This window comes from Rhodococcus sp. NPDC047139 (genome assembly GCF_040643435.1).
In the GTDB taxonomy this organism is placed as follows: domain Bacteria; phylum Actinomycetota; class Actinomycetes; order Mycobacteriales; family Mycobacteriaceae; genus Rhodococcus.
Genome location: NZ_JBEYUH010000002.1, coordinates 226,335 through 284,005, shown reverse-complemented (window position 1 = coordinate 284,005; position 57,671 = coordinate 226,335). Strand labels below are relative to the sequence as shown.

Below are 57,671 nucleotides of genomic sequence, written 5' to 3'. Positions count from 1 at the left end.
TGACCAGGCCCAGCGACTCGAGTCGTTTGAGCAGCGGCGAGAGGGTTGGGGAGTCGAGCTGGAGCAACTGCCCCACCTGCTTGCTCGTCAGTGGCGAGCTTTCCCACAGGGTGAGCATCACCAGATATTGCGGATGGGTCAGGCCCAGCTTGTCGAGGATGGGCCGATACACCGCGAGCACCGCGCGGTTCGCCACGGCGAGAGCGAAACAAACCTGCCGATCCAGTGCGAGAGGATCGTCGCCGGAAGTGGGGAGGTGCGTTCCCGGGGAGTCGACGCTCATGATCCGACGATACCCAACCGGGAGCAAGGGGCCTTCTCAGGAGAGTCCCGTGCTCCGCAGGGTGATGTTGAGACGGCCCTCCGCGAGCCCGCAGCGGGTACTCCCGGTGTCCGGATACACGACGGGCACCCCGTGATAGGCGAACCGCGACGGCCCGCCGAACACGAACAGATCGCCGGATTCGAGACGAACATCGGTGTACGGCCGGCCCCGTGACTCGGTGTTCCCGAACCGGAACAGGCACGCGTCTCCGAGACTGAGCGACACGATCGGCGCGCCGACCCGTTCGTCCTTGTCCTGATGCATGCCCATCCGCGCGTCGCGGTCGTAGAAATTGATCAGGGCGGTGTCGGGTTCGTACCCGTTCCCGGCCGCCGGATCGTCGTAGGCATCGGCGACGGCACGCCGCCCGAGTTCGACGAGCCGGTCGGGAAGCGGCGGTACGGGAGCATGGTCGACGTCGACCGCGGTGCGGGTGTAGCGGTACGGCGACCAATGCCATCCGAGGCACACGGTGCTCACCGACATCCGTCCGCCGCCCGGCAGCAGTGTGTGCCGCATCGGCGCCGGTGGCGCGGCCCACTCGCGGCACAGTTCCACGAGTTCGCGCTGCTCGTCCGGGCCGAGCCAGTCGGGCACGTGCACGGCACCCGGCGCGATCGTGCGCCGCGGCCGGGAGACGGAGAACAGCTCGTCCATCTCGGTGCTCGACCTCCGTACATGGCGGATGCGTGTAGACAGGGTGCGTACCAACTGTGCCGCAGGTTGCGGCAGTCCGGCCAGATGCGGAGGTGGCAGCGGTGAAGGTCGAAGGCAGAGTGGCCGTCGTGACCGGTGGGGGCGGCGGGATCGGCAGTGCCCTCGCTGCCGGACTCGTCGAGCGGGGTGCACGTGTGGTGGTCGCCGACCTCGACGAGCAGGCGGCGCAGGCGGTCGTTGCGACGATCACCGACCGGGCGCCGGGCAGCGCGGTGGCGGTGGCAGCCGATGTCTCCGACGACGAACACATCCGGGGGCTCGTCGAGCGAGCCGAGTCGGAGTTCGGTCCCGTGGATCTGTACTTCGCCAATGCCGGCGTCACCGGTGTGCCCGGCCTGGAGATCGAGGATCCGGTGTGGGAGCAGTCTCTCGACGTCAATCTCCGCGCGCACATCCGGGCGGCGCGGCTCCTGGTGCCCCGATGGGTCGAACGCGGTGAAGGCTATTTCGTCAGCACGGCGTCGGCAGCCGGCCTGCTCACGCAGATCGGTTCGGCCACCTACTCGGTCACCAAGCATGCGGCCGTCGGTTTCGCCGAATGGCTGTCGGTGAGCTACGGCGACAAAGGCGTACGGGTGAGCTGCGTGTGCCCGATGGGGGTGAACACGCCCCTGTTGTATTCGGGGGACGCATCCGGGCACGCACTCGGCGAACTCGCCACCCGGGCCGTCACGACGGCCGGTGCGGTTCTCGAACCCGCGGACGTCGCGGAGACGGTGTTCGCCGCGATGGAGGAGGAGCACTTCCTGATCCTCCCGCACCCGGAGGTCCTCGAGATGTACCGGAACAAGGGCGCCGACTACGACCGGTGGCTGCGCGGTATGCGCCGTTACCGGCAGGCTCTCGAAGAGTCGGCTCCCACCGAGTCGTGAAATCGGTGTTCTTGCCGCGGCGGGTGCTCTAACGTCACCCGTCATGACTTCCGTCGACACCGTTCGCGGCCCTCTCGACACGGACCGCCTGGGGAGAGTTCTCATGCACGAGCACGTCTTCGTGCTCGGCGAGGAGATTCGCAGCAACTTTCCCGACTATCCGAGTTCCTGGGACGAGGACGAACGTGTCGAGGATGCCGTCGCGAAACTGCAGGCGTTGTCGGATCGCGGCGTCGACACGATCGTCGATCCCACGGTGGTGGGCCTCGGCCGGTACATCCCGCGCATCCAGCGCGTCGCCGCACGGACCGACATCGCCATCGTGGTCGCGACCGGCCTGTACACCTACAACGACCTGCCGTTCCAGTTCCACAATGTGGGGCCCGGCCTGCTGCTCGACGGACCGGAGCCGCTCACCGAACTGTTTGTGAAGGATATCCGCGAGGGTATCGCCGGCACGGGCGTGCGTGCGGGAATGTTGAAGTGCGCCATCGAGAGTCCTGGACTCACGCCTGGAGTGGAGCGCGTGATGCGGGCGGTGGGGCAGGCGCACGTCGAGACCGGCGTGCCGATCACGGTGCACACCAACCCCCATACGGGGTCGGGGGAGGTGGCCCAGCGGGTGCTCGCGGAGGAAGGGGTGGACCTCACCAAGGTCGTGATCGGACACAGCGGGGACTCGACCGATCTGGACTATCTGCGCCGGATCGCCGACGCCGGCTCGATTCTGGGCATGGATCGCTTCGGTCTGGACCTGCTGTTGCCGTTCGAGCAGCGTGTCGACACCGTGGCCCAGCTTGCGGAGCACGGTTACACCGATCGCATGGTGCTCTCACACGACGCGGCGTGTTTCATCGATTGGTTCCCCCACGACGTCAAGCAGGCTGCCGTGCCCAATTGGAACTACAACCACATCAGCGACGACGTGTTGCCGGCCCTGCGCGAACGGGGGGTGACGGACGAGCAGATCACGACGATGCTCGTCGACAATCCGCGGCGGTTCTTCGAACGGTGATCGGGTCATGCGGCGTCGTGCAGCACCAGCCCGAGGGTCCGCCGCAGGCCGGAGCGAACCGTGTTGACACCGTGCCGGATCGGTGCCCGCGACCATCCGCGCGCCGATCGGACCGGTCGGTCGCGGGTGGTGAAGATCAACGCTCGGCCTCGCTCGAGCACGCTGACGGTGCCCCGCGATTGAGCGCGCGGGCGTTGTTCGACCAGGAGGAATTCGCCCCCGGTGTAGTCGGGGCCCGGCCGGTCGAGGCCGATCACGACCTGTAGGGGGAATACGAGGTCGCCGTACAGGTCGCGATGCAGGGCGTTCCAGTCCCCGGCCGTGTAACGCAGCATCAGCGGAGTGGGGTCTGTCTGGCCGGCCTCGTGGCAGATGCGGAGCCAGGTGCCGAAGTCCTCGGGCCAGGGAGCGGGGTCGCCGAGACGTTCGGCCCACGAGCGCGCGACACCGAGAAGGGGTTGATAGAACGCCGCGCGCAGGTGCGTGACGGCGTCGGGAACCGGCCGTCCGAAATACTTGTACGTTCCGTGCCCGTACCGGTACCGGCTCATGTCGACCGTCGTGCGGAAGTGGGCTTCGTCGTCCCACAGGGCAGTGAGCGCGGAGCATTCGTCGTCGCTCAGCAGCGGCCCGGTCTGCGCACAGCCGTTCTCGTCGAGTTCGCGAACCAGATCGGGCCAGAGGAGCGAGTCGATGCGCGACTGCAGGGATTCGCGTGACTTCAGGGGTTCGGTGGTCTCCACGGGGCCTCCTCGACTCGGCGCGGACACTCGTCATGAAGACGTCGTCGCCGTCGAGAATGTGAGTACCCGAGGCTCGCGGGAATCAGTGCGGCCGATCGTCGACGAGTTTGTGCAGCAGACCGGACAGCCGGGCGCGTTCGCCGGCGTCGAGGCGGTCGAACATCTCGACGGCGTCGGCATCGCGGGCGGAGGCGAGCTCGGCACGCACCTTGCGGCCCTCGTCGGTCAGCCGGACGCAGACAGCGCGGCGGTCGTCAGGATCGGGGAGGCGCTCGGTGAGACCCCGGGACTCGAGGCGGTCGACGACCTCGGTGGCCGAACGCGGGGCGATACGGAGTGCTTTGGCCACGACTCCGAGGCGGATCGGTTCGTCGGCGCGCCCGACGACATCGAGTGCGCGGTATTCGTGCGGTGACAATCCCCACGGCTGGAGGATGTCGTGCCAACGTCGGCGCAGCGTGCGCGTCGTGGTGATGAGCAGATCGCGCAGCGCAACCGGTGAATCCGACATGGGAACAGGCTACCTCACTTGACCGTTACCACTCAATGAGGCAACCTCAGCAATACGAGTCACCAACCACGAATCGAGGTGGCGCACATGATGCAGCCCCCACCCACTCCAGGCGGCAGACCGGGCCGCCGCGGCAGGATCGACAAGAAGGATCTCGAGCAGCTCCGCGAATCCCCGGTGAGTCTGCGCCGCATCGGCGCCCTGTTCGCGCCCTACCGCGCCCAGATCATCCTCGTCGTCGCCCTCATCATCGCCTCGTCGGTGATCTCCCTCGCGACCCCTTTCCTCGTGCGTGCCGTCATCGATGACGCCATCCCGCATCAGAATGTGAGCCTGCTCTTGTGGGCGGTCGGCGGCATGCTCGCTGTCGCCGTCGCGAGCTCGCTCCTCTCGGTGGTGCAGACCTGGATCTCCACCACCGTCGGGCAGCGGGTCATGCACGGTCTTCGCACCCGGGTCTTCGCTCATCTGCAGCGCCAGTCGCTGAACTTCTTCACTCGCACCCGCGGTGGCGAGATCCAGTCGCGACTGACCAACGACATCGGCGGCATGCAGTCCGTGGTCACCAACACCGCGACCTCCCTGGCCTCCAACATCACCACCGTCGTCGGCACCGCGGTCGCGATGGCGGTACTCAGCTGGCGGCTGGCTCTGCTCTCGCTGATCGTGCTCCCGCCGGCGATCTGGCTCACCCGGCGGGTCGCGCTCATGCGCCGGGCGGTGACCGCACGCCAGCAACGCCGCCTCGCCGACATGCAATCGCAGATCGACGAGGGACTCTCGGTCAGCGGTGTACTGCTCGTCAAGACGCTCGGTACCGGTCCGGCGCTGTCCGACAAGTTCGCACGAACCTCGGAGGACCTCGCGGATCTCGAGGTGCACGCGCAATTGTCCGGTCGCTGGCGCATGGCCACGATGAACATCGTCTTCGCGGCGATTCCCGCCGCTCTCTATCTCGTCGCCGGCCTGCCGGCCACCTCAGGTGGCATGACCATCGGCACCCTGGTGGCGTTCACCGGACTGCAGGGCGCCTTGTTCCGTCCGCTGATGAGTCTGCTCGACGTCGGCGTCTCCGTCACCAGTTCCCTGGCACTGTTCAGCCGCATCTTCGAATACCTCGACCTGCCCGTCGACATCGACGACCCGCGCGATCCCGTGCCCGTCGACCGGGCGAACGCCGAGGGCCGGGTGCGGTTCGAGAACGTGGGCTTCCGCTACCAGGGTGCGCACCGGAACGCGCTCGACGGGATCGACCTCGATGTTCCGGCGGGGGCGCAGATCGCGCTCGTCGGCGAGACGGGCTCGGGCAAGACCACTCTCGGATCGCTCGTCGCGCGACTGTACGACCCGACCGAAGGACGCGTGACCATCGACGGAGTCGACCTTCGTGAGATGCGGCTCGCCGACGTCGCCGAACTCGTCGGGGTGGTGTCGCAGGAGACCTACCTGCTCCACGCCACGGTCCGGGAGAACCTCCGCTACGCGAAGCCGGACGCGAGCGACGCCGAGATCGAAGCCGCAGCCCGCGCCGCCCACATCCACGACCTGATCGTCTCGCTGCCGGACGGATACGACACGGTCGTCGGTGCTCGCGGGCACCGATTCTCGGGCGGCGAGAAGCAGCGCATGGCCCTCGCGCGCACGCTACTTCGAGACCCGCGCGTCCTCGTGCTCGACGAAGCGACGAGTGCGCTCGACAACGACACCGAGCGCGCCGTCCAGCAGGCGATCGACGCCGCGCGCACCGGACGCACCACGATCACCATCGCTCACCGGCTCTCGACCGTCCGGGGCGCCGACGAGATCGTTGTCCTGGATCAGGGCCGCATCGTCGAGCGTGGGACGCACGACGAACTCGTCGCACGCGGCGGTCGATATGCGACCCTCACCGCGCGGGGTGAACAGGGTGAAGTCAGCCCTTCAGCGTGGCTGCAAGAGCACGCCGCAGTTCGTTCCGGCTGATCTTGCCCACGCCCGTGACGGGGAAGCTGTCGACGAACTGCACCTTGTCGGGGAGCTTGTACTCGGCCAGTCCACGCTCCCGCAGGAACACCTTGAGCGCGAGTGCTCTCGGGGCCTCACCCTCGGTGACGACGAATGCGCACGTGCGTTCGCCGAGATACTTGTCGGGCATCGACACCACCGCGGCGTCGAGCACCGCAGGATGCGCGATCAGGTGGTTCTCGACCTCCTCTGCCGCGATCTTCTCGCCGCCGCGGTTGATCTGGTCCTTCGCGCGACCCTCGACGACGATGTAACCATGCTCGGTGAGACGGACGATGTCGCCGGTGCGGTAGAAGCCGTCCGGCGTGAACGCCGTCGAATTATGTTCGGGCGCATTGTAGTAGCCGCGGATCGTATACGGACCGCGGGTGAGCAGATGGCCGGGCGTGCCCTCGGGGACGGGATCGCCCGCATCGTCGACGATCCGGATCTCGTCGTCCGGGCTGATCGGCCGTCCCTGGGTGGTGACGATGGTGTCCTCGTCGTCGTCGAGGCGGGTGTAGTTGACGAGGCCCTCGGCCATACCGAAGACCTGCTGCAGCGTGCAATCGAGTTCGGGTCGCACTCGCTTGGCGGCCTCGGCGGGAAACTTCGCTCCACCGACCTGCAATACCTCGAGAGAGGAGAGGTCGCGCTCGGTGCGTGCCCGTGCCGACAACCATGCCTGCGCGAGCGGCGGAACGAGCGATGCCATCGTCACGCCCTCGCTCTCGATGAGTGCGAACGCGGTGTCGGGGCTCGGATCCGGAGCGAGAACGACGGTGCCGCCGGAATGGAGTACGCCGAGGATGCCCGGCGAGCTCATCGGGAAGTTGTGCGCCGCCGGAAGCGCGACCAGCATCCGGGTGCCGGCGTCCACGCCGCAGATCGTGGCGGATTCGCGCACGGAGTACAGATAGTCGGCGTGGGTGCGTGGGATCAGTTTGGAGGTGCCCGTGGTTCCACCGGACAATTGAAGGAAGGCGACGGATTCGGCGTCGTTTTCCGTGACCGGGGCGGGATCGTTCCCGCGCAGGGAGTCCAGTGAGGTGAACTCCTCGGCGTCCCCGGCCACGACGACCGCGGGTGGGCGGTCCATCTCGTCCGTGACCTGCCGCGCGAGCACGCGATAGTCGAATCCGGCGTGCTCGGCGGCGATCACATACGCCGCAGCGTCGGTGAACCGGCAGAAGTAGCCGATCTCGGAAGCGCGGTGGGCCGGCAGTGCGAAGACCGGGAGCGCGCCGATCCGGAACACCGCGAACAGTACCTCGGTGTATTCGACGATATTCGGCAACTGCAGGACGACGCGGTCGCCCTTTCGGACACCGAGTTCCACCAGACCCGTAGCGATACGGGCCGACGCGTCGTCGAGTTCGCGGTAGGTCGGCCGCCGCACGGCTCCTGTGGCGTCGTGTCCGACCACCGCTGTGTGTTCGGCGAACCTGCGCGCGCGTTCGGGGAGGAACTCTCCGAGGGTCTCGCTCGCCCAGTATCCGGCTGCGCGATACCGCTCGGCGAACTCCTCGGGGAAGCGGGGGGTGTCGGCGAGCGGAGTGCGCTCGAAACCGGTTGTCACGGAACGGGTCCTTTCGGGATACGGTGTGATGTCGGGCGGTCGGATTCAGGCTCGGAGCGTTGCGCCGCCGTCGACGTACAGGGACTGCATGGTGATGTGACGCGCGCGGTCGGACAGGAGGAACTCGATCGCGTCGGCGATGTCGACGGGCTCGGCGATCCGGCCCAAGGGGATGCCGACCTTGAACTGTGACAGATCACCCTCGATCGCGCCGCGTGCACCTGTGTCGTCGTCGGGGTCCTGCCACAGCGAGCGCTGCATGGCGGTGTCGGTGGAACCGGGAGCGACGATGTTGGCGCGGATTCCGTACTGCGCCAGTTCGAGTCCGAGAACTCGCACGATCATGGTGGCGGCGGCCTTGGACGAACCGTAGGCGCCCATGCCCATGCGGGGCACCCCCGCGGAGTTCGACCCGACGACGACGATCGAACCCGACCTGCGTTCCCTCATGTTCCGTCCGACCGAGCGCAGGACCGACAGCAGGCCCGTGACGTTCACGTCGAACATGCGCTGCCAGTCGTCAGGATCGGAGTCGAGCACCGATCCGGTGGTGAACACACCGGCGACGTGGGCGAGATGCCCGATCGGTCCGTGCTCGGATTCGATGCTGTCGACGACATATGCGACGGCGTCGTGGTCACGGATGTCGACCGGATAGGTGGGGACGGAGCCGCCGATCAGTGTCGCAGTCTTGCGCAGGCCCTCGGAGTTCCGGTCCGCGAGGACGAGACGGTGGCCCGCGCGTGCGAGAGTCTCGGCGGTTGCGCGTCCGATCCCTTGTGCGGCTCCGACGACGAGGGTGACGGGGGGAAGGGGTTGGGTCTCGGTCAACGGAGTACTCCCAGTGCATCGAGGACGGTGCCGAACTTGACGGTCGTCTCGGCGAGTTCGTCGGCCGGATCGGAATCGGCCACGATTCCGCCTCCGGCATATGCGGTCAGGCCGTAGCCGTCGGGTTCGGTGACGGCGCAGCGGATGGTCACCATCCATTCGCCGTCACCCGCTGCGTCGCACCATCCGAGGGCGCCGGCATAGAAGCCTCGATCGCCCTCGGTGGCGCGGATCAGATCGCGGGCGGCGGCGGTCGGGGTACCGCAGATCGCGGGGGTGGGATGCACTGCGAGTGCAAGATCGAGTGCCGTCACATCCGGATCACGCAGGCGTCCCTCGATCGGTGTGCCGAGATGCCACAGTTGTCGCGTGCTCGTCACCGACGGCCGTTCAGGGATGTCGAGGTCGACGCACAAGGGAGCGAGTGCGCTGCGGATCGCATCGATCACGTGTGCGTGTTCTGCGAGGTTCTTTGCGGAAGCAGCGAGGCGGTCGGCCGTCGCACGGTCGATCTCGGGATCGTGGTGGCGGGGTGCGGAGCCTGCGAGAGGATGGGCGGTGACCCGATCCCCACGGCGTCGCACGAGCACCTCCGGGCTGGATCCCACGAGATGACGGCCGGTCCACGCGCCGCCCGCAGCCGAGAGATCGACGAGGAAGCCGTTGTGCTGCGGGTCGGTTCGCGTGAGGGCAGCAAGCAGGTGGTGCGGGTCGACGGGTCGTCCGGCACGCAGGACGAGGGCGCGGGCCAGAACCACCTTGAGCAGTTCGTTCTCGTCCGAGCGCAGCAGTCGGCGTGCGGTCTCGACGCGGTCGATGTGCTCGCTTTCCGACGGCAGCGCACCCGCGATCGTGATCGGCGGAAGGTCGGGGTCCGGTGCCTCGTAATACGTGCGGTGGTGGTGGAGTACCTCCGGTGCGGTCAGCGCAGCCGGGTGATCGGGCGCGAACGGCAACGCACCGGCAAGGGCTGTGACCTGTCCGGTTCGGAGGGCTTCGGCAGCGAGGGAGGGGCAGTCGAATTGCGCTCTGACGCCTTCGGCGACGACGGTGCCGTGGGGGCGGGACAGGACGAACGGATACGCGGCGGGCCGCTCGGCCCGGTCGGTTGCGGTTGCGCCGAGGACCGGCACTTGCATTCTCGTACCTTCCGGTTGGGGGAGATCTGCGGGAGGACCGCGCCACGAGACACACGATCACCGAGAAACATATACGGTAAGGCTAACCTTTGGTACTGTCCCCTCCGGCGCCGCCGAGCGTAGATCAGCGGATTCCGCTACCAGCCAATAGTTTCGACCGAAGGAAAGAGGATCTCCAGTGCCCCTTGCCGGCCCGGACGCCTCGCGGCTCGCACTGTCACGCGCTCAGTCGGGTGTATGGTTCGGCCAGCAGCTGAATCCCGACAACCCGTTGTTCAACACCTCCGAGTGCGTCGAACTGCGCGGTGATGTCGACGAAAAAGCACTGGTGGAAGCGGTTTCCGCGGCAACATCCGATGCCGAAGTGCTGGTCGCGGCATTCGAGACCCTGGCCGACGGTACGGTCGTTCAGATTCCCGGGGGCCGTGCACCGGATGCTGTCCCGACCGTCGACCTCACGGCTGCGGCGGACCCCTGGGATGCGGCCCGTGAGTGGATGTCCCGAGATCTCTCCCGGCCTGTCGACCTGTCGGTCGATCCGTGTGTCCGGGCTGCAGTGCTCAGACTGGCGCACGACCATGTGGTGCTCTACGTCCGTGCGCACCACATCGTTCTCGACGCCTTCGGGTTCTCGCTGTTCAACAGGCGCATCGCCGAGCGTTACACCGCGGCGGTGTCCGGCAGAGAGCTCCCGGCTGCACGGTTCGATCCGATCGAAGCAGTGATCAGGGAGGAAGCGGCGTACCGCGACTCGGCGGACTTCGAAGCCGACCGCGTCTTCTGGAGCGACTACCTCTCCGGTGTGGACGAAGCGGTTGCGCTTCGCCCGGGACCGGGCGGTATCGCCCGCCGCTCTCGTGCCGCGCGTTTCACCCTCGATGCCGAACGGCACCGCGCGCTGGTGGACCTGGGTAAGGAGGCAGGCGCCAGCTGGGGCGATGCCGTCACCGCGCTGGTCGCCGCTTATCTACGCGGCGTCACCGGGCGAGAAGACCTCACACTGGGCTTCCCTGTCATGAACCGGCTGGGCACCGCGGCCCTGCGGGTGCCCGTCACTGCGGTCAACGTCGTTCCGCTACGCCTTCATCCGACGGCGTCGGACTCGCTGGTCGACCTCGTCGTGCAGGTTCGCGACGGAGTAGCCGCATGCCGCAACCACTACCGCTACCGCACCGAGGACATCCAGCGGGACCTGCGTCTTCCTGCCGGTTCGCGCGGCATCATCGGTCCCACGGTCAACGTCAAACCGTTCGGCGACTCGCTCCGGTTCGGAGACATCCGCGCCTCCGTGCACTCGGTGGCCAGAGGACCGCTGCAGGATTTCATGGTCACCGTCCGGCCGCTCGACGGCAGCGCCGGACTCGAGGTGTTCGTCGATGCCGATGCCGACGTCTACACGGACGCCGAACTGACGGTCCACGTCGAGCGCCTCGAGATGTTGTTCGGTTCGGTGGCCGAGCGGGATCCGCACACCCCGCTCGCGCAACTGCCGATCGTCACCGGCGAGGAACGGCAGACCATCCTCGACCGCTGGAGCCACAGCCCCGACATCCCCTTCGATCAGGACCTCACGCTCGTCGATCTGCTACGTGCACGGATCGAGGCGTCGCCGGATACGCCGGCCGTCGCGGACACACACGTGACACTCACCTACGCGCAGTTCGGTGCCCGGGTGCACCGGCTGGCCCGGTATCTGGTCTCCTGCTTCGATTCGGGCCGAACGGACGTGCGGGTTGCGCTCGCACTGCCCCGCACGGCCGAGGCTCTGATCGCGATTCACGCCGTCCTCGAGACGGGCGCCGCCTACGTGCCGCTCGACGTCGACCAGCCCCTCGAGCGCCTCGCGCACATCCTCGGCTCCACCGATCCGGTTTGCGTCCTGACCAGCCGGACGACCGACGACAGGATCGCCGAGGTTGCGGGCGCTCCGAGTCGCATCGTGCTCGAGGACCTCGATCTCGACGCCCTGCCCGATACGCCCCTCGACGTCTCGGAACGTGGCCACCTGACCCCCGATTCGATCGCCTACGTCATCCACACCTCCGGCTCCACCGGTAAGCCGAAAGGGGTGGTCGTTCCTCACCGCGGTCTGGTGAACCTGTTCCACAGTCACCGCGCGCAGGTGTTCGGCCGCGCGGCCCGCGAGGCCGGCCGCGAGTCCATCCGGCTCGGACTCGCCTGGTCGCTCGCCTTCGACGCCTCCTGGCAACCGCTGCTGTGGATGCTCGCCGGTCACACCGTGGACATCGTCGACGAGACGACGCAGCGCGACCCGTCGGCGCTCGCCCGCCGTGCGCTCGACGAGGGTTGGGATTTCGTCGAGTTCTCGCCGAGCCAACTCGAACAGTTCGTCGACGAGGGGCTCTTCCCGGACGGCACCGTGCCCACACTCGGATTCGGCGGTGACGCGGTCTCCGAGAGATTGTGGAGCCGATTGCGCGAGCGCCGGGGCGCGGCCTTCAACTTCTACGGACCCACCGAGTGCAGCGTCGACGTCCTCGTCGCGGAGGTCGCCGACGCCGAGACGCCGGTCGTCGGGCGGCCGGTCGCCAATCTGCGTGTCTACATCCTCGATGCGGGACTGGCGCCTGTGCCGGCCGGAACCGAGGGGGAACTGTACGTGGCCGGGCCGGGCGTGGTCCGGGGCTATCTCGATGCTCCGTCCCTCACCGCGACCAGGTTCGTCGCAAATCCTTATTCCGCGGAGCCCACGGGTCCGTACGCCCGTCTGTATCGCACGGGCGATCTCGTGCAGTGGACCGAAGACGGCCGCATCGTCTACCGCGGCCGGGTCGACAACCAGGTCAAGGTCCGAGGGTTCCGCATCGAACTCGGAGAGGTCGACGCCGCTCTGCTGCGGATCCCGGGCGTTTCCCGGGCCGCAACGGTGGTGCGCACCGACCCTTCGGGCGCTGCTCAGCTCGTCGGCTATCTCGTCGGCCAGGATGTCCCGGATCCGGTCGACGCCCGCCGCCTCGTCTCCGAGTTCCTGCCCGGCTACATGGTGCCCGCCGCCCTCGTCGTCCTCGACGAGATGCCGCTGACCTCCAACGGCAAACTCGACCGGAAGTCGCTGCCGGAACCGGACTTCGCGTCGCTCGTCTCGACGCGCGCAGCGGAGACCGACACCGAGCGCGCGCTGTGCCGGATCTACGCCGACATCCTGGGGCTCGAGACGGTCGGTGCGGACGACGACTTCTTCGCGCTCGGTGGTCACTCGCTCAGCGCGGTGAAACTGCTCGCCCGGATCCGCGACGAACTCGGCGTCGACCTGCCCATCCGCACGGTGTTCGACCATCCGCAGGTCGTCTCGCTCGCAGCCCGATGCGGTGACGGGGAGAACGGTGGTTCCGCAGTCCCGGCCCGCCCGGACCTCGTTCCCCGCAGTGACACCGGCTTCGCGCCGTTGTCGTATGCGCAACAGCGCCTGTGGTTCATGTACCGCATGGAAGGCCCGAGCCCGACCTACAACGTCCCGATCACGGTGGACCTGCACGGGCATGTCGATCCGGATGCCTTGCACCACGCCGTCTCCGAGGTGCTCGCACGCCACCAGAGCCTGCGCACCGTGCTCGTCGAACGCGACGGTGTGGGGATGCAGCACGTACTCGACGAGGTGGCCGTCCCGTTCGCGGTCGAGGTCGTCGACCGGGATGTCCTTGCCGGCCGGCTGCATTCGGAGGCGCGGCATGCGTTCGACCTCGAACGCGAGATCCCGCTGCGGATCCGCCTGTTCACGATCACGCCCGACGAGCACGTGATGCTCGTGCTCGCCCACCACATCGCGAGCGACGAATTGTCCACGCCGCTGCTGTTGCGCGATCTCGGCAACTTCTACTCGGCGGACGTCCGCGGCGAGCATTACGATCCGGATCCGCTGCCGGTGCAGTACGCCGACTACGCGACCTGGCAACGCGAACTCCTCGGCGATCAATCGGACGAAAACTCGATTGCAGCAATGCAGCTCGAGTTCTGGCGTAATGAGCTCGAGGGTCTTCCGGTCGAGTTGGACCTCCCTGTCGACCGTCCGCGACCGGCCGTCGCGTCCTACGCGGGCGGTGGTGTCGAGCACCGGATAGCGGCCGGCGACGCGACGCGGATCCGAGAGGCCGCACGAGCGACCGGCACGACCATGTTCATGATGGTGCACGCGGCGGTGGCGCTCGCCCTCTCGCACAGCGGAGCGGGTGAGGACATCCCGCTCGGATCGCCTACCGCCGGACGGCCCGCGCCCGAACTCGACGACCTCGTGGGCTTCTTCGTCAACATGGTGGTCTTGCGCACCGACCTCTCCGGTGATCCGACCGTCCGGGAGTTGCTGGGCCGGATCAAGGACACCGACGTCAGGGCCTATTCGCACCAGGATGTCCCGTTCGACCGCGTGGTCGAGACGCTCAACCCCGAGCGCAGCGCCGCCAGGCATCCGCTGTTCCAGGTCATGGTGCAGTACCAGAGCCCGCCCGCGATAACGGGATTCGAGGATCTCGCGCCGACTCCCTCGTTCGTGGCGAACGATACGGCGATGTTCGACCTGACATTCGATGTCATCGAGGAATCAGGTGGCGGTCTGTGCGTACGGGTCGAGTACGCGCACGATCTGTTCGACGAGTCGTCCGCCGCTGCCTTCGCCGCCCGGGTCGTACGGGCGTTCGAGGTGGTGTGCGCGGACCCGGATGCCAGGCTCTCGCACCTCGATCTGCTCACCGAATCCGAACGGGCGGTCTTGCGGACCGGCGATGCCGTCGCACCGCTTCCGGACCCGAATGCGCCCGAGAACCTGCCCGAACTGTTCGCCCGCACCGTGGAGCGGTTCCGCGACGAGATCGCGCTGGTGACGCCGTCCACCCGCCTTACCTTCGGGGAACTCGACACGTGGTCCGATCGGATCGCCCGTCACCTCATCGTGAGCGGAATCGGTCCGGAAGACATTGTAGGGCTGAGTCTTCCGCGTGATGCCGTTTTGGTTGCCGCGATCCTCGGTGTCTGGAAGTCGGGTGCCGCCTATCTGGTGCTCGACCCGGAGCAGCCCGCCGACCGGAACGAGTACATGATCCGCGACGCCGGTGTGGGCGTGGTGCTCGACAGCCTCTCCGTCCAGGTGGTCGACGACTCTGCGCCCACCGAGTCGGATGTGCCGATGCCGCGAGTGCACCCGGACGCGATCGCCTATCTCGTCTACACCTCCGGCTCGACCGGCACCCCCAAGGGGGTGGCAGTGCCGCATCGCGGTGTGGTGAACCTGTGGGAGACGGTGCGTACCCGCACGATCGGTGATCCCGCGACACGGCGGCGTGCCGTGCTGCTCAGCTACACGTTCGCTTTCGACTCGTCCGTCGAACCGCTGGTCGCGATGCTCGGCGGTCACATCGTGCACGTGCTCGCCGAAGACCTCATGGCGGACGCGGGGGAGATCGTGCGCTACGTGCGCGACCACCGCATCGACGCACTCGATTGCGGGCCGGTACTCGCCGGTCGGCTGCTCGCCGAAGGCCTCCTCGATCCCGCGTCGGTGCACCGTCCCGAGTCGATGGTGCTCGGTGGTGAGGCGGTGCCGGGCGAACTCTGGTCGAAGCTCGCGTCGGATCCCGACGTGCGCGTGAGCAATATGTACGGGCCCACGGAGTGCACGGTGGATGCGACCGGTGCGGCTCTCCGCCCGGGAAGCGCCCCGAACATCGGAACCCCCATCCCGGGAGGACGGGTGTACGTCCTCGATGCGTACCTCAGGCAGGTCCCCCCGGGGGTTGCGGGGGAACTCTACGTCGGTGGACCGCACGTCACCCGCGGCTATCTCGGGCGCTCCGCCTTGACGGCCGGCCGGTTCGTGGCCGACCCCTTCCGCGCCGACGGCGGCCGTCTGTACCGCACCGGAGATCTCGTGCGCTGGTCGACCGCCGAGAACGGCGGAGCGGTACTCGACTACCTCGGCCGAACCGACGACCAGGTGAAGATCCGCGGTTTCCGTATCGAACTCGGGGAGATCGAGACCGTTCTCGGAGGCCACCCCGAGGTGACCGCCGCCGCCGTCGTGGTGCACGAGGACGAACCGGGCCGCAAACGCCTCGTCGCCTACGCGGCGGGGAAGGTGGAACCGGACGCCCTGCGGGAGCATGTCGCCGGCCGGCTGCCGGACTACATGGTCCCTGCTCTCACCGTGGTACTCGACGACCTGCCGGTCACCCGCAACGGCAAGATCGACCGTCGGGCTCTGCCGGAACCGGTGTTCGCGCCTGCCGCAGAAGGGCGCTCGCCCGCGGACGAACTCGAACAGCGGCTGTGCGACCTCACGGCGGGCGTGCTGGGACTCGACGCCGTCGGGCCCGACGACGACTTCTTCGCTCTCGGCGGTGATTCGATCGTGTCGATCCAGCTGGTATCCGCGGCCCGCGCCGCTGGTATCCGCTTCACCGCACGGTCCGTCTTCGAACACCGAACCCCGGCGGGTCTCGCCAGGATTGCGGAACTCGAGGACGGCCCGGGTGCGGTCGACGTGGAGGTGGCACTCGGCGAGGTGCCGGCGACACCGATCGTCCACGACATGCTCGACCGCGGCGGGCCCTACGCCCGCTACGCGCAGTCGAGGTTGCTCCTCGCACCCGCTGGGCTCACCGTCGACAGACTCACCGAGGGTGTGCAGGTTCTGCTCGACACGCACGACGCCCTGCGAGCCGTTTTCGACGCACGAGCACGGGTGCTCGAGGTTCGTCCGGTCGGTTCGATCGATGCCGCCGAGATCGTGACCCGCGTCGACGTCTCGGATTCGTCCGATCTGCAGTCGGCGGTCGTGGCTGCGACCGAGGCCGCATACGCCGAACTCGACCCCGCCTCGGGTGCACTCGTGCGGGTGATCTTCTTCGACGCGGGTCCCCAGGCCCCGGGACGCGTGTTCGTCGCGGTGCACCACCTGGTCGTCGATGGGGTGTCGTGGCGCATCCTGGTACCCGATCTGGCCTCCGCCGTCGACGGTGTCGCGCCGATGCGTGCGGCCACCTCGCTGCGCCGCTGGGCCCGGGGCCTGCTCGACGCGGTTCCGTCGCGCAGATCCGAGCTGTCACTGTGGCGGCGGATCCTCTCGCCGGCCGGTCGTGTCCGTCTGGCAGCCGCAGCACCCGATCCCGGTCGGCACACGATGGCAGGGATCGCTCGGGTGCAGGTCGAGGTCCCGGCCGACGTCACGGAGGCACTGCTGACCACGGTGCCCGAGCGGTTCCACGCCGGAGTCGAGGACGTCCTGCTCACCGCGTTGGCGCTGGCATCGGTGCGGGTCGTCGGAGACGGTGCGATCGCGGTGGACCTCGAAGGGCACGGCCGGGAGGAGCAGGCGGTAGCGGGAGCCGACCTGTCCCGCACGGTGGGCTGGTTCACGACCCTCTATCCGGTTCGGCTGGACGTCGGAGGGCTCGACGTCGCCGATGCTTACGCCGGGGGACCGAACGCGGGTGACGCCCTCAAGCGCGTCAAGGAGCAGTTGAGGGAGATTCCGGACAGCGGAATCGGTTTCGGCATGCTGCGGCACCTCGACCCGGTCGGAAGGGCGGAACTGGAAACCGCCGGGACGGTCGATATCGGGTTCAACTATCTCGGGCGGTTCACCCTCGGAGAGTCCGAGGGGCAAGCATGGTCGAGTGCGCCGGAGAGTTCGACTCTCGGGGGTGCAACCGAGGCCGACATGCCTGTCGCGCACGCCGTCGAAATCGGTGTGTACACCGATGATTCCGGTGCCGAACCGGTTCTTCGCGGATCGTTCGGATACAGCCCCGGACTCGTCCCCGAGGCCACGGTCTCCGCGCTCGCCCACGAGTGGATCGCCGCGCTGACGGCGCTCGCGGGACATTCGGCGCGTGAGGACGCCGGTGGGTTCACGCCCTCCGATCTGACACTCGGTGATCTGGACCAGTCCGAGATCGACGATTTCGCGCTCGAGTTCGGCTGAGGACGTAGCACTTGGCCGGAAAGGTCATTTCGGTTAGCCTAACCAATCGTGACCGAGGCAACGCGCCTCGGCGAGAGAGCCTGGGAGAACTGAGGATGCGCGTTCTGGAACGGAAGGGTGTGCGGAGCGTAGCGGCGCTCGGCGCGGCGGCATTGCTGGCCGTCGGACTGGTGGGATGCTCGAGCGACAGTGACAGCGGGACCGAAAGCGGCACCGAAGCCGCTGCGACCCGCACTTTCGAAGCGCAGAACGGCAGCATCGAGATCCCGGCCGACCCGCAGCGGATCGTGGCATGCGGCTATGCGACCCTCCCGCTCATCCAGGCAGGTGCGAACCTCGCCGCAGTGTGCGAGTGGAGCCGCGAGCTCGACAACATGGACGAGGAGACCCTCGCTGCATACGAGGCGCTGCCCAAGGTCGCTCCTGACGGCGCCGTCTCGGAAATCAACTACGAGGCCGTCACCGCTGCCGACCCCGACCTGATCATCATGGGTGTTCCGGCCCGCGTGAAGGAACAGGTGGACACGGCCAAGCTCGAAGCTCTCGCTCCGGTGGTCTTCCTCGGACTGACGGTTCCGGGTGAGTGGCGCGAACTCGGCGAGCAGTACGCCGAGGCTGCGAACGTCAGCGACTCCTACGGAGAGTTCAAGGACGAATACGAGGCTCGCGCCGCCGAGATCGCCGACAAGTACGCCGACAAGCTCGGAGACCTGAAGTTCGCAGGCGTGTGCAGCGTGTGTGGCACCGAACCCGGTGAGTTCTCCCGCGAGTACGCATCCTCGTACACCACCAACCTGTTCGACGATCTCGGGTTCGATTTCCCCGGTGAGCCTGCCGATCCCGCCGACGTGCACGCGGAGTACCTGTCGGTCGAGCAGCTGCCCGAGAACCTCGGCGATGCCGACGTGATCGTCTACGGCGTCGAAGCCGACGGATCCCTCACGCCCGAACTCGAGGAACTGTTCGCCTCGCCGCTGTGGCAGGAACTGCCCGCGGTCAAGGCCGGCAACCTCGTCGCCGTCAAGCATTCCAGTGCGGCGACCTACGAAACCGCTCTGCTCGCACTCGATTCCATCGACGCCGAGCTCGAGAAGCTTCCTGCCAACCAGAATCCCGAGTAACAGCGGGCGCGGGACCGCCCCGCGGTGCCCACCGAACGGCCCCCGACGTCCCGACGCGGGGGCCGTTCTCACGTTCGTATCCGCATCGACCGCCTACCACGAAAGTCGCAGATGACCCGCTCCACCGCGCTCGAAGACATCGTCCCGCTCTCACCGCTGCAGCAGGGGTTGCTCTACTTGAGTACGGTTGCGGCCCCGGAGAACTCGGATGCGGAAGATTCCGCGGCGTCCGAGCCCGACACCTACACGGTGCAATCGGTGATCCGGCTGTCGGGCACGGTCGACGAAGCGCGGCTGCGGGCATCGGCCCAGGCATTGCTCGATCGTCATTCCGCGCTGCGCACATGCTTCCGGCCCCGCAAGGACGGGCGCACCGCAGGACTCGTCGTGGCGGGTGTGGATTGCCCTTGGCGCACCGAGGATCTCTCGGGTCTCGACCATGCGGATGCGGAACGCCGGCTCGAAACGATCGTCGAGGACGACCTGCACCAGTGGTTCGACCTCACGCAACCGCCGCTCGTACGATGGACCTTCGTACGTTTCGGCCCCGACGAGGTACGCCTCCTGCTCACGGCGCACCACATCGTCGTCGACGGTTGGTCGTCCCCGATTCTCGTACGCGAACTCCTCGAGATCTACGCCGCCGGCGGCTCGGCGTCGGCCCTGCCGTCCGTACGTCCCTACCGCGACTACCTCGCGTGGCTCGGGCAGCAGGATCACGACGCGGCCCGGTCGCTGTGGCGTGAGGCGCTCGACGGTGTGAGCGAGCCGTCCCTCGTGACCCCGCCGGGATCCACCCGCTCGGCAGAGCAGTGCGACTCGCTCGACGTGCAGGTGCCGGAGGACCTCGCCGCGAAGCTGTCGGATCTCACCCGTGCCTCCGGGGTCACGCTCAACACGGTGCTGCAGACGGCCTGGGCGATGCTTCTGTCCGGTCTGCTCGGCCGCGACGACATCGTCTTCGGCGCGACGGTCTCCGGCCGCCCGCCGGAACTGGTCGGCGTGGAGTCGATGGTGGGGTTGTTCATCAACACCGTCCCCGTGCGGGTGCGGCTCGATCCGGCGGCCACCGTCGCCGATCTGCTGCGCGGTGTGCAGCTCGAGCAGTCGCGCACCGTCGATCATCAGTATCTCGGCCTGTCCGAGGTGCAACGCGCAGTCGGGATCGGCGAACTGTTCGACACTCTCACCGTGTTCGAGAGTTATCCGGTCGACCGCGACGCCCTCGAGCGGGCACAGCGCGCCGGAGGTGTGACGATCACCGGCGTCGACGGGCGGGACGCCACCAACTATCCGCTGGTCCTCACGGCCGGAATGTCGGACAGGCTCGTCGTCAAGCTCGACCACCGTCCCTCGCTGATCGGTGCGGACGAGGCCGCAGGGTTGGGTGCCCGCCTGGTGGCGATCCTCGAGGCACTGTGTGCCCGGCCCGACGCGCGCGTCGCAGATCTCGACGTGCTGCCGCCCGCCGAGCGTGCGCGTGTACTGGGATCCTGGGCGACCACCCCTGCCGCACCGTCCACCGGCACGGTCGCAGACCTGCTCGCACAGCGGTTCGCCGCCGACACCGAGCGCACCGCGGTGGTGTGTGGAGAGCAACGATCGTCCTTCGGTGAAGTCGGCGCGTCCTCGGCGCGCCTCGCGAGGCTGCTCGTCGACCGCGGTGTACGACCCGACGACCGTGTCGGTCTCGCATTGCCGCGCACCGGCGCGATGGTCGAGGCCATCCTCGCCGTGCTCACCGCCGGAGGCGCCTACCTGCCGCTCGATCCGTCCTATCCCGCGGACCGGATCCGGCACATGATCACCGATGCCGCGCCGCGCCTGGTGATCACCACCGAGGCTGTGCGCGAGACCCTTGCCGGCGTGCTCGACGGGGTCGAGGTGCTGACCCTCGACGATCGAGCCGTCGAATCCACGCTCGCCGCGTTGCCGGCGGCTCCGCTCACGGACGCGGACCGGTGCGCTCCGCTGCGCCCCGGCCATCTGGCCTACGTCGTCTACACCTCCGGTTCGACGGGATTGCCGAAGGGCGTGGCCGTCACCCACGCCAATCTCGCCGACCTGCATGCCGCGCAACGTGTCGGCCCGATGCAGTGCGGGGGACGCTCGCCGCGGGACGGGCAGTGGCACGTCCTGCTGACCTATCCGTTCGCCTTCGACTCCGCAGTCGCCGCCCTCACCTGGCTCTTCGAGGGGCACGTGCTGCATGTGCTCGCCGACGAATACCGCGCCGACGTCGAGCACATCGTCGACTACGTGCGGACCCACGGCATCGACTACGTCGACACCGTGCCCGTCCTGATGAACGGACTGCTCGACGCCGGACTCCTCGAACCCGGGGAGCACGTCCCCGCGACCGTCACGGTGGGCGGCGAGGCCGTGAGCCCTGCGCTCTGGCAACGGCTGGCTACGAGCGATGTCGTGGCGACCAATTGCTACGGGCCCACCGAATGCACCGTCGACGCGACCTCCGCGTTCATCGGCGGAGACACGGTGACGATCGGCGGCCCCACGCCCGGCACGAGCGTGCGCGTCCTGGACCACTGGCTGCGTCCCGTTCCGGCCGGCGTCGCAGGGGAGCTGTACATCTCGGGAAAGGGAGTCACCCGAGGCTATCTCGGTCGACCGGATCTGACGGCGGGCAGGTTCGTCGCCGACCCCTACGGGGATCCCGGTACGCGCATGTATCGCACCGGAGACATGGTGCGCTGGACGCCCGCGGGAGCGCTCGAATATGTCGGCCGCGACGACGACCAGGTCAAGATCCGTGGATTCCGCGTGGAACTCGGCGAGATCGAAACCGCACTGACCACGCACCCGGACGTCCGGGACGCCGTGGTGATCGCACACGCCGACGAGCGGGGAACGACCCGCCTCGTCGGATACATCGTGGCGCACGGTGAACCCGACACGACCGCCGTGCGGACCGCACTCGCCGCGCACCTGCCCGACTACATGGTGCCGGCGACCATCGTCGTGCTACCCGCCTTCCCGCTCACGGCCAACGGCAAGGTCGACCGGAAAGCGTTGCCCGAACCGGATTTCTCGGCGCAGACGGGAGCGGGGGAACCGCGTACCGAGATCGAACGGACGCTGTGCGCCACTATCGCCGACGTCCTCGGCCTCGACCGCGTCGGTGTGCACGACGACTTCTTCACTCTCGGAGGCGATTCGATCGTCTCCATCCAGCTGGTGTCCCGGCTCCGCGCGGCAGGAGTGCGCGTGACGGCCCGCCAGGTGTTCGAAATGCGCACCGCAGCCGGCCTCGCAGCAGCGGCCGAAGCTCCCGCCGAGGAGACCTCGCGACCTCGGGTTGCGGCGACCGGACCGGTGCCCGTCACGCCGATCGTCCAGGAGTCGCTCTCATCCGGGTCGTTCGAATCACTCCGCCGATTCACCCAGTCGCGGGTGCTCGTCGCTCCCGTCGGTCTGCGGGAGAGCGATCTCGTAGTGGGTGTGCACGCACTGCTCGAGACCCATCCGATGCTGCGCTCGCGGTTCAGTGTCACCGACTCGGTGCCGTCGTGGACCGTGCCCGAGGACGTCCCGGATGCGGCGGCACTCGTCCGGCATGTCGACGTTTCCGGCGAACAGGCCGGGTGGAAGGACCTCATCACCGACGCGCTGGCAGAGGCCGTCGACGCCCTCGACGTAGAGGCGGGGATCATGCTGCGCGTGGTCTTCCTCGATCGAGGACCACAGCAGGCCGGGCGGCTCGTCGTCGTCGCCCATCACCTCGTCGTCGACGGGGTGTCCTGGCGAATTCTGGTGCCCGACCTCGCCGACGCGGTCGAGGCAGCGGCGAGTGGACGGACACCCGCCCTGGAGACCACAGGCACGTCCTTCCGGGACTGGGCGCAAGCACTCGTCGAGGCCGCGGGCTCGCCGCGGATCGTCGACTCGTTGCCCGCCTGGGATTCCGCGGTCACCGCCGTCGGCGTGCCGGAGCTGGGGACACGCGCCCTGGACCCGGAGCGTGACACGGTGTCGACCTCGGCATCCGTGGAGTTCGGGGTGCCGGTCGAGATCACCGAACGCCTGCTGACGACCGTGCCGTCGGCCTTCGGTATCGGCACCGGAGACGCCCTGCTCGCGGCGCTCGCACTGGCCGTCACCGAGGTCTGCGGCGGTTCGGCGCTGCGGGTGCACCTCGAGGGCCACGGTCGCGAGGAACAGGTCGTGCCGGGTGCGGACCTGTCGCGCACCGTCGGCTGGTTCACCTCGCTGTATCCCGTGACGGTCGAACTCGGCGGGGAGAACGCTCTCGCGGGGCGCGATCCGGTGCGGGCGGTCGCCTACGCTGCCGAGTCGCTGAAGAGCATCCCCGACAACGGGATCGGGTTCGGAGTCCTGCGTTTCCTCGGAGAGGACCGCGACCGGTTCGCGGGCTACCTCGCCCCGGAGGTGATGTTCAACTATCTCGGTCGCATGACCCTCGGTGAGAGCGCCGACGCCGCGTGGTCGGCCGCGCCCGAGGTGGCGGCGCTCGGTGGTTCCGTCGATCCGTCCATGCCGTTGGATCATGTCCTCGACGTCAACGCGATGACCGAGGACGGACCGGACGGACCGGCGCTCTCGGCGGTGTTCACCTACGCCGGAGGCGTTCTCGACGCCGATCGTGCCCGCCTGATCGGGGAACACTGGGTCGCAGCGCTGCGCACCCTCGCCGAGGCGGCGGAAAGCGGCGTCGTCGGCGCTCCCGCTCCTTCGGCGCTGACAGCGCCCGGCCTGTCCGTCGACGAGGTGCTCGCGCTGCACCGGGAAAGTTCGACAGGCATCGAGGATGTCCTTCCGCTCACACCACTGCAGCGCGGTATGTACTTCCTGGCCGGACTCGACGAACCGTCGGCGACAGGCGGTGACGCGCACACTGCCGAGGGCGTCGACGTCTACATGATGCAGACCGACCTGGCCCTCGAAGGTCGAGTCGACGCCGAGACGATGCACCGCTCGGTTCGTGCACTCGTCGACCGGCACGCCGTACTGCGCACCGGATATCGCGTCGGCTCGACCGGCGAACCGGTGGGCGTGGTGCACCGGCACGCCGCACCGGAATGGGTCGTGACCGAGCTCGGAAGCTCCGAGCCGGACGAACTCGACGCGCAGGTCGCCGATCTCCTCGCCGCCGACCGCACCCGCAGATTCGACCTCGCGAACCCGCCGCTCGTACGGTTCACCCTCGTGAACGCGGGGCCGTCCCGGGCGCGACTGTTGTTCACCATGCACCATCTCGTCTCCGACGGCTGGTCCACGCCGCTGCTCGTGCAGGAACTGCTGCAGATCTACGCCGCCGGCGGCTCCACCGACGGGCTTGCTCCGGTGGCACCCTTCTCGGACTATCTCTCGTGGCTCGGCGAACAGGACGTCGATGCCGGCCTGGAGGTGTGGCGCGAAGTTCTCGACGGGGTGGAAGAACCCACGCTGATCGCGCCGGCAGGTTCGGCGCTGCGGCCACAGTTCCCCGCCGAACTGACGGTCGTCGTCCCGGACGGATTGTCGCGGCGGCTCGTCGAGGTGAGCCGTGAGCGAGGTGTCACCGTCAACAGCCTCGTGCAGACCGCGTGGGGTGTGCTCGTCGGATCGATCACCGGCAGAACCGATGTCGTCTTCGGTGCGATCGTCTCCGGGCGTGTCCCCGACGTTCCGGGTATCGAATCGATGATCGGGCTGTTCATCAACACCGTTCCGGTCCGGGTCCGCACCGAGGCGGCCGAGTCGGTGGCCGATCTCGTCACGCGGACCCACAGTGCACAGAACCGCGCGATGGACCACCAGTACGTGGGGCTGGCCGACATCCAGCGCGCCGTCGGTGTCGGGGAACTGTTCGACACCCTTCTCGTGTTCGAGAACTATCCCGTCGACCGCGACGCGCTCGACGCGGCACAACGGGACGGCGGTGTGCGTGTCGGGTCGGTCGGAGGTTCCGACGCCACCAACTTCCCGCTGGTACTGGTCGCGGGACTGGAAGAGGATCTGCACCTCGGTCTCGAATACCGGACCGATCTGTTCACCGAACGCGACGCCCACGACCTGGGCGAGCGGCTCGTCCGCATCCTCGAGCAGCTCACCGCGGAAAGCCCCGGCACCCTCGCGCGCCTCGACCTGCTCACGGCCTCCGAACGAGCCGGTGTGCGCGGCGATTGGTCGGCCACGGCGCCGGCACCGTCCGCCGGAACAGCGACGGTCGCCGACCTGCTGGCACGGCAGATCGCCCGTACCCCGCACGCCCCTGCGGTGGTGGCGGGTGGAGCCACGCTGTCGTTCGCGGAACTGGGGGAGCGATCCGCGCGTCTGGCCCGGCTTCTCGTCGAAGCCGGGGTCGGACCCGAGACGGTCGTGGGACTGACGTTGCCGCGGTCCGAGACCATGGTGGTCGCGCTCGCGGCCGCGATCTCGTCGGGCGGCGTGTACGTTCCGATGGATCCGTCGTATCCGCAGGATCGCCTGGCGCACATGGTGGCCGACTCCCGACCCCAGGTGATCGTCACGGTCTCGGCGGTGGTCGATCGGATCGCCCCCGTCGCCGGTGGCGTCCGCATCGTCGTGCTCGACGATCCGGCGCTGCAGCAGCGCCTCGGCGAGTTCTCCGCGGCACCGCTGACGGACGCCGACCGACGCGCGCCGCTCCGCAGCCACAACGGTGTGTACGTCATCTACACCTCGGGCTCGACGGGACTGCCGAAGGGTGTTGCGGTCACACACGCCAACCTGCTCAACCTGTTCGACAGCCACCGCGCCGACCTCTACGTGCCGACGGTCGCGGCGGCCGGACGCGACTCGGTGGGTGTCGGACACGCGTGGTCGTTCGGTTTCGACGCGTCGTGGCAGCCGACCCTGTGGTTGCTCGACGGGCATACCGTGCACATCTTCGACGAGGACACCATGCGTGATCCCGAACGAATGGTCGCGTACACGCTCGAGAACGAACTCGACTTCCTCGAAGTCACCCCGTCGTTCCTCGATCGCATGCTCGCAGCCGGACTGTACGAGGACGGACATCGCCCCGCCTCGGTCGGATTCGGTGGTGAGGCAGTCAATCCGGCGTCGTGGCGACGCCTGCGGGAGCTGACCGACGGGCGCGCCTTCAACCTGTACGGCCCCACCGAATGCACCGTCGACTCTCTCATCGGTGCGGTCTCCGATGCCGACACACCGTGCCTCGGCCGCGCGGTACACGGCGCCGCCGCACACGTCCTCGACGCGATGCTCCGCGCCGTCCCGATGGGTGTGGTCGGCGAACTGTACGTCTCCGGTGCGGGTGTCGCCCGCGGCTATCTCGGCCGGCCGGACCTGACGGCCGTCCGGTTCCTGCCCGATCCGTTCGGTGACGGCGGCAGCCGCATGTACCGCACCGGCGATCTCGTCCGGCGGGTGCTCGGCAGCGACGGCCGGCCCGTGCTCGAGTTCCTCGGGCGGGGCGACGACCAGGTCAAGATCCGAGGTTTCCGAGTCGAGCTCGGCGAGGTGGAGGCCGCACTGACGGCGATCCGCGGGGTGCGCGACGCTGTCGTCAGCGCCCACACCGACACCCGGGGTGTGACGCGTCTGGTCGGTTACGTGACCCCCGACGTCGATCCGGTCGCCGTCCGTGCCGCGGTGGCCGACCGCCTGCCGGAGTACATGGTGCCCGCGGTGGTGCTCGTGCTCGACACCTTCCCGCTGACCGCCAACGGCAAGGTGGACCGCAAGGCACTGCCGGAACCGGACTTCTCGTCGCTGGTCGGTGCGCGTGCTCCGCGCACCGAGACCGAGCGGGTACTGGCCGGGCTCGTCGCGGACGTCCTCGGACTCGACCGCGTGGGTGTCGACGACGACTTCTTCTCTCTGGGTGGCGATTCGATCGTCTCGATCCAGCTCGTGTCGAAGGTTCGGGCCGCGGGACTGTGGATCACCACCCGCCAGGTGATCGAACTGCGTACCGTCGAGGGTCTCGCCGCCGCGGTGGACAGCGGTGCGGGAGAGACTGCTCCGGCAACCGTCGGCGAGGCGACCGGCGAGGTGACCGTGACGCCGATCGTGTGGGACACGATCGATCACTGGACGCGCCTGTCCCGGTTCTCGCAGGCACGACTGCTCGTCGCGCCTGCCGGCCTCACTCTCGCCACTCTGCGAACCGCGGTCGACGCGCTCCTGGCCGCCCATCCGATGTTGCGCTCGACCTTCCGGATCGACGCCGAAGGGCGACCGTCCTGGACCGTTCCGGACCTTCTGCCCGACCTCTCCGGGGCGGTGCGACGCGTGGACGCCACCGAGGAGGATTGGGACGTCCTGTTCGACCGCGAGCGCGAGAACGCTTATGCGGCACTCGATCCCGAGAACGGGGGCATGGTGCAGGTCGTGTGGTTCGACTTCGGACCGCACCGGGCCGGACGCGTGCTGGTCGTCGTGAACCATCTCGTGGTGGACGGTGTGTCGTGGCGCATCCTCGTTCCCGACCTCGCCGACGCCGTCGAGCAGGCCGGGCGGGGGGAGACGGTGACGTTGTCCTCGGCCGGCACACCTTTCCGAGTGTGGGCGGCGGAGCTCGCGAAGGCCGCGTGCACGGAGCGGATCACCGCGTCGTGGACGGCCTGGCAGCGGGCCGTCGACGCCGACGAACCGCTGCTCGGTTCGCGCCCGCTCGATCCGGGCCGCGACACGGTATTCGCGACCCGCTCGACCCGAGTACGTCTGCCCGTCGACGTCACCGAGCGCGTGCTGGCCGCGGACGTGGTGGACGACATCCTCCTGTCGGCTCTCGCCGTCGCTGTGGCCTCGGTCCGCGGAGGCGACCTCGTGCGAATCGACCTCGAGGGGCACGGCAGGGAGGAACAGGTGGTTCCGGGAGCGGACCTGTCGCGCACCGTCGGCTGGTTCACGTCGATGTATCCGGTGGCCGTGGACCTGTCGGACGTAGACCTCGCCGCAGCGTCCCGTGACGCCGACGCGGCGGACGGAGCATTGCGCGCGGTGGCCCGCGCATCTCGGGCACGGCCCGACAACGGCATCGGCTTCGGAATGCTGCGGCGACTGAATCCGGATTTCGCCGAGCGGTTCGCCGGATACCGGTCACCGGCCGTCGTGTTCAACTATCTCGGGCGACTGACCCTCGGTGAGACGTCCGGCAGCGCGTGGTCGGGCGCACCGGAGGCCGCTGCGATCGGTGGGTCGGTGGATCCGGACATGCCGCTCGACCACGTTCTGCAGGTGGACGCGATCACCGAGGACACCGCGGACGGCCCGGTTCTGGAATGCGAGTTCGCTGCCGCGGCAGAAGTGGTCGACGCGGGCACGCTCACGGAGATTGCGCGGATCTGGCAGGACACGGTGCAGGTCGTCGCCGCGAGCACGCTCACGGGCGTCACCCGGTAGGCGCAGCGCAACCCTGCGGACAATCCCTGCAGCTGAAGAACAAAGGAGAAAACCATGCTCGATCGCAGTACCGTCCTCGCCGACACCGCACGGATCCTCGACATCGACGTCGACGAACTCGACCCGTCGGCGAGCCTCGTCGACCAAGGCCTCGACTCGGTGCGCCTGATGGCGCTCGTGGAGCAGTGGCGCAGCGCGGGAGTGGAGGTCGACTTCGTGGACCTCGCCTCCGCCCCCGACCTCGAGCAGTGGATCACGCTGCTCGCCCGCGGATGAGCGAGTGATCGTGGCCGTCTTCGAGAAGCTGTTCATCGACATCGACCCGCTGCGGACCAGTCGCGAGTTCCGGTACCTGTTCACCGCTCGTGTCGTCTCGCTGCTCGGTCTCGGTTTCCTCATCGTGGCCGTGCCCGTGCAGGTGTACCAGCTCACCGGTTCGACGGCGCAGGTCGCCGCGGTCTCCGCGGTGATCGGTGTCACCACCTTCGCGGCCACTTTCGCCGGAGGGATCCTGGCAGATCGGTACGACCGGCGGAACGTCATCGCAATCGCGCGCGGTACAGCAGGGATCGCCTTCGCGCTGCTTGCGATCAATGCGTTCCTGCCCGAACCCCAGATGTGGGCGATCTACGTGCTCGCCGCCATCGACGGAATCGCGGGCGGAATCTCGTCCACCGCGCTCATGGCGGTCACACCCAGCCTGATCCCGCGTGACAAGCTCGCTGCCGCCGGCGCCCTCATGGCGCTGACCGCCGACCTCGGCTCCATGATCGGCCCGGCTCTCGGCGGCGTCGTCATCGCCGCCGGTGGTGCGGGCGTGGCGTACGCACTGGCCGCGTTGACCACGGCCGTCACCACCTTCTGCATCACCCGCCTGCCGTCGCTTCCCCCGACCCATGTCGCCGACGAATCACCGCTGAAATCGGTGGTCTCCGGTTTCCGGTACGCGGCGCACAACCGGGTGGTCGGGCAGGTGCTCCTCGTCGGCTTCCTCGCAATGCTGCTCTCCGGCTGGGCGGTACTCATCCCCGAATTCGCCGACGAAGTGCTCGGCGTCGGACCGTCGGTGGTGGGGCTGCTCTACACCGCGCCCGCCGTCGGTGCTGTGGTGGGTTCGCTGACCAGCGGTTGGACCGGGTCGATCCGACGGTACGGGCTCGTGGTGTACCTGCTCATGGCGGTCTCTGCGGCCGGTCTGGTGGGTGCCGGGGCGACGGGTGTCCTCGTCGTGGTGCTCCTCGGGCTCGTCGCGCACGGCTTCGGTGACTCGCTTGCCGACGTCGTGCGGTACGCGACCGTCCAGCGCAACACCGCCGACGAGTACCGCGGACGGATCGCGGCGGTGTGGGGAGCGCAGGTGACGGCCGGAACCTCCGTGGGTGCGATCGCAGCCGGGATCGTGGCCTCGCTGGTGCCGATCTCCACGGCCCTGACCGTCTACGGCATCGCCGGCCTGGTGATCATCGTGCTCATGTTCGCCGCGACGCCGACACTCCGGCGGTTCGAGGACGACGGAGATCTCGAACCGGTGGGCTGATCGACGAATCGAGGGGGAGTCGGGGCGGGGGCCGGGGAACCGGCCCCCGCCCCGCTTCACAGACGGTCGTGCAGTCGCCCGTCGCGCGCCCAATCCTGGACTGCTGCATACCCTTCGCTCACACCCTGGGTGTAGGCGACGAGCGCGCCGTACAACCGGGATCCTTCGGTGGCGAGTTCGATGGTGCCCACCCAGTCGGCAGCGCGCGCCATGACGTGAGCGGAAATGTCCTGCCGGTCGCGGGTCGCGGACGACACGACCCGGAACGCCTCGTCCGCGATGCGGAAGGTCTCGCACATACCGCGCCAGTAGTACTCCGCATCCATCGCGGTGCGAAGTGATTCGTAATCCTTCGTGTCCTGCATCGCCGTGGCATCGGCCAGTCGCTGCAGTACCTGATCTGCAGCCCCGAGAGGGAAGTACGTCACGTCTTCGATGTTTTCCTTGTCGCGGCTCGTCGTTCTCACCGCAGAGATGGTGCCCGATCTCGAGCGAATAGGAAACAGCGCGTAGGTAACGGTATAGGCACGCGGCGTGTCGGCTATTCGGTTTGCAGCGGACGGTTCGGGATCAGGCACACGCACGACACCAGCACTCCCGCACACACCAGAACGGCGACGAACACCGGCGTCGCGGAAGCCGCCAGTTGCGCGGCATCAGGAGACACGGTCACTGCACCATCCGAGGCCTCGTCCCGCAGTGCCGTGTTGGCGAGCGCGCCGAACATCGCGACCCCCACTGCGCTGCCGATCGCACGTGCGAAGGCGTTCGCGCCGGTCACAACACCCCGTTCGGACCAATCGACACTCGACTGTGCCGCGATCAGGGCCGGACTGGCGATCAACCCCATCCCGAGTCCCACGAGGACGCAGCAGAGCGCGACGTACCAGGCAGAGGAGTCCACCCCGACCCTCGCCAGCAGGGCAGCGCCGCTCAGCAGTGGCACCGCACCGACCAGGCCGGTGTTGCGGAAACCGATCCGTAGGTAGAGCTTGCCCGACTGCGAGGCCGCGATCGGCCATCCGATCGTCATCGTCGCCAGAGTGAACCCCGCCACGAGCGCGGTGGTTCCCAGCGAACCCTGCACGAACGACGGCACGTACGAGGTCAGTCCGAGCACCACCGCGCCCACCAGGCAGGAGACGGCACTGGTGGTGACGAGCACGCGCCGGGTGAACAGCCGGATCGGCAGGATCGGCTCGGCAACGCGAGTCTCGATCCATCCGAACACGCCGAGCAGGGCCGCACCGGCGGCGAAGATGCCGATGCCGGTTGCCGACGTCCACTCCCAGGCCTGGCCGCCCTCGAGCAGACCGAGGATCACCAGGGCGGCACCCGCTGCGAGGGTCCCCACACCGGCCCAGTCGATGCGAGGTCGTGGACCTGCAGGTTTGTCCTCGCGGAAGTTCCGGACGAGCACCCAGGCCGCGAGGGCACACAGCGGCAGGTTGATCCAGAAGATCCATCGCCACGACAGGAAGTCGGCGAAGACGCCTCCGAAGGCCGGGCCGATCACCGCCGACATACCCCACACGCCGGCCAGATAGCCCTGTGCCCTGGCCCGCTCGGCGACGGTGTAGATGTCGCCGGCAATGGTCTGCGCCATGGGCAGCACGGCTCCGGCGCCCAGGCCCTGCACCGCCCGGAAAGCGATCAGCGCCGGCATGCTCCATGCGAGCGCGCACAGTACCGACCCTGCCGCGAATACCCCGATCCCGAACAACAGGACCGGGGTGCGACCGAAGACGTCGGAGAGCTTTCCGTACACCGGGACGAGCACGGCCTGCGTGAGCAGGTAGGCGGAGAACAACCAGGGGAACTGGGTGAAGCCACCGAGGTCCGCGACGATCGTCGGGATCGCGGTGGCGAGGATGGTGCTCTCGAGTGCCACGAGGGCGGTGGCGAGCATCAATGCGATCAGGATCGGGCCCCGCTCGGACCTGAACCCGACATCCACCCGCGACGTTGCGGCCATGGCACTCCTGTTCCCGCTTCTGCGTCGCCGTCCCGGCCTGCTGTGATCGAGTGGGATATCTGCCACGGGGTGCGGTATCACCACTCGATGAGCACTAGGGTGTCAGCGTGCGTCCTTCACTCGAGTCCTACCAACACCTCGCCGGCGGCAAGGTGCGTGATCTGTACGTGATCGACGACGAGCACCTGCTCCTCGTCGCCAGTGACCGGATTTCGGCCTACGATCACGTGCTCGAGACCCCGATCCCCGACAAGGGGCGGGTCCTCACCGCGATGAGCGTGTTCTTCTTCAATCTGCTCGACGCCACCAACAACCATCTCGCGGCGGAACCCGACGACGAGCGTATCCCCGAGGAGGTCCTCGGTCGTGCGCTGATCGTCAAGCGCCTCGAGATGCTTCCCGTCGAGTGCGTCGCCCGCGGTTTCCTCACCGGATCCGGTCTGCTCGACTACCAGGCCACCGGCTCGGTCTGCGGCGTCGCGCTGCCCGAGGGCCTCGTCGAGGCGAGCCGGCTGCCCGAGCCGATCTTCACCCCGGCCACCAAGGCTGCGCTCGGCGACCACGACGAGAACATCTCGTTCGACGACGTCGTCGAGAAGCTCGGGCTGAATCTGGCGATGAAGCTGCGCCAGGACACCCTCGATATCTACGAGCGTGCAGCGATGTACGCCTCCGATCGCGGCATCCTCCTCGCCGACACCAAGTTCGAGTTCGGTCTCGACAAGGCCGGCAATCTGGTGCTCGCCGACGAGGTCCTCACTCCGGACTCGTCCCGCTACTGGGACGCGAACGAGTACGAGGAGGGCAAGGTCCAGCCCAGCTTCGACAAGCAGATCGTCCGGAACTGGCTCACCGGACCCGAATCGGGTTGGGATCGTGCCTCCGACACTCCGCCCCCGCCGTTGCCGCAGCACGTGGTCGACAAGACGCGGGCGCGGTACATCGAGGCGTACGAACGCATCTCGGGACTGTCCTTCGACGATTGGATCGGCTGACCGCATATGACCTCCTCGAAGCTCACTCCGCCGGTCGCCGAGAAGGTGCCGCTCGAGCGCACCCATCACGGGCACACCTTCGTCGACGACTACGAATGGCTGCGCGACAAGAACGACCCCGAGGTCGTCGCCTACCTCGAAGCGGAGAACTCGTACACCGAGGCGCAGACGGAGCATCTCGCTCCGCTGCGTGAGGCGATCTTCGAGGAGATCAAGTCGCGCACTCAGGAAACCGACATGTCGGTTCCCACCCGGATGGGCGACTGGTGGTATTACGCGCGCACCGTCGAGGGCAAGCAGTACGCGATCCAGTGCCGCTGTCCCGTCACCGACGCGCACGACTGGACACCACCGAACGTCGCACCGGGAGTCGAACTGCCCGGCGAACAGGTCCTGCTCGACGGCAACGCCGAGGCGGAAGGCCACGACTTCTTCTCGCTCGGGGCGTTCTCGATCAGCCATGACGGCACGCTGCTGGCGTACTCGACCGACGTGGTGGGCGACGAGAGGTACACCCTGCGGATCAAGGACCTCACCACCGGCGAGATGCGGCCGGACGAGATCCCGGGTACCGCGCCGGGCGCCACGTGGGCCCTCGACCACAGTCACGTCTTCTATCAGACGGTCGACGAGTCGTGGCGACCCGACACCGTCTGGCGGCACGAGCTCGGCACCGCCGTCGAAGAGGACGTGAAGGTCTTCCACGAACCCGACGAGCGGTACTGGGTGGCGATCGGTTCGACCCGCAGTGAGAAGTACCTGATGATCTGGGCCGGTTCCAAGATCACCACCGAGGGCTGGGTGCTCGAATCCGACAACCCCACCGGGGAATTCCGCGTGATCCTGCCCCGTCGTGAAGGCGTGGAGTACGGCGCCGAGCATGCGGTGATCGCCGGCGAGGACCGATTCCTGATCCTGCACAACGATGTCGATCCCGCGACGGGGGAGAAGGCCGAGAACTTCGTGCTCGCCGAAGCTCCCGTCGACAACCCCTCCGCGCTGCGCACCCTGATCGAGCATCGGCACGACGTGCGTCTCGAGGACGTCGAGGCGTTCGAAGGACACCTCGTGCTCGGCTACCGCCGCGAGGCGCTCACCCGGCTCGCGGTGTGGCCGCTGACCGACGAGGGATACGGGGAACTCACCGAACTCGAGTTCGACGAAGAACTCTTCGCTGTCGGCCCGGGTGCGAATCCGGAATGGGGACAGCCCACCTTGCGTCTCGGGTACACCTCGTTCATCACCCCGAGCCGGGTCTACGACTACACCGTGAGCACGGGCGAGCTGAAGCTGCTCAAGTCGCAGCCCGTGCTCGGTGATTTCGATCCGTCCCTCTACGAGCAGCGCCGCGGATGGGCCACCGCCGAGGACGGTACGAAGATTCCGCTGTCGATCGTGGCGCGCAAGGGAACTCCCGCGAATGCACCGACGCTGCTGTACGGCTACGGCTCGTACGAGGCGAGCATCGATCCGGCATTTTCCGTCGCCCGATTGTCACTGCTCGACCGCGGCATGGTGTTCGTCGTCGCCCACGTGCGCGGTGGCGGCGAGATGGGGCGGCACTGGTACGAGAACGGCAAGTCGCTCACGAAGAAGAACACCTTCACGGATTTCGTGGCCTGCGCGCGGTACCTGATCGACACCGGTGTCACGAGCGCGGACAAGCTCGTCGCCGACGGCGGCAGTGCCGGTGGACTGCTGATGGGTGCTGTCGCGAACCTCGCGCCGGAGTTGTTCGCAGGCATCCTGGCGAACGTCCCCTTCGTCGATCCGCTCACCTCGATCCTGGATCCGTCTCTACCGCTCACGGTGATCGAGTGGGACGAGTGGGGTAACCCGCTCGAGGATCCCGAAGTGTACGAGTACATGCGCTCGTACAGCCCTTACGAGAACGTCGAGGCCAAGGACTATCCGGCGATCCTCGCGATCACGAGCATCAACGACACCCGCGTGCTCTACGTCGAACCTGCCAAGTGGGTCGCCAAACTCCGCGCCACGAAGACCGGGGATGCGCCGCTGCTGCTCAAGACCGAGATGAGTGCGGGACACGGCGGGGTGTCGGGGCGCTACGAGAAGTGGCGTGAGGTGGCATTCGAGTTCGCGTGGGTCCTCGAGACCTCGGGCGCCTATCGAGCAGAGTTCTCCGCGCAGTAGCCGGTCACCTCTTCAGGACGTAGCGGACCTGGGGACGTCCGGCCCGGCCGTACTCGGTGATCCGGGAGGCGGCTCCGTCGTCGGCGAGGCGTTCGAGATAGCGCCACGCCGTCACGCGTGAGACTCCCACGGCCGCCCCGACCTCTGCGGCGCTCCGGGGGCTGTCCGTCGTGCGGAGATATCCCGCGACGCGGGCGAGGGTCGCGGGGGAGATGCCCTTGGGAGTCGAGGGCCGGGAGTTGCTGGTGCGCAGGGCCGACATGGCGCGATCGATGTCGTGCTGGCCCGTGGCGGTCTCCGCATCGCGCAATGCCCAGCGATAGGCGAGGTACTGCTCGAGTTTGTCCTGCAGTGCCGCGAAGGTGAAGGGCTTGAGCAGATAGAGCACCACACCGCGCGAGACCGCCGTACGGACGACCTCGAGTTCGCGGTTCGAGGTGACGGCGATGATGTCCGGACTCGGCCGGCCGGCACTCAGGCGCGCAGCGACCTCCAGTCCGCTCATGTCGGGAAGTCCGATGTCGAGTAGCACCAGATCGATCGGCGCTCCGTTCCGTGCAGCCGCCGCGACCGCCCGCAGGGCGTCGGAAGCTGTGTGTGCGACGGCCGCGACCTCGAATCCGTCCACCCTTCCGATGTACTCGCGGTGAGCATCGGCGATGAGCGGCTCGTCCTCGACGATCAGAACCCGGATCACGGTCGGCTCCCGAGAGGGATCTCGGCGACCACCATCGCCCCCAGCGACGGTTCGGTGCGCAGAGTACCCCCGTGACGTGCCACGACCTGGGCGACCAGCGCGAGACCGAGACCGCGTTGTTCCGATTTCGTCGAGTACCCGCGCTGCATGGCCTGAGTGAGCGTGTCGGGGGACATGCCGGGCCCGCTGTCGGCGACCTCGACGAACATCGACGAATCGTCCTGGCGCACGGTCACCTCCACCCACGGTTCATCCGCCGACTGGGAGGCGTCGATTGCGTTGTCGATCAGATTTCCCACGAGGGTGACAAGGTCGCGCGCCGGGATCGACGGGACCGGACCCAGTTCCGTCTCCTCTGTGACGGTCAGGTCCACATCCCGTTCCGCTGCTTGTTCGATCTTGCCGAGCAGCAGCGCCGCGAGCGCCGGTTCGTGGACGGCGGTCGTCAGCCTGTCGATCAGGTGCTGGGATACTTCGAGTTCCTCGGTGGCGAAAGCAACCGCCTCGTCGGTCCTTCCGAGTTCGACCATGGTGATGATGGTGTGCAAGCGGTTCGCAGATTCGTGTGCCTGCGCCCGCAGCGACTCGGTGAACCCACGCACCGACTCGAGTTCGCCCAGGACACTGCGCAATTCGGTGTGATCGCGAAGAGTGACGACGGTGCCGATACGCCGCCGGTTCCACCGCACCGCATCGCTGTTCACGACGAGGATCCGCTCCTCGGTCAGGTGCACCTCGTCACGTACCTCGCCGGCGTCGGCGAGATCACGCACCGTCGCAGGCAATTCGTCGAAGGTGACCGCCTCGGTGGGATCCAGTCCGAGCAGCCGCCGGGCCTCGTCGTTGACGATGTCGACGCGCGGGGAACCGTTGGCAGTGCCGAAAACCAGCAGTCCTTCGCCGATCGAGTGCAGGACGGCGTCGTGGTGTTCGTACATGCGCCGTAGCTGATCGGGATTCAGTCCGAGGGTCTGGCGGCGCAGCCGACGGGCGATCAGAAGACCACCGGCGGCGGTGACCACGAGTCCTGCCGCCACGAGGCCGACGATGCCCGGCAGGCTCCGGACGAAGTTCTCTGCGATCCTCTGCCGGGTCACTCCCGCCGATACGAACCCCACGAGCTCGCCACCGTCGTCGTAGACCGGAGCAATGGTCCGGATCGACGGTCCGAGGCTGCCCGTGTACGTCTCGCTGAATGGCCGGCCGGCCCGCGCCTGCTCGGTGTGACCCGTGTACGGGCGCCCGATCTGCTCCGGAATCGGATGTGTCACACGGATTCCGTCCAGATCAACGATCACGACGAAATCCACCCCCGTCGCCTCACGTATCCGTTCGGCGCGAGCTTGCAGGGCAGCGGTGGGATCGGGCGCGAGCAACCCCTCGGCAACCTCCGGGAACGCGGCGGCGGTCACTGCGACGTCCGTCACGGCGCGCCGGGTCGCGTCGTCGGTTTCCCGGCGTTCGTCGACGACGATGAGGACACCGGCCACGATCGCTACCACGGTGAACACCACGAGTTGAAGGACGAGCAATTGGCCCGCCACGCTCATCGGCGGCCTCGTCTCGCCACGGTTCACCCTTCACCTCCTGTGAACACTATGTACACAAACTTCCCTCGCAGTGGCCGGACCACCACCATTTCTCTCGGTGACGTGATGCCGGTCACCGGCCGGGCGTGAGGGGTACCAGCCGAGGCCCGGCATCGCCCACCGAACCGCGGTCGGTGCCCGAGTCCTTGCCGGTGCACCGCCGCGTCCGCCATCCGTGACCACCGCGCGTACGAGCGGCGCGCATGATCGAAGGGCACACCATGAGCACCACAACCGTGCGGGGCGAGAAGCGCCGCGACCGCACCCACTGGTTGTACGTCGGCGTCATCGTCGCCGTTGTCGCCGGCGTCGTCGTCGGATGGCTCTTTCCCGAGACCGGTAAGTCGCTCGGGATTCTCGGCAGCATGTTCGTCGACCTGATCAAGATGATGATCAGCCCGGTCATCTTCTGCACCATCGTGCTGGGTATCGGATCGGTGCGCGCAGCGGCGAGCGTCGGGAGAATCGGCGGACTTGCCATGATCTACTTCGTGGGTATGTCCACCGTCGCTCTCGCGATCGGTCTCGGTGTCGGTAACCTGATCGACCCGGGTTCGGGCCTGACGCTGGACCCCGCGAACGTCGGTTCGGGAGAGGAACTCGCCGAGAAGGCACACGCCGCCGGCGGCACCGCCGACTTCATCGCCTCGATCATCCCCACCTCGCTGCTGTCCGCGCTCACCGACGGCAGCGTGCTGCAGACCCTCTTCGTGGCGTTGCTCGTCGGGTTCGCCATCCAGGGCATCGGCAAGTCGGGTGAACCGCTGCTGCGCGGCGTCGCGCACTTGCAGAAGCTCGTGTTCCGCATCCTGACGATGATCCTGTGGCTCGCTCCGATCGGCGCGTTCGGCGCCATCGCCAACGTGGTCGGCCAGACCGGCCTGAGCGCGGTCCTGCAGCTCGGTGTGCTGATGATCGCGTTCTACCTCACGTGCGTCGTGTTCGTCTTCGGTGTCCTCGGAGCCCTGTTGCGCGCGGTCGCAGGCGTCTCGGTGTTCAAGCTCGTGAAGTACCTCGCCCGCGAGTACCTCCTCATCTTCGCCACCTCGTCGTCCGAGTCCGCACTGCCGCGTCTGATCGCCAAGATGGAGCATCTCGGCGTGCAGCGCACGACGGTTGGCGTGGTTGTGCCCACCGGCTACTCGTTCAACCTCGACGGCACCGCGATCTACCTGACGATGGCAGCGCTGTTCGTCTCCGACGCGATGGGCAGCCCGCTGAACCTGGGTGAGCAGCTCTCGCTCCTGCTGTTCATGATCGTCGCCTCGAAGGGTGCGGCCGGAGTCACCGGTGCGGGCCTGGCGACGCTGGCCGGTGGTCTGCAGAGCCATCGTCCCGACCTGCTCGACGGGGTCGGCCTGATCGTCGGTATCGATCGATTCATGTCCGAGGCGCGGGCGGTCACCAACTTCTCCGGCAACGCCGTCGCGACCCTGCTCATCGGGACGTGGACGCGTTCGGTGGACAAGGAACGCGTCGACGAGGTGCTCAGCGGACGGTTGCCCTTCGACGAGAGCATGATGACCGACGACCACGTCCCTGCTCCTCGCGAGCCGGCGACGCTCGAGAAGGTCTCCGTCTGATCCGGCACCCGCTACGACAATGGCTGTCCGCTACGGAAACCTCCGTAGCGGACAGCCATTTCTGCAGCGACGCTACGGGCGGGCGTCGACGAAGCGCTGGTGCAGCTCACCGATGCCTTCGATCCAGCTGTCGAGCCGCTCACCGGCGCGCAGATAACGCTGCGGGTCGCGGCCCATACCCACCCCGGCGGGTGTTCCGGTGAAGATCACGTCGCCCGGGTACAGGGTGACGTTCTGCGACAACTCGGCGACCAGCGCGGGGACCGAGAAGATCATCTCCCGCGTGCGGGCCTTCTGGACCTCCTCGCCGTCGATCGCGCATCCGAGTTCGAGATCGTCCGGATCGGCGAACTCGTCGGGGGTGACGAGCCACGGACCCTGCGGGGCGAAACCGGGATACGACTTGGCGAGACCGAACTGAGGCGCCGGCCCGCGCAGCTGCGCGACGCGTTCGGAGATGTCCTGCCCCGCCGTCAGACCGGCGACGTACGACCACGCGCCGGCCGCGTCGACACCGTGTGCTTCCCGGCCGATCACGGCGACGAGCTCGATCTCCCAATCCACGTTGCCGCCGGGCGGGATCGTGACCTCGGTGTCGGGGCCGGTGAACGCCGAGACGTACTTGGTGAACACGGGCGGCAGGTGTGTGGGCGCTTCGAACCCGGATTCGGCGGCGTGGTCGTCGTAGTTCAACCCGACCGCGAAGACCTGACGCGGGGTCGGGGAGGGCGCGCCGAGTCGGTTGCGGTCGATCGCCGTCGCAGCGTCGTGGTCGGCGTCCACTTCCACTGCCCACGCCCGCACCTGGTCCCACGACGCGTAGATCGAGGCGAGGTCCGGCCCGAACCGGCCGTCGGAGGCGGTGGCGATATCGACGGCCTGCTCGCCGCCGGGGTCGCCTACTACCAGGACGGCACGGTTGTCGAGGTTGGCGATGCGCATGGGTCTCTCCTCGAGGGACTGGAAGGTGTTACCGGGCGTGGGGCCCGAACAGTTCGGACAGATCGATTCGATCATCCGAGGTCAAGATCGCGCGCACTCGGGACAGCGCGGTATCGGCGAACTTCCCGAAACCTGCATGTCGCAGATTCGCCACGAACTTGGCGTCGATGTCGGTGCGGTCGGCGGGCACCCCGCGAGGGTCACCCCACGGATGGTCGATACGGTCCACGTGGGTCCGTCCATCGCCCGTTCGTATCTCGAGATGTGCCGCAGTCAACGGGAACGATGTCTGGGCTGCAGGCCGGAGACGGACGAGGCGCGCGATTCGAAGAACCTCCGGGTCGTTTCGGAACGGGTCGTCGAAATGGGCGGGTACCGGTCGGCCTCGTACCAACGCGTTCGCAGTCTGGAACTGAAACCCGAACAGGGACGCCGGCCGGGACACCTGTGCGTCCTCCACCGGAAGGTCCAGGGGCGAGCCGGTATGGTGCGGATGGACGGTGAGGGTGATCTCCTGGATGCTGCCAGGATCGGCGACCTCGCGGAGATTCCTGGCGACGTCGATCGGACCGTGCGTGAATCGGCAACCCGGATAAGGCTTGACGATCCGATCGCCGAAGTACACCTCACCGAGTCCGGCCGTCACCGACGACTCGTCAGGGAGCCCTGTGCCATACGTGCAGAACAGGCCGAAGCGACCGTCCAGTGCACCATCGCCACCTGAATAACCGTGCCGGACGAGATCGGCGGCCTCGATACCGTCTCGCGCGGCAAGTCCCTGCACGAAGGTGAACGCATCACTGTGCTCATCGATGGCCTGGAAGGTTCCCGATACCTGCTGGAGCACCAGTCCCCACGCTCGCACCAATTCGTCTGCACTCAGGTTCCACAGCCGAGCGGCGATGACGGCCGAAGCGAACCGGTTGATCAGCCCAGGGTTGTCCCATCCGGTCCCGGGGACGAACTCGAGTGCTTTGCTGATCCGTGCTGCCACGTCGTCGGCGACTACGAGGGCCTCGAGCATCGCCCGTACCGAGGCGCCGCAGTCCTCGGCCAAGGCAACGGCCACGGGGACGGTCGTCTCCGAGATATGGGACCAGATCGGTGACGCCCCGTCGAATGGGGTCAGGGGGCCGAAATCGTAGGCCCGGGCGAGAAGCGCATTGGCGTAGGAGGCCGCGGCAGGCCCTACCTTTCCTTCCTGGAGCGCGACGGAGGACCGCCCGGGTGCGGAGTTCCGGGTGACGAGTGCTGCAGCTCGGCGGGTCGAACCGACTCGTGTGCCTGCGATCATACAGCCCAGCGTGTCGACGACGCGATCGAGGAGACACTGATCGTGCGGAGACTCGAACGCGGCATGGGGGGTCGCTTCGACGGCGTGGGATGCCAAGGTGCGTGCGAGATTCATGGTGGAGGACCTCCTGATGGCTCAGCTGCCCGGGGCCCTATTTGGAGACCAGATCGTTCGACGCAGCGACTGGGCCGCCGATTGCGGACTCCTCACGCTGCTGGATCCGGCCCAGGATCACGATGCACACGGTGCCGACCGCCAGCGGCATCGCCATCAGGTAGAAGAGGTTGCCTGCGGTCCAGCCGCTCTCCAGTAGGAAGCCGGTGCCGATCGGGGAAATGATCGAGACCAGCCGGCCGACGCCGACCATCCAACCGACACCTGTGCCGCGCAGTGATGCGGGGTAGACCGTCGGGCCCACGGCGTAGAAGCCGGCGACCGAACCGACCGCGACGATGCCGAGGAAGATGCCGAGCGTGATCGCGAGCCACCCGACGCCGAAGGCCGCACCGTAGACGGCGTATCCGATCGCACCGAAACCGAGCGTGGTCATCAGGATGTTGCGCGGAATCCACCGGAACGCTGCGGCGGCGAACAACAGGCTGCCGATGATGCCGCCGAGATTGAGGACGGTGCCGACGGTGGTGCCGCTCTGTACGTCTCCGGTGGATTCGGCCACCAGTTTGGGGATCCAGGAGTTCGCGAAGTAGTAGGCAGCCATCAGGCAGGCGTAACCGAGCCAAAGCGCGAGGGTCTTGATGCCCGTCGTACCGGTGAAGATGGCACCGAGGCGCGCGTTGTGGCGATCCGCAGCGTTCTGCTCCGGCAGCTCCTTCAGTGCCGGATGGTCCATCTTGCCGAGCATCGAGTTGATACGTTCGAGGGCGTTCTTCGGGCGACGCGCAACGAGGAAGTCGATCGACTCGGGCAGCGCGACCCAAGCGAGGACGAGCAGAGCCACACTCAGAACGGTGCCGACGACGAACAGGTTCTTCCAGTCTGCAGGGTCGAACAGACCGGCCACCACACCGGCGAGAGCAGCACCGATGGGGAAACCGGTGGCGTAGATGCCCACAACGGTGCCGCGTCGCTTCTCCGAGGCGAACTCGGAGACGTACGCGTTGAGCTGGGACATGGCACCGATGCCGAGGCCGGTGATCACACGCGCGACGATCATCGTGGCGACGTTGGGACTGATCACCGCGAGCACCATGCCCACCACGACCATGCTCATCGACACGATGGTGAGAGTTCGGCGTCCGTACCGGTCACCGAACGGGCTGAACAGGATCGCGCCGGCGGCCATACCGAAGAGGCTGCCGCTGAGAACGACCCCGAGAGTGCCGGAGCCGACACCCCATTCGTCCGACATCGGCTTCGCGGCGAACGACATCACCGCGATCTCGAATCCGTCGAGAATGATCAATGCGAGTGCTATCGCGATCGCACGGATCTGGAGGGGAGTCATTTTCGACGCCCTGATGTCAGCCAACACATCCATCGTTGATTCCTTCACTTCGGTCGCGCTCGAGGAGTGAAGCTCCGAGCTGAGTCGACACCACGCCAGGTGGCAGCAGTCACATACTGCAGCTGATGGAGACTGTGATCACAGTCGACGGTGCCACAGGGTGGCATCGTCGGCCGGTGATTCGCAACGAGATTCCGACGGTTGCCGCAGGGCGATCTCGACGACTGTCGCCGACTGCTCGATTCGATGAATGTACTCGAGTATCTCTGCGCCCGAAGTGTTCTCGGACAGCCTGGACAGTCGCAGGACCATGACGACATCACCCTCCGGGTCGTGGACGGGCACGGACAGCTGGAGAGGCGTGTAGGTCGCGGCGGGATCGATCTCCGCCGGCTCGTGGTGGACGGACATCCGCTGCAGTGCATCGATGAGTCTCTGCTCGTTCTCCGGCGTACGGTCCGGTGTGCTGAAGGCGTCGACGAGTTCGTCGAGCGTGTGGGTGTCCAGCTCTCCTGACAGCGTCACGGACCATCCGCGTTCCCGGACGCGTTGCAGCTGGATCTCCGCTGCCTCCCGGATCCCCGGCGACCGGCGTGGGACGCGATCGAGCCACTCCTCGCACGACGGAGCGCCGCGGTGACCGACCATGAGGGAGCCGAGCGGTGGGATGAAAGGGAGGCGGGTTCCGGGCATCGTCGAGTGGCTCGCCCCGTCGGCGCTTGCTGTTGCCACGAAGGCGAATTCGTCACCGAGAGGTGCGAGCAGGCTGACCTCCACACCGAGTTCGGTGGCGAGAAGTTCCATCTCCTGACGCCCACGTTCAGCCGTGCGTATGGCGGCGGCGAGGGAACGGTAGTCCGAGGCCATCAACGACCCCGGTGTGAACCGGCCGTAACCCCGCTGGAAGAACAACAGTGGCAGGCAGTTCCGTTCGGTCGCCAAGTCCCGCACCGCACCTAGGACGAAGTAATGGTCACCGGCGTCGATCACCTCCGACCACTCGCATTCGATCCACGCCGTCGTCCCCTCGAGAATCGGTGCACCGGTGGGTGACTCACGCCAGTCGACGCCGTCGAACTTGTTCTCCCGCCGCATGAACGCCCCGCAGATGTGCTCCTGGTCGGCAGCCATGATGTTGACGCAGAAGGTCCGGGACTCGCGCAGCGCGGCGAAGGTATAAGACGACTTCATCGGCATGAACGACACCAGCGGCGGATCCATCGACACGGAGTTGAACGTCCCGACCACCATGCCGAGCGGCGTGCCGTCGGCTGCGCGTCCGGTGACGATGGCGACACCGGTGGGGTAGCTGCCCAGGACGTGCCGCATGTGCTGGGGGTCTATGGGCGCGGTGGCCGGAAGGGAGGCGAGCGTGGTTGCTTCAGGCATCTGACGTAGTCCTTTCGGGGACCGGGGTGGACGGAACAGGGACGATCTCGGCAGGATCGTCGAGACGGGACAGTCGCAGGCCGCGCGGTCCGAAGCGTAGGGCCACAGCTGCGACGACCAGTAGCACCGCAGCGATCCCGACGGTGGGACGGAGGCCGATCAGGTCGGCGATCGCGCCCTGCAGAGCAGCTCCGACTGCCACCGAGCCGGTGTAGACCATCACGCTCAGCGACAGCACCCGACCCCGTATGTGGTCGGCGACGAGCACCTGCACGGTGCTCTGCCCGATGGTGAGCGCGAGGAGGAAAAAGATGCCCACGCCGACGGTGGCGGCGGTGGCCGTGGCCGTCGTCGGCGCGATACCGAAGAGTGCCAGCGTGATTCCGAAACCGATGAAGGCGACAAGGGCGACGGTCGATCGGCCGATGCGGCGCAGTGCACGTCCCAACAGGGGTACGCCGGCCATGGTGCCGATGCCGAGCCCCAGATTGAGGGCGGCCAGACCCAGCTCACCGCTGTCGAAGACGTCCTCGGAGAACGTGATCACGTGCTGGAAGATCGGCATCCCCAGAGTGCCCGTTACGAGGACGACGGTCATCGCGGTGAGGATGCCGGGGGCGGACCGGGTGTAGCGCAGACCCTCCACGAACCCTCCGCTCTTCTTCGTGGCTCGCGTGGCGGGGGCGGGTGCGTTGACTGGTTTGGCAACGACTAGCGCCACGACGACGGAGAGCACCATGACGAAGGTAACCGCGAACGCAACCGCCGGACCCCACCGGTACAGGACTACACCGGCAGCCGCGGGTCCGAACGACCGCGCGAGATTGAATTGGATCGTGTTCAGCGACGCAGCAGAGGCCAACGAGCCGCGCGGCGCGTAGTCGTTGGTCAGTGCCTGCCAGCTCGGCATCGACACGCCCTGCGCGATGCCGGTGAGCACGGCGAGGGTGAGTAGTAGCCACGGCGAGTGCCAGTTCGCGAGCCAGCACACGCAGATGGCCAGCGCCACCACGGAACGGATCAGCTGCATCCACAACACGAGCAGGCGCCGGTCGACTCGGTCGGCGATCGCACCCGCGTAGGGCCCGAGGATCATGATCGGCACGAACTGCGCCGCGGTGGCCAGGCCGACCCACGCGGCCGAACCCGTGATCTGGAAGAGCACGAAGGGGACGGCCAACGACTGGAACCATCCACCTGTGTTGGTGAGGAAAGCGCCGGTCAGAAAGACCGCGAAGCCGCGGTCTCGCAGAGCTTCGAACATCATGTGCTCTTCCTTTCTTCCGGTACGGGATCGAGGTGACGAGAAGGCGCGACCGGGGTCCCGGTCGCGCCTCCCGAACGCGTATCAGCTGTAGAGCCTGGCGGAGCGCTGGCGGGCGCCGGCGCGGTCGGAGTCGCTGAGCAGGAAGGCGGCTGCGGCCGGGTTGCCCATCTCGAGGTTCGCGGCGGTCGCGGCGGCGAAATCGGTGTTCTGCGTGAAGTGCTGGCGAGCCACGATCAGGTCGCGGTAGATGCGGGAGAGCGGGTTCGCCTCGTGCACGACGCTGGCTGACATCGACGGCATGAGCTGCTGCGGCACATTCAGCGCGGCCTCCGCGGTGCGCGCCATGTCGTAGATCCCGCGGGATGCTTCGAGATCGCCGGGGATCTCGAAATTCTCGGCCTGCTCGAAGCCTCTGCGCAGCCACCGCAGTGCGGTTTCCTGCTGGTCGGACAGGCGCACGCGTACATCGTTCATGCGCAGCAGTTCCACGCGGTCCTCGCTCAGCTTCTGGTTGTCGAAGCGGCGGGTGAACTTCTTCAACTGGGCGACGTACTCGTCGTAGAACGCCCAGGCGGCCCCGAGGGCGGGAGCACCGGCGACGAGGTTGTAGAGGTAGCCCTGCGGGATGCGATAGAGCGGGTTGACGTTGCGCTTCAGACCGGGACCGGCCTGGGCCAGCAGGATCTGACGGTCGAGCACGCGGTGCGCCGGCACGAAGACGTTCTTCAGCGATACCGAGCGCGAACCGGTGCCGCGCATGCCGAGCACGAACCAGTCGTCGATGATCTCGGCCTCCGACAGAGGCACGACGAAGTTGTGCATGATCGGCGTGCCGTCGACCTCGACCGACGCGCCGAGGATCACCCACTGCGCGTGCGTGACACCGGAGGACGACTTCCACGATCCGTCGAGGATGTAGCCGCCCTCGACAGGGGTCGCCTTGCCGTGTGGCGCGTAGGACGACGAGAGCAGGGTGGTCGGATCGTCGAGGAACAGTTCGTCCTGCAGCTGTTCCGTCATGTGCGAGACCTCCCAGTTGTGGACACCCAGGAGCATGAGGACCCAGCCGGTCGAGGTGCAGGACTTGGACACCTCGATGACCGCCTCGACGAAGTCCGCCGGGTGGGCCTCCTCACCGCCGTACCGGGTGGGCTGCAGCGCCCGGGTCAGGCCGCAGTCGATCATCGCCTGCACGGCTTCGGGAGCCACAGTGCGCTGCTGGTCGTTCTGCACGGCGTACTCGGCGACAACCGGTGCGATGTGCCGGGCACGCTCGACGAGCGACAGATCGGTGGTGGTGACGGGGGGTTCGGCATAGGTGGTCATCGGGGCTCCTTCTACGAGATGGGCGAAGAGGTGTTGGGGTCAGCGCGCGGACAGGGCGTCGGCGGGCACGTCGACCAGATCTGATCGGGGGGCGCGGCGGGTCGAGATGCCGGCGGCCTGCGCGGTCTCCCACGAGACCTTGCCGTCGCGGAAGAACTCGAGGAAGACCTGGTTGTGCAGCTCGGGGCGGTCGGTCTGGCCCTGGTGGCCGGTGTTCTCCGGGTAGAAGAACTGCACCTTCGGCAGTGCGTCCTCCTGCAGGTGGGCGGCCTCGACCGCGTAGAGCACGTCCTTGTCGCCGAACATCGCGATTCCCGGGATGGAGATGTGGTCGAGCCGGCCCGTGGTGGTGAGGCGGATCAGGTCGTCGGGGTCGGTCGGGCGCAGGACCCTACCCATATTGAGGTCGTAGTACGCCTGGTTGCGATTCGCGGCCGCCGTGCGCATCGTGACCAGTTCGTCGGTGACCCCGGACGGGTCGACGACCATCGACTCGATCATCGCGCGCATCATCGTTTCGGAACCGTCGTAGGTGCCGCCGCTACCGGGCAACGGGCCGTTCTTCTCCCGGTTGTCCACCGCGCGCATCTCGTCGCGGGAGACGAGGTCGCCGATCATGCCGGCGATCACTGCGAACCGCTCGACGCGCTCCGGATGGGCGACAACGTAATTGACGGTGGTCTGGCAACCCATCGAATTGCCGCCGAGGCAGAAGGTGTCGAGCGCGACGGCGTTGACGAAATCCTGCAGGAAGTCGACCTGGCCGCCCTGGCCGTACGCGTAGAACCGTCCGGGGTCCTCCGTCAGACCGAAGCCGGGGAAGTCGGGGCAGTAGACGCGGAAACCGTGGGCGCCGAGGAAGGGGGCCATGTAACGGAATCCGGCCGAGCCGGAGCTACCGGGGATGCCACCGTGGAGCAGGACCACGGAGGGGCCGCTCTCGCCGGAGGTCGAATAGTGGGCCTTGACGCCCGTCTGCAGCCGGACGTAGCGACTGAGCAGTCCCGGAACGTGAATCTCCTGATCGTCGGTCAACGACACGGTGTCCTCCTCGGTGTTGCGTGCATCACTTCGTGAGCAGCAGTGTGTGACGGGTTCTCGGATACGGGGTCGGGGCCTCGCCGGACGGGTTCGACAGGACGGTCCGTCAGCCGACGCGCTGATGTCCCCAGAAATGGGCGGCGTTCCACCGGCCGGGAACCCAGGTGTCCTCGTCGATCTCGAGGCCGCCGTAGCCGTACTCCATCTCCCAGCCGGACGGGGTTTTGACGTAGTACGAGATCATCTCGTCGTTGGTGTGCTTACCAAGCGTGGCGCCCAGTGGCGCAGCTCCCTCGAGAATCCGGTCGTAGGCGCGTCCGACTGTGTCGAGGTCGTCGACCTGCACCATGAGATGGCCAAGGCGCGGCCCGAAACCGGGACGGTGGGCGAAGGCCACCGAGTGGTGGCGGGGATTGCAGTGCAGGAAGGTGCCCGGGTCCGGACCGATGTCGATGTAGTCGCTCAGTCCGAGACCCAGGATGTCCATGTAGAGCTCGCGGAACGGAGCCGACTCGCTGACCGCGAACATCACGTGGCCGATGCCCATGCCGTCGGTGACGAAGCGCGCGCCGGTCGGCGACACGAACGGCGTCGACTCGCGGTGCTGGCCGTAGTAGACCTCGATGCCGTGGCCGTCCGGATCGGTAAATGCCAGGTAGTCGGTCACCTGGCGGTAGGCGGCTTCCTCGGAGCTCGCGCGGTGGGTGGAGTAGCCGTGGTCGATCAGCAACTTTTCCAGAGCTTCGATGTCCTCGGGTCCCCGGACCTCCCAGCCGACGGCGTCGATGTGTTCGACCTCGCCGCGGTGGAGATCGATTCGCCAGGCCCGCTCGTCGAGCCGGAGCTTGAGCCTGTCGTCGGTGTGTTCGACGATCTGCATTCCGTGGACGTCTGCGGCGAAGACCTTCCAGGCTTCGATGTCCCTCACGGTCGCGACCAGGTAGCCGAATGCGCGGACCCGTCCCATCTTTCCTCCTGATTGCCTGCGTCCTGTGGACCGACCACCTGCCCTCCCGGGGCAGATCGTGTCCGGCGGTGGATGACAGAGTGGCCCCGGTCATACCGGGTGGCACGGATCGTGTGCCACGGCGTGAAACTGTCGTGGAGTTCCGTCAGGTGGCACCGTCGGATTGCGCAGAGATCCCGTGTGATCTGCACCATGAGCGCTATGACCACACTCTCCCCGGCCCCGTGGGACGAAGCCCCCAAACTGGCGGCGTTGGGCATGGTTGCCAACATGCTGTTCAATGCCGGGCTGACCGGCCGCCCGGCCCGGGCCGCCGACGCAGTGCTGGCGCCGTACGCCGAGCAGGGCGCCGAGTACGTGGCGGTCACCAATTTCCGGCGAGGTGTCGAGGAAGGATGCCGAGTGGCGGGCCGGGGGGTGACCGTGATCGACACCCCTGACGGCGAGGTGGCGGTCGGCGGCTACTACTTCGGCGGTTCGGTGCATGCCACGGGCACTGGTATCCCCGACACCCTCCTCGTCCGGCCGCAGGTCTCCGCGACACTCGCGCTGCGGGTCGGACGGAAGATCGACCGGCCGGACGCGACGGTCGCGGAGATCCTCGGGGCCGTGGAAGGCGTGCATGCGGCGCTGGTCGTCCGTTGCCCACGGGTCGGTGGACCCGCAGGACCGTCGGTCCTCGAGTGCATCGCGGACAACGCTCACGCCGGACACGTCGCCATCTCCGACACCTGGATCGCACCGTCCGGCACCGACCTGGCAGAAACCGTCCTCGACGTCGAGGTGGGTGACGCCAGGGCGTCGTACTGTCCGCATCCGTCCGCGTCGCTGCATTTGGTTTCGGTGCTGCGTCGATCGGTGGAGCTGTTCGGGCCGGTGTCCGTCGGGGAAGTGCTCGTCCTCCCGGAAACCGGTCCGGCACACGAACTCGGCCCGGGAGCCAGGGCAGTGCTGCGTTCAACCGTCTTCGGGACCGTGGCGGTCGTGCGAGCAGAAGCGGAGTACGAGGTGGGTTTCGAGCCCCTGACCCACGCACACGGCCACCAGGGGTGAATTCCTTACCGTGCCCATGGGTGTGGTTGACTTCGAAAATCGGGGGTGACCGTCGTCATAAGGTGAAAGGCAGTGAACCGTGAGTTCCGGAAACCCTCAGGAATCGGCTGTCAATGTCAAGCCGAGCATCGCTGTCGGTCGTGCACTGTCGCTGCTCGACGCGTTCCTCGCCGCCGGGCACACCATGAGCTTGACCGAACTGGCCCAGCGCACCTCGCTGCCGAAATCGACGGCCTTCCGCATCCTCGGTCAGCTGACTGCGAGCGGACACGTCATCCGCAACGGCAACCAGTACCGTCTCGGAATCAAGATGTTCGAGCTGGGCAACCACTTCGTCCACAGTCGTCCGACCGGCCTCAAGGAAGTCGCCGCACCCCTGCTCGGCGACCTGTTCCTGCACGTCGGCGCCACTGTGGGACTGTCCGTCCTCGAATCGTGGGAGGTCATCCTCATCGATCAGATCACGAGTTCGCGTAACCGGATCGTCACTCCCGTCGTCGGGGGCCGAGCACCGGCTCTGAGCACCGCGTCAGGCAAGGCACTCGCCGCCTTCCTCGACGCCGAGAACCGTGAGAAGGCGATCGCCCATCACCTCCTTCAGGAACCGCGCTCGAGCCGTACCGTCCGGCACGCGGGCCGGTTGCAGTCGCAGCTCGTCGAGGTGCGCGAGAACGGGCATTCCTGGGCCTGCGACGAATTCAGCGTGGGGATGAGTGCGGTCGCATCGCCGGTGCTCGTCAACGGCCGCCCGATCGCCGCGGTGAGTGTCTCGGCGGCGACCGGTCGCCTCGACAGGACGAAGGCCGCGGCAGCGGTCCTGCGCACCTCCCGACTGATCGCCACACAGTTCATCCGGGCCCGTGAGCTTGCGCAGGATTACAGCACGGAAGAACTGCAGTGGGATATCGAGGACGAGTTCGATCGAGTCTCCTGAACGGCGCTCGTTCACCCACGATCCCTACGTGAGCCCACGAAGTTTCCCTCGGGCGCTCCCGTTCCCGGAAAAGGGGGCGGATGAGCAGTTCCGGAAGCGGGCTCACAGGCCCACAAGCTTCCGGGGACAAGGATGTAGCGCCGCTGTTCGGAGCGTGATCGAGCACACGCTAGTTTGGAAGCATGACCACGCCTTTGCAGGACATCTCGATCAACACCCTTTCGGGGGAACCCACGAATCTCGGTGCGTACGAGGGCCATGCGGTTCTCGTCGTCAACGTCGCGTCGAAGTGCGGACTGACGCCGCAGTACACGGCCCTCGAGCAACTCGCGCAGGACTACCGCGACCGCGGTCTGTTCGTCATCGGAGTACCGTGCAACCAGTTCATGGGCCAGGAACCCGGTACGCCGGAGGAGATCCAGGAGTTCTGCTCCACCACCTACGGCGTGACCTTCCCGCTGCTCGAGAAGATCGAGGTCAACGGCGAGAACCGGCATCCGCTCTACGCCGAGCTCACGCAACACCCCGACGCGAGCGGCGAGGCGGGCGACATCCAGTGGAACTTCGAGAAGTTCCTCATCGCCCCTGACGGCACCGTCGTGAACCGATTCCGTCCCCGCACCGAACCTGATGCACCCGAGGTCATCGATGCCATCGAAGCGGTCCTGCCGGCCTGAGACGACATGTTCAGCACCGAAGCGCGAGAAGCGCTGTACGACATCATCCGTATGCGTCGCGACGTGCGTGCCGAGTTCAGCGGTGAGCGACTCGACGAGGACGTACTGACGCGGATCCTGCAGGCTGCCCATCACGCACCCAGCGTCGGGAACACGCAGCCCTGGGATTTCGTCGTCGTACAGGACCGAGGGCGTCTGTCGCAGTTCGCGGAGCACGTCGCCGGCTGCCGGAAGGCGTTCGCCGACTCGCTCCCCGAAGACCGCAAGAGCACCTTCGATCCCATCAAGGTCGAAGGCATCGTCGAATCGGGTACCGGAATCGTCGTCACCTACGACCCCGAACGCGGCGGCAAGCACATTCTCGGCCGTCACACCATCGACGAATCGGGTCTCTTCTCGGCCGTGCTGGCAATCCAGAATCTCTGGCTCGCCGCTACGGCCGAAGGTCTCGGCGTGGGCTGGGTGTCGTTCTACGAGGAGGACTTCCTCGCAGATTTCGTCGGAGTGAGCCGTCCGGTGCGACCCATCGCATGGCTGTGCGTCGGTCCTGTCACGCGGCTGCAGGAAGTACCCGACCTCGAACGCTTCGGGTGGCGCCGGGGCCGGCCACTCGAAGACGCCGTACATCGCGACAGATTCGTGAGCACGGGCGTCCGCGACGCCTGACCTCGTGGGGTCGCGACCGGCACAGCTCGGTCGCGACCTCCGGGGTCACAGCTCGGTCGCGACCTTCCATGCCGAGTGGATAGCGCCCTCGATGTAGTCGACCCGGCCCGCGTCGCCGACGATGCGGACGTCGACGCCGGATCCTGCGAGCTCGTCGGCGAGTGGAGTAGCCGCCGACACACCGGACGCGACGACGACCATGCGGGCGCGTACCGACTTGGTCTCCCCACCCACCGTGAATTCCACTGTCTTCGAAGTGATTCGCTCGACGGTGGCGTTGCGATGCACCTCGAGTCCCACTTCGCGGGCATGTTTGACGGCAGTCCACCTGCGCGGCATCGCCATCGGGACCCCGAGTTGCTGTCCCTCGGCGAGCAGCGTCACACGGCTGCCCCGCTCGGCCATGAACTCGGCGAGTTCGAGCCCGACGAGTGTCCCGCCGATGACGACGACATCCTTGGCCATCGGCAGAAACCGCAGGTACCTCCGGCTCAGGGTGCGGATTCTCTCCGGACTCGTGGTGATGCCCGCGAGCTTGCCCAGACGACCCATCAGGCGCAGAACCGGAGACTGATCCGAGACGTCACCCGCACCCGTCATGAGCGCGCGCATACTGTCGCCGGTGTGCACGTGCGGCAGGTCGCCTCCGGGTACGGCCGGTCGTTCCCGCACTGCGCCGGTCGCGACGACCACCACGTCCGGATCCAGGGCGCGCACCGATGCCGCGGTGGCCTCGGTGCCGAGCCGGACGTCGATGCCGAGGCGGGTGGTCTCGGCGGTCAGCCACTTCAGCAGACGCTCGTTGTCGGGGGTGGTGAGGGTCGAGAACCACAGCGTCCCGCCGAGCCGGTCGGCCTTGTCGAGGACGGTGACGCGATGCCCGCGTTCGGTCGCGACCCGTGCGGCTTCGAGGCCTCCCGGTCCGGCTCCGACGACCACGACATGCTTCGACGTGGTGCTGCGTACGAACGGCACGAGAGTCTCGTTGCCCAACGCCGGATTGACCGCGCAGATCGGCGTGGCGTCCCAGAAGTTCTCCTGCACACAGACGTAGCAGTTGATGCACGGGCGGATCTGCTCGGTGCGCCCCTCCTGCAGTTTGGCGACCAGAGCGGGATCTGCCAGCAACTGCCGGCCCATGGCGACGAAATCGGTGGCACCCTCGGCGATCATCCGCTCGCCGACCTCCGGGAGCATGCGGCCGACGGTGATGACCGGGATCGACACCGCGCGTTTGATGACAGCGGCGTTGTGGGTGTAGAAGCCGACCTTGTCTGGCAGCGGGCCGTCGGTGAAGTTCGCGAAGGCGTTCAGCGCGGTCCCAGTGACGTGGAGGGCGTCGGCACCTGCTTGCTCGAACAGTACTGCGGCAGCGGAAGATTCCTCGACGGTCAGCCCGTTCGTCTCACCGTATTCTTCTCCTGCGAGCCGCACGATGACGGCGAGTCGGTCGCCCACTGCATCCTTGACCGCGCGGATCACCTCGCAAGTCAATCGGGCGCGGTTCTCCAGCGACCCGCCGTACTCGTCGGTGCGCTGATTGGTGTACCGGCTGAGGAAGGCGCCGAGGACGTAGTTGTGAGCTGCGTGGATCTCCACGGCGTCGGCTCCGGCGGTGGCGACCCGGCCGGCGGCCTCGGCGAACATCCGCACGAGCCACTCGATGTCGCTCTCGGTGGCCTCGTTGTAGGTGGCCTGCCTGCCGCCCTGGATGGCGGCCATACGCTGTAGTTCCTCGGGTGTGCAGTCGGCCATCGCGCTCATGTCGCTCGGTGGCTTCGGGGTGCTCGGCACGAGCTGCGGCCGGCCCTGCAGCGTGTCGATGCGTGCGACCTTGCCGTGGTGGACCATCTGCACGCACAGTTTGCTGCCGGCTTCGTGAACGGCGTCTGCGAGAGCGCGCAGCCCGGGGATGAAGCGGTCCTCGGACAAACCGGGTTCCTTCGTGCTCGCGCATCCGGCCGGATAGGCGACCGCGCAGCACCCGGTGATGATCAGTCCCGTGCCCCCGGCGGCGCGCGCGACGAAATGGTCGATGTCGCCCTGCTCGATCTCCCCGTCCTCGCAGAGGTTCATGTCCATGGCGGGCATCACCACCCGGTTGTCCAGGGCGATGGGACCGATGGTGCCGGGGGAGAGGAGGCGCGTATACGTCTGGTTCAGGACTGCCACGCCCGGACGCTATGCCCACCCGAATGTGTCGGCCGACACAGTCCCGATCAGCGGGATACAGGACGGTCCGGAAGGGGTTCACCGGGACTTCCCCTGCCGTGCAGGCTTCCGTTCACCCGTGTGCAGCAGGCTCACAGTCATGAGCGGACAGATCATCGTCTCGGTGTCGGGTATCCGGGATGTCACGCGCGACGTGGTGGACGGCTTCGCACGCGAGATGGATGCGCGCGAGGTGCCGCTGTCGTTGTTCGTCGCCCCGCGCCTGAAGGACCACTACCGCCTCGTGCAGGATCCGGCGACGCAGGAGTGGCTGCTGGAACGGCGCGAGGGCGGCGACGCGATCGTGTTGCACGGCTACGACCAGGCTGCGACGAAGCGTCGCCGCGCAGAGTTCGAGAGACTGCCGCAACACGAGGCGCGGCTGCGCCTGCTCGCGGCGGATCGTGTGCTCGAGGAGACCGGACTCCGCACGCGGTTGTTCGCTCCGCCGCGTTGGGTCGCCTCGGCGGGTGCGGAGGCGGCGCTCCCGCAGGCCGGCTTCCGGCTGATGGCCGATCTCGCCGGTATCCACGATCTCGTTGCGGGCACCGTGACGAAGTCACGTGTGTACGGCTTCGGCGAGGGTGCGAAGGCGGAATCGTGGGGGCGACGGGCGATGGTGATGGGCGCGTCACGCGTGGCGCGGCGGGGTGATCTGCTCCGGCTGGCGATCACGGGTCCCCGGCTCGCCGAGCCCGGACTCCGGCAGGCCGTCCTCGACGCCGTGGACATCGCGCTGCGCAACGGCGCCGAGCCGGCGGTCTACGGCCGGCAACGGCGTCGCGGGGGGACTGCCGCCGCGTGAGCCCACCGACCGCAGTGGGACTCCCGGTCGTCGCGTCTGCTCGGTAGTGTTGGCGGCCATGGACGCTGACGTGATCGTGGTGGGGGCCGGGCTCGCGGGACTAGTGGCGGTCGGCGAGCTCGTCGACGCAGGGCGCCGAGTCCTTCTGGTCGATCAAGAGAACTCGAACAACATCGGCGGCCAAGCGTTCTGGTCGTTCGGGGGGCTGTTCTTCGTCGACAGTCCCGAACAGCGGCGTCTCGGGATCAAGGATTCATACGAGCTCGCGCTGCAGGACTGGATGGGCACGGCCGGTTTCGACCGTGAGATGGAGGATCGTTGGCCGCGTCGGTGGGCGCAGGCCTACGTCGAGTTCGCTGCGGGGGAGAAGCACGCCTGGCTGAAGCAGCGCGGCCTGAAGATCTTCCCGATGGTCAACTGGGCCGAACGCGGAGGATACGACGCTGCAGGGCACGGCAACTCGGTACCTCGATTCCACATCACCTGGGGCACCGGCCCGGGTCTCGTCGAGATCTTCGAGAGGAAGCTTCGTGAGGGAGTCGAACGCGGACTCGTCACCCTGAAACACCGGCACCGGGTCGACGAACTCGTGGTCACCGACGGGGTGGCCACCGGTGTGCGCGGTGCGGTCCTCGAACCCACCGACGCGCCACGAGGCGTGGCGTCCTCACGCACCGTCGTCGGTGATTTCGAGTTCTCCGCCGGAGCCGTCATCGTCACCTCCGGCGGAATCGGCGGGAACTACGAGCTCGTCAAGAAGAACTGGCCCGAGCGGATGGGGAATCCGCCGAAACACATGCTCAGTGGCGTGCCGGCGCACGTCGACGGCCGGATGCTCGAGATCACCGAGAAGGCCGGTGGCAACATCGTCAACCGCGACCGCATGTGGCACTACACCGAAGGCATCACCAACTACGACCCGGTGTGGCCCGAGCACGGTATCCGGATCCTGCCCGGCCCGTCGTCGCTCTGGCTCGACGCCACCGGCAAACGGTTGCCGGTGCCTCTGTTCCCCGGCTTCGACACTCTCGGCACCCTCGAATACATCGTGAGCACGGGGCACGACCACACCTGGTTCGTGCTCGACCAGAAGATCATCGAGAAGGAATTCGGGCTGTCGGGTTCCGAGCAGAATCCCGACCTGACCGGACGCAGCCTGCGGTTGCTGCTGCAGCGCGTCAAGTCGGGTGCGCCAGGACCTGTGGAGGCTTTCAAGCAGCGCGGCGTGGACTTCGTCGTCCGCGACACGCTCGCAGATCTCGTCGCAGGAATGAACGAACTCACCCCCGACGCGCCGCTCGACTACGAACAGGTGCGCTCGGTGGTCGAGGCGCGCGACCGCGAGATGGACAACAAGTACACGAAGGATCTGCAGGTCGCCGCGGTGCGTGCGGCACGGGCCTACGCGCCCGACCGCGTCGTCCGGATCGCCGCCCCGCATCGCATCCTCGACCCGAAGGCGGGACCGCTCATCGCCGTCAAGCTGCATCTGCTCACGCGCAAGACGCTCGGTGGGCTCGAGACCGACCTGTCCTCGCGCGTACTGCGATCCGACGGCTCGGTCTTCGACGGACTCTTCGCTGCCGGTGAGGTCGCCGGTTTCGGTGGCGGGGGCGTCCACGGCTACCGGTCGCTCGAGGGCACCTTCCTCGGCGGATGCATCTTCTCCGGTCGGGCGGCGGGTCGCGCCGCCGCCCGCTGACGGATCACCTCGACGTCAGACCTCGACTCCGTCCTCGTGCGGCAGCACGCGGAACTCGGTGCCGTCCGGGGCCATTTCGCTGTAGCGGCCGTAGAAGATCCCGCGACCGTTGTCGTTGACGATGCCCTGGTGGATCGGCACGGCGACCCTGGGGTTCACCGCACGCAGGTAATCGATCGCCTCCCAGATCTTGAGCCACGGCGCGGTGGACGGAAGGGCGAGGACGTCGACGCGCTCGTTCGGAATGTACAGCGAGTCGCCGGGGTGCAGCAGCCGTGACGGATTGTCGTCGTCGCCGACGAGGAAGGCGGTGTTGTCGATGACCGGCATGTCGGGATGGATCACCGCGTGGCGGCCACCCGTGCCGCGCACGGTGACCGATCCGACGGAGAAGGAGTCGCCGGGACGCACCGCTGTCCAATCACCCTCGAGCAGGGCCGCCGACTGAGGGTCGGAGAACAATGCGGCGCCGGGGTTCGCCTCGAGCAGCGCGGGCAACCGGGTGGTGTCGGCGTGGTCGGGATGCTGGTGGGTCACCAGGATCGCGTCGAGTCCGGTGATGCCTTCGAATCCGTGGGAGAAATTGCCTGGGTCGAAAAGGAGTTTCGCACCCGAATGTTCGACGAGGATGCAGGAATGGCCGAAATGGGTCAGTCGCATGCCGTCGAGTATGCCGCCGACCCGGACGTGCCGCGCGCCCCTTCACGCCGAGGACCGATTCGAGGAGCAGAAGTGACGACCTCCGACACACCGCGCGTTCTCATCGACAAGCAGAGCCGGCCCGTCTATCGAGCGCAGGTCGCGGTGGCGGGCGCCGTCCGGGAGGCGGTGGCGGAGGCCGGTCTCGACCGCAGCCTCGTCGAACTCCTCAACATCCGCGTCTCCCAGATCAACGGCTGCGCGTACTGCCTCGACGTCCACGTCCGCGACGCCCTGAAGGGTGGTGAAAGGACGCAGCGGCTCGCAGTGCTGTCGGCCTGGCGCGAGACCGACCTGTTCACCGAGCAGGAACGCGCCGCGCTCGCGCTCGCCGAGTCGGTCACGCTGTTGCCGTCCACCTACGAGCAGGACCGCGCGTACGCCGAAGCGCGGGAGCACCTCACCGATGATCAGCTTTCGGCCGTCGCGTGGGTCGCCATCGCGATGAACTCGTTCAACCGCATCTCGATCGTCAGCCGCCACGGCGTGCGCTCGGCATCGGAAGGCTCCTGAGATGCCCGACTACGGACAGGGACTCCGGTTCGGCAGTTTCCTCACTCCCTCCGCCGCCGATCCGGTG

Annotated in this window: 40 protein-coding genes (2 of these 40 cut by a window edge); 19 read left to right on the top strand and 21 right to left on the bottom strand. The window is 67.4% G+C overall.

Going from position 1 to position 57,671, the window contains the following annotated elements; genetic code table 11:
- Positions 1 to 283, bottom strand: the 5' portion of a protein-coding gene (locus tag ABZ789_RS03425; RefSeq protein WP_358418903.1) for a MarR family transcriptional regulator. The gene continues 197 nt to the left of window position 1, outside the view; only the first 283 of its 480 coding nucleotides appear in the window; it begins with the start codon at positions 281 to 283; the stop codon falls past the left edge of the window.
- A gap of 36 nt (positions 284 to 319) precedes the next feature.
- Entirely contained in the window at positions 320 to 982 is a 663-nt protein-coding gene (locus ABZ789_RS03420) for an alpha-ketoglutarate-dependent dioxygenase AlkB (RefSeq protein WP_358418900.1), read from the bottom strand.
- A gap of 101 nt (positions 983 to 1,083) precedes the next feature.
- Here ABZ789_RS03420 and ABZ789_RS03415 point away from each other — a divergent pair, with 101 nt between their 5' ends.
- Entirely contained in the window at positions 1,084 to 1,914 is an 831-nt protein-coding gene (locus ABZ789_RS03415) for an SDR family oxidoreductase (RefSeq protein WP_358419226.1), read from the top strand.
- Between the two features lie 43 nt (positions 1,915 to 1,957).
- Entirely contained in the window at positions 1,958 to 2,929 is a 972-nt protein-coding gene (locus tag ABZ789_RS03410) for a phosphotriesterase-related protein (protein WP_358418897.1), read from the top strand.
- A 5-nt stretch (positions 2,930 to 2,934) separates the two neighbouring features.
- Here the strand turns inward: ABZ789_RS03410 and ABZ789_RS03405 are convergent, their stop codons facing one another.
- Positions 2,935 to 3,654, bottom strand: coding sequence for a 2OG-Fe(II) oxygenase (locus ABZ789_RS03405; RefSeq protein WP_358419223.1), 720 nt, complete (start codon positions 3,652 to 3,654; stop codon positions 2,935 to 2,937).
- A 100-nt stretch (positions 3,655 to 3,754) separates the two neighbouring features.
- Positions 3,755 to 4,183, bottom strand: a complete 429-nt coding sequence (locus ABZ789_RS03400) for a MarR family transcriptional regulator (RefSeq protein WP_358418894.1) — start codon at positions 4,181 to 4,183, stop codon at positions 3,755 to 3,757.
- An 87-nt stretch (positions 4,184 to 4,270) separates the two neighbouring features.
- Here ABZ789_RS03400 and ABZ789_RS03395 point away from each other — a divergent pair, with 87 nt between their 5' ends.
- Positions 4,271 to 6,145 carry an ABC transporter ATP-binding protein gene (locus ABZ789_RS03395; protein WP_358418891.1) on the top strand — a complete coding sequence of 625 codons (1,875 nt, stop codon included), beginning with the start codon at positions 4,271 to 4,273 and terminating at the stop codon, positions 6,143 to 6,145.
- Here ABZ789_RS03395 and ABZ789_RS03390 read toward each other — a convergent pair.
- The 3 genes from ABZ789_RS03390 to ABZ789_RS03380 are packed head-to-tail and all read right to left on the bottom strand — an operon-like array spanning position 6,096 to position 9,715.
- Positions 6,096 to 7,745, bottom strand: a complete 1,650-nt coding sequence (locus ABZ789_RS03390) for a (2,3-dihydroxybenzoyl)adenylate synthase (protein WP_358418888.1) — start codon at positions 7,743 to 7,745, stop codon at positions 6,096 to 6,098. The genes ABZ789_RS03395 and ABZ789_RS03390 overlap by 50 nt on opposite strands.
- A 45-nt stretch (positions 7,746 to 7,790) precedes the next feature.
- A complete protein-coding gene (locus ABZ789_RS03385) occupies positions 7,791 to 8,576 on the bottom strand; it encodes a 2,3-dihydro-2,3-dihydroxybenzoate dehydrogenase (RefSeq protein ID WP_358418885.1) in 786 nt (261 codons plus the stop codon).
- Positions 8,573 to 9,715 (bottom strand): isochorismate synthase, encoded by a 1,143-nt coding sequence (locus ABZ789_RS03380; protein WP_358418882.1) that lies wholly within the window; start codon positions 9,713 to 9,715, stop codon positions 8,573 to 8,575. The genes ABZ789_RS03385 and ABZ789_RS03380 overlap by 4 nt, the downstream gene beginning before the upstream one ends.
- 178 nt (positions 9,716 to 9,893) lie before the next feature.
- On the opposite strand from ABZ789_RS03380, the gene ABZ789_RS03375 reads away from it, so the two are divergent.
- From ABZ789_RS03375 to entS, 5 genes are all read left to right on the top strand, one after another.
- Positions 9,894 to 17,648, top strand: a complete 7,755-nt coding sequence (locus ABZ789_RS03375) for an amino acid adenylation domain-containing protein (protein WP_358418879.1) — start codon at positions 9,894 to 9,896, stop codon at positions 17,646 to 17,648.
- A 95-nt stretch (positions 17,649 to 17,743) separates the two neighbouring features.
- Positions 17,744 to 18,769, top strand: a complete 1,026-nt coding sequence (locus tag ABZ789_RS03370) for an ABC transporter substrate-binding protein (protein WP_358418876.1) — start codon at positions 17,744 to 17,746, stop codon at positions 18,767 to 18,769.
- A 111-nt stretch (positions 18,770 to 18,880) separates the two neighbouring features.
- A complete protein-coding gene (locus ABZ789_RS03365) occupies positions 18,881 to 28,123 on the top strand; it encodes an amino acid adenylation domain-containing protein (RefSeq protein ID WP_358418873.1) in 9,243 nt (3,080 codons plus the stop codon).
- A gap of 54 nt (positions 28,124 to 28,177) precedes the next feature.
- Positions 28,178 to 28,399 (top strand): phosphopantetheine-binding protein, encoded by a 222-nt coding sequence (locus ABZ789_RS03360; protein ID WP_358418870.1) that lies wholly within the window; start codon positions 28,178 to 28,180, stop codon positions 28,397 to 28,399.
- 10 nt (positions 28,400 to 28,409) lie between these two features.
- Positions 28,410 to 29,660, top strand: coding sequence for an enterobactin transporter EntS (entS, locus tag ABZ789_RS03355; RefSeq protein WP_358418867.1), 1,251 nt, complete (start codon positions 28,410 to 28,412; stop codon positions 29,658 to 29,660).
- A 56-nt stretch (positions 29,661 to 29,716) separates the two neighbouring features.
- Here the strand turns inward: entS and ABZ789_RS03350 are convergent, their stop codons facing one another.
- Positions 29,717 to 30,127 carry a hypothetical protein gene (locus ABZ789_RS03350; protein ID WP_358418864.1) on the bottom strand — a complete coding sequence of 137 codons (411 nt, stop codon included), beginning with the start codon at positions 30,125 to 30,127 and terminating at the stop codon, positions 29,717 to 29,719.
- A gap of 74 nt (positions 30,128 to 30,201) precedes the next feature.
- The gene (locus ABZ789_RS03345) at positions 30,202 to 31,635 is read right to left on the bottom strand and encodes an MDR family MFS transporter (protein ID WP_358418861.1); all 1,434 of its coding nucleotides are present in this window, start codon (positions 31,633 to 31,635) and stop codon (positions 30,202 to 30,204) included.
- Positions 31,636 to 31,742: 107 nt separating this feature from the next.
- Here ABZ789_RS03345 and ABZ789_RS03340 point away from each other — a divergent pair, with 107 nt between their 5' ends.
- Both ABZ789_RS03340 and ABZ789_RS03335 read left to right on the top strand, forming a co-directional pair.
- The gene (locus ABZ789_RS03340) at positions 31,743 to 32,630 is read left to right on the top strand and encodes a phosphoribosylaminoimidazolesuccinocarboxamide synthase (RefSeq protein WP_358418858.1); all 888 of its coding nucleotides are present in this window, start codon (positions 31,743 to 31,745) and stop codon (positions 32,628 to 32,630) included.
- A 6-nt stretch (positions 32,631 to 32,636) separates the two neighbouring features.
- Positions 32,637 to 34,784 carry a S9 family peptidase gene (locus ABZ789_RS03335; protein WP_358418855.1) on the top strand — a complete coding sequence of 716 codons (2,148 nt, stop codon included), beginning with the start codon at positions 32,637 to 32,639 and terminating at the stop codon, positions 34,782 to 34,784.
- 4 nt (positions 34,785 to 34,788) lie between these two features.
- On the opposite strand, the gene ABZ789_RS03330 is transcribed toward ABZ789_RS03335, so the two are convergent.
- Entirely contained in the window at positions 34,789 to 35,481 is a 693-nt protein-coding gene (locus ABZ789_RS03330) for a response regulator (protein ID WP_358418852.1), read from the bottom strand.
- Entirely contained in the window at positions 35,478 to 37,031 is a 1,554-nt protein-coding gene (locus ABZ789_RS03325) for a sensor histidine kinase (RefSeq protein ID WP_358418849.1), read from the bottom strand. The genes ABZ789_RS03330 and ABZ789_RS03325 overlap by 4 nt, the downstream gene beginning before the upstream one ends.
- 260 nt (positions 37,032 to 37,291) lie before the next feature.
- Between ABZ789_RS03325 and ABZ789_RS03320 the strand changes: the two genes are divergently transcribed.
- Positions 37,292 to 38,653 (top strand): cation:dicarboxylase symporter family transporter, encoded by a 1,362-nt coding sequence (locus tag ABZ789_RS03320; RefSeq protein WP_358418846.1) that lies wholly within the window; start codon positions 37,292 to 37,294, stop codon positions 38,651 to 38,653.
- Between the two features lie 72 nt (positions 38,654 to 38,725).
- On the opposite strand, the gene ABZ789_RS03315 is transcribed toward ABZ789_RS03320, so the two are convergent.
- The 8 genes from ABZ789_RS03315 to ABZ789_RS03280 form a co-directional block, all read right to left on the bottom strand.
- Entirely contained in the window at positions 38,726 to 39,595 is an 870-nt protein-coding gene (locus ABZ789_RS03315) for a fumarylacetoacetate hydrolase family protein (protein ID WP_358418843.1), read from the bottom strand.
- 28 nt (positions 39,596 to 39,623) lie between these two features.
- Complete coding sequence (locus ABZ789_RS03310; protein ID WP_358418840.1) at positions 39,624 to 41,003, bottom strand: MmgE/PrpD family protein; 1,380 nt, start codon at positions 41,001 to 41,003, stop codon at positions 39,624 to 39,626.
- A 37-nt stretch (positions 41,004 to 41,040) separates the two neighbouring features.
- Positions 41,041 to 42,387, bottom strand: a complete 1,347-nt coding sequence (locus ABZ789_RS03305; protein ID WP_358418837.1) for an MFS transporter — start codon at positions 42,385 to 42,387, stop codon at positions 41,041 to 41,043.
- Between the two features lie 105 nt (positions 42,388 to 42,492).
- Positions 42,493 to 43,743: a flavin reductase family protein gene (locus ABZ789_RS03300; protein ID WP_358418834.1), complete on the bottom strand. Its 1,251-nt coding sequence runs from the start codon at positions 43,741 to 43,743 to the stop codon at positions 42,493 to 42,495.
- Positions 43,736 to 45,010, bottom strand: a complete 1,275-nt coding sequence (locus tag ABZ789_RS03295; RefSeq protein ID WP_358418831.1) for an MFS transporter — start codon at positions 45,008 to 45,010, stop codon at positions 43,736 to 43,738. The genes ABZ789_RS03300 and ABZ789_RS03295 overlap by 8 nt, the downstream gene beginning before the upstream one ends.
- Positions 45,011 to 45,091: 81 nt before the next feature.
- Positions 45,092 to 46,336, bottom strand: a complete 1,245-nt coding sequence (locus ABZ789_RS03290; protein ID WP_358418828.1) for an acyl-CoA dehydrogenase family protein — start codon at positions 46,334 to 46,336, stop codon at positions 45,092 to 45,094.
- A gap of 39 nt (positions 46,337 to 46,375) precedes the next feature.
- Complete coding sequence (locus ABZ789_RS03285; protein ID WP_358418825.1) at positions 46,376 to 47,377, bottom strand: alpha/beta hydrolase; 1,002 nt, start codon at positions 47,375 to 47,377, stop codon at positions 46,376 to 46,378.
- A gap of 106 nt (positions 47,378 to 47,483) precedes the next feature.
- The gene (locus tag ABZ789_RS03280; protein WP_358418822.1) at positions 47,484 to 48,344 is read right to left on the bottom strand and encodes a VOC family protein; all 861 of its coding nucleotides are present in this window, start codon (positions 48,342 to 48,344) and stop codon (positions 47,484 to 47,486) included.
- Between the two features lie 201 nt (positions 48,345 to 48,545).
- Here ABZ789_RS03280 and ABZ789_RS03275 point away from each other — a divergent pair, with 201 nt between their 5' ends.
- The 4 genes from ABZ789_RS03275 to bluB all read left to right on the top strand — a co-directional run bounded on the left by ABZ789_RS03275 (position 48,546) and on the right by bluB (position 51,674).
- Entirely contained in the window at positions 48,546 to 49,397 is an 852-nt protein-coding gene (locus ABZ789_RS03275; protein WP_358418819.1) for a hypothetical protein, read from the top strand.
- 79 nt (positions 49,398 to 49,476) lie between these two features.
- Complete coding sequence (locus tag ABZ789_RS03270) at positions 49,477 to 50,331, top strand: IclR family transcriptional regulator (RefSeq protein ID WP_358418817.1); 855 nt, start codon at positions 49,477 to 49,479, stop codon at positions 50,329 to 50,331.
- A gap of 182 nt (positions 50,332 to 50,513) precedes the next feature.
- The gene (locus ABZ789_RS03265) at positions 50,514 to 51,008 is read left to right on the top strand and encodes a glutathione peroxidase (RefSeq protein ID WP_358418814.1); all 495 of its coding nucleotides are present in this window, start codon (positions 50,514 to 50,516) and stop codon (positions 51,006 to 51,008) included.
- A gap of 6 nt (positions 51,009 to 51,014) precedes the next feature.
- A complete protein-coding gene (bluB, locus tag ABZ789_RS03260; protein ID WP_358418812.1) occupies positions 51,015 to 51,674 on the top strand; it encodes a 5,6-dimethylbenzimidazole synthase in 660 nt (219 codons plus the stop codon).
- A 45-nt stretch (positions 51,675 to 51,719) separates the two neighbouring features.
- Here the strand turns inward: bluB and ABZ789_RS03255 are convergent, their stop codons facing one another.
- The gene (locus ABZ789_RS03255; protein ID WP_358418809.1) at positions 51,720 to 53,846 is read right to left on the bottom strand and encodes an FAD-dependent oxidoreductase; all 2,127 of its coding nucleotides are present in this window, start codon (positions 53,844 to 53,846) and stop codon (positions 51,720 to 51,722) included.
- A 139-nt stretch (positions 53,847 to 53,985) separates the two neighbouring features.
- Here ABZ789_RS03255 and ABZ789_RS03250 point away from each other — a divergent pair, with 139 nt between their 5' ends.
- Both ABZ789_RS03250 and ABZ789_RS03245 read left to right on the top strand, forming a co-directional pair.
- Complete coding sequence (locus ABZ789_RS03250; RefSeq protein WP_358418806.1) at positions 53,986 to 54,690, top strand: DUF2334 domain-containing protein; 705 nt, start codon at positions 53,986 to 53,988, stop codon at positions 54,688 to 54,690.
- Between the two features lie 58 nt (positions 54,691 to 54,748).
- Positions 54,749 to 56,392 (top strand): FAD-binding dehydrogenase, encoded by a 1,644-nt coding sequence (locus ABZ789_RS03245; RefSeq protein WP_358418803.1) that lies wholly within the window; start codon positions 54,749 to 54,751, stop codon positions 56,390 to 56,392.
- Between the two features lie 15 nt (positions 56,393 to 56,407).
- Here ABZ789_RS03245 and ABZ789_RS03240 read toward each other — a convergent pair whose 3' ends face one another.
- Positions 56,408 to 57,052, bottom strand: a complete 645-nt coding sequence (locus tag ABZ789_RS03240) for an MBL fold metallo-hydrolase (RefSeq protein WP_358418800.1) — start codon at positions 57,050 to 57,052, stop codon at positions 56,408 to 56,410.
- Positions 57,053 to 57,124: 72 nt separating this feature from the next.
- Between ABZ789_RS03240 and ABZ789_RS03235 the strand changes: the two genes are divergently transcribed.
- Positions 57,125 to 57,604 (top strand): carboxymuconolactone decarboxylase family protein, encoded by a 480-nt coding sequence (locus tag ABZ789_RS03235; protein WP_358418797.1) that lies wholly within the window; start codon positions 57,125 to 57,127, stop codon positions 57,602 to 57,604.
- Position 57,605: 1 nt separating this feature from the next.
- Positions 57,606 to 57,671, top strand: the start of a protein-coding gene (locus ABZ789_RS03230; protein WP_358418794.1) for an LLM class flavin-dependent oxidoreductase. Its footprint extends 825 nt past the window's final position; only the first 66 of its 891 coding nucleotides appear in the window; it begins with the start codon at positions 57,606 to 57,608; the stop codon falls past the right edge of the window.

What these genes read in the sequence shown, in the direction of transcription:
- ABZ789_RS03420 (WP_358418900.1), bottom strand. Translation starts at nt 982, where the DNA reads ATGGACGAGCTGTTCTCCGTCTCCCGGCCGCGGCGCACGATCGCGCCG.
- ABZ789_RS03410 (WP_358418897.1), top strand. Translation starts at nt 1,958, where the DNA reads ATGACTTCCGTCGACACCGTTCGCGGCCCTCTCGACACGGACCGCCTG.
- ABZ789_RS03400 (WP_358418894.1), bottom strand. Translation starts at nt 4,183, where the DNA reads ATGTCGGATTCACCGGTTGCGCTGCGCGATCTGCTCATCACCACGACG.
- ABZ789_RS03395 (WP_358418891.1), top strand. Translation starts at nt 4,271, where the DNA reads ATGATGCAGCCCCCACCCACTCCAGGCGGCAGACCGGGCCGCCGCGGC.
- ABZ789_RS03380 (WP_358418882.1), bottom strand. Translation starts at nt 9,715, where the DNA reads ATGCAAGTGCCGGTCCTCGGCGCAACCGCAACCGACCGGGCCGAGCGG.
- ABZ789_RS03370 (WP_358418876.1), top strand. Translation starts at nt 17,744, where the DNA reads ATGCGCGTTCTGGAACGGAAGGGTGTGCGGAGCGTAGCGGCGCTCGGC.
- ABZ789_RS03365 (WP_358418873.1), top strand. Translation starts at nt 18,881, where the DNA reads ATGACCCGCTCCACCGCGCTCGAAGACATCGTCCCGCTCTCACCGCTG.
- ABZ789_RS03360 (WP_358418870.1), top strand. Translation starts at nt 28,178, where the DNA reads ATGCTCGATCGCAGTACCGTCCTCGCCGACACCGCACGGATCCTCGAC.
- ABZ789_RS03345 (WP_358418861.1), bottom strand. Translation starts at nt 31,635, where the DNA reads ATGGCCGCAACGTCGCGGGTGGATGTCGGGTTCAGGTCCGAGCGGGGC.
- ABZ789_RS03335 (WP_358418855.1), top strand. Translation starts at nt 32,637, where the DNA reads ATGACCTCCTCGAAGCTCACTCCGCCGGTCGCCGAGAAGGTGCCGCTC.
- ABZ789_RS03325 (WP_358418849.1), bottom strand. Translation starts at nt 37,031, where the DNA reads ATGAGCGTGGCGGGCCAATTGCTCGTCCTTCAACTCGTGGTGTTCACC.
- ABZ789_RS03320 (WP_358418846.1), top strand. Translation starts at nt 37,292, where the DNA reads ATGAGCACCACAACCGTGCGGGGCGAGAAGCGCCGCGACCGCACCCAC.
- ABZ789_RS03315 (WP_358418843.1), bottom strand. Translation starts at nt 39,595, where the DNA reads ATGCGCATCGCCAACCTCGACAACCGTGCCGTCCTGGTAGTAGGCGAC.
- ABZ789_RS03310 (WP_358418840.1), bottom strand. Translation starts at nt 41,003, where the DNA reads ATGAATCTCGCACGCACCTTGGCATCCCACGCCGTCGAAGCGACCCCC.
- ABZ789_RS03305 (WP_358418837.1), bottom strand. Translation starts at nt 42,387, where the DNA reads ATGGATGTGTTGGCTGACATCAGGGCGTCGAAAATGACTCCCCTCCAG.
- ABZ789_RS03300 (WP_358418834.1), bottom strand. Translation starts at nt 43,743, where the DNA reads ATGCCTGAAGCAACCACGCTCGCCTCCCTTCCGGCCACCGCGCCCATA.
- ABZ789_RS03295 (WP_358418831.1), bottom strand. Translation starts at nt 45,010, where the DNA reads ATGATGTTCGAAGCTCTGCGAGACCGCGGCTTCGCGGTCTTTCTGACC.
- ABZ789_RS03290 (WP_358418828.1), bottom strand. Translation starts at nt 46,336, where the DNA reads ATGACCACCTATGCCGAACCCCCCGTCACCACCACCGATCTGTCGCTC.
- ABZ789_RS03280 (WP_358418822.1), bottom strand. Translation starts at nt 48,344, where the DNA reads ATGGGACGGGTCCGCGCATTCGGCTACCTGGTCGCGACCGTGAGGGAC.
- ABZ789_RS03275 (WP_358418819.1), top strand. Translation starts at nt 48,546, where the DNA reads ATGACCACACTCTCCCCGGCCCCGTGGGACGAAGCCCCCAAACTGGCG.
- ABZ789_RS03265 (WP_358418814.1), top strand. Translation starts at nt 50,514, where the DNA reads ATGACCACGCCTTTGCAGGACATCTCGATCAACACCCTTTCGGGGGAA.
- bluB (WP_358418812.1), top strand. Translation starts at nt 51,015, where the DNA reads ATGTTCAGCACCGAAGCGCGAGAAGCGCTGTACGACATCATCCGTATG.
- ABZ789_RS03250 (WP_358418806.1), top strand. Translation starts at nt 53,986, where the DNA reads ATGAGCGGACAGATCATCGTCTCGGTGTCGGGTATCCGGGATGTCACG.
- ABZ789_RS03245 (WP_358418803.1), top strand. Translation starts at nt 54,749, where the DNA reads ATGGACGCTGACGTGATCGTGGTGGGGGCCGGGCTCGCGGGACTAGTG.
- ABZ789_RS03240 (WP_358418800.1), bottom strand. Translation starts at nt 57,052, where the DNA reads ATGCGACTGACCCATTTCGGCCATTCCTGCATCCTCGTCGAACATTCG.